The sequence below is a fragment of the Burkholderia sp. WTPI3 genome (assembly GCF_021483755.1).
Classification (GTDB): Bacteria; Pseudomonadota; Gammaproteobacteria; order Burkholderiales; family Burkholderiaceae; genus Burkholderia.
Map to the genome: position 1 here is coordinate 1 of NZ_JAGIXF010000062.1, position 42,259 is coordinate 42,259.

Consider the following 42,259-nt stretch of genomic DNA (forward strand, 5'->3'; position numbering starts at 1 on the left):
GAACTGGAATCGCGCACTCGACCACGAGTCCCGCTGCGAATGGGGGCACGCGATCGCGCGCTGGCAACGCGCGCGCGGCCGCGGACTCGACGACGACGCGATCGCACTCCAGCTCGCGTCGTGCTACGGCTTCTCCGGCGAGCCGGATGCCGGGCTCGCGGCGCTCGAACGCTTCGGCGATCCGGCCGCGCTGCCCGACGCGCAGCGCGGGCACGTCGAGCTTGCGCGCTCGGCACTGCTGCTGCGCGCCGGCCGGCGCGCCGAGGCCGGGCGCGCGACCATCGCCAGCGAGAACGTGCTGACAGCCGCGCAATTCGGACTGCCCACGGAGCGCCTCTACGAGGGCCAGTCGCTGCACGGCAAACGGCTGCTCGTGATCAGCTACGGCGGCGCCGGCGACCAGTTCCAGTACGCGCGCTACCTGCATGCGCTGGAAGCGCTCGGCTGCGCGGCGGTGACCGTCGTCGTGCCCGATGCGCTGACGAGCCTGATGCGTCACACGTTCCCGCGCATCGAATTCGTCGGCGCCCACGGCGCGTGGGTCGACACCTCGCAGATCGCTTACGATTACTGGTGCTCGTTCCTGGTGCTGGCCGCGCAGTTCGGCTACGCGCCGACGCCGGACGGCGCACCGGCCGTGTATCTGTCGTGTCCGCCCGCGCAGGCGGCCGCGTGGCGCGAACGCGTCGCGCGCGACGGCAGCGCGCCCGGCACGCGCCGCATCGGCCTGAACTGGCGCGGTCAAAACGAAAGCGACACGCGCTTCCGGCGCGCGGCCAGCCTGCGCGACCTCGCGCCGTTGGCGCGGCTGCACGGCCATGCCGCGTACTGCCTCAACCGTGACGTGTCCGCGCAATCCGAGTCGCCGGATCTGCCGGTCACGTTCCCGCATCATACGATCGGCGACTTCAGCGATCTGGCGGCGCTGATGCTCGCGATGGACGTCGTGGTCACCACCTGCACCGCGCACATCCACCTGGCCGGTGCGCTGGGCGTGCCGGCCGTGCTGCTGCTCAGCCCGAAAGCCGATGCGCGCTGGGAAACCGGCTCGCGCACGGCGCTCTACCCGGGCATCCGGATCGTGCGCGCCGCGCACGCGGGGCGATGGGACGATGCGGTCGACCGCACGTTGGCGCTCGTGCTCGGCGGTTTCGGAAAAGATTGATAACCGGCCTGCCGGACGTGGCAAGCCGGTTGTCGACGTGAGTCGAGCGTCAAGCGAGCAGCAGCGCGCTAGGCCGGCACCTTGTCGCCGCGCTGCGCGGCGAACGCAAGGCCATGCCGGCGGCCGACTCGCGCAAGCGCCGCGAAACAGCGGTTCGCCTGGCGGCTGACGCGGCCGGCGTGGCGCGCCATGCTGCCGGACACGCCGCGCGCGATCGCCGAGTCGTCGCCGCACGCGCCCGCGATCACGCCGCCGTAATAGTGCCGCGCCGCGAGTTCGCGGCTCTCGGCGTCGAGCGGCTTCATCCGCTGAATACGGTGGGCAACGACGTTCAGGCCATCGATAAACGGCGCGACGTCGAGCGGCGCATCGGCCGCGTCCGCACCGAGTTGCCGCAGCATGTCGGCAAGCTCGGCGATCGCGACGAGCGCGCGCCCGTCGGCCGCCTGCGTGCCCGTCCCAAGCCCGGCCTTCATGTGCGACATGTTCGCCCCTTCGCGATCCAGGATTGCCCGATACCTACGCGCCGCGACGTCATGCGGCAGCCGGCGAGCGCCACGAAAACCGGATGCCCTGCGCCCACGCGACGCCGGAATCCAGGATGATCTGCCGGTCGACCTCGTTCTCCACGCCTTCGACGACGACGTGCCGTGCGCTTTCGTGCGCAAACGCGATCAGCCGGCGAAACTGATAGCGCCCGATCGCGTTGCGCTTGATCAGCGAGAGCACCGACCGGTCGAGCTTCACGATATCGGGATTGCCGATCACCAGACTGTTGAGCGCGCTGAAACCGACGCCGAAGTCGTCGATGGCAACGCGGCATCCGGCCTGCCGGAACCGATTCACGAACGCGCGGCCCGCGACGGGGTTCAGCGGCCCCGTCTCGGTGATTTCGACGACCAGCCGTGCCGCGGCCGACGGCTCGCGCTCGAGCCGCCTGATGATGGCCATCCACGCGTCGTCGACAACCGCGCTCGGCGCCGCAATATTGCAGCCGTACACGGCTTTCGGATCGGCGCGCAACTCGTCGATCGTCCGGTTGACCACGAGCCGGTCGAACCAGCGCATCAATCCAAGCGATTCGAGACGTGGCAGAAATGCGAGCGGCGGCAGCGTGTCGCGCCCTCCCCACCGCAATCGCGCGAGGCATTCGTGATACAGCACGCCGCCCGACAGATCGGCCCGGCATACCGGCTCGCGCGCGAATCCGAGCCGGCTTTCGACGAAACTGCGTACCGACGCGAGGTCGGGGTGATCGTCAGCGGCACCGAATACGAGATCGATCTCGTCCCGATACGCTTCCCTGTTCGCCTCAAGGCGAGGTTCGACCGTACTCATCCGGCGCTCCGGCAAATGTCGGGCCGCCGATGACGGCCCGCGCTCAAGATACATGTGGAGCAAGCCGACAACGACATGCTCCACCGCCTACCCGGCCCATCCTCTTATTTCGATCTTTTCCGGGAGCGTACTTTTCATTTCGGCGCGCCGTCAAATCCGATATTGTCAACGATATTCAAACAGGGAAAATACACCACAGCGACACCCTGCCGACAGTGCGACAGGTTACACAAAACTGTCGGGGAAATTTCAGTCGATTCAGTTTATTAACCGGCGCCAGACGCCTTCAGCGGATTATTTATTCTCGACACGAGTTTCAAAGATCGGATGTTTGTCATTTGATGTGACGAATAGCCGTCGATGAAGCCGCCCCGTCAATCAGCGTCGATCCCGCCCGGCATGGCCTTCCGGCCGCATCGCCGATCGCGATTCGGTCACCGCGGAATTCAATTTCGCCGTTTCAAACGATATTACGAAGATCCAAAGCGGAATCGATCTTAATTCCGTCGACAATAGCGATCCGAATTATATGACAGCTCGCCTCTGTAAGATATTTAACAATCTTTTCGACTTGTTAACCTATAAAATTATTTTCGACGGACTTCCCTCGGAGCCGTCAAATTCGTGCCTTCAAAAACCGTCGAATCTCCCCGGTTCGACGGTTTCTTTTTTAACGGCATCGTTTCTTCAGACTTTAACCCCGGAACACTCCGAATGACGGCACGCGCAGCCGCGGCAAGTCGCGCAGATCGCGAACGAATGCGGACCCCGGCTCGCCTCCGGCGAGGCTATGCGGCCGTCGCGCCGGTCAGGTTGGCGAGCAGCGCATCGTATTCGGCGACCAGCGCCGGGTTCGCCGACGTATAGCGGGCGAGGATGTCGCGCTGGCGCCGCGTATAGCCTTCCCAGTCATCGTCGTGCGTGTGCAGCGCATGCAGCAGCGCATCGGCGCCCTTCTGCACGTCGTTGTCGGGATAGTAGTAGCCGAGCTCGGGCGCGAGACTCGCGTTGTGCACGAGCGGATAGCCCTGCCAGCACACGTCGAAATAGAAGTAGTTCAGCGGGTTCGACCATTGATGCGACACGACGATGTCGGTCAGGTCGGCCAGGAACAGCGGCGTGTCGAAGCGCCCGACGAAACTCGCCTTGCCCGCGCGCACGATGTCCAGGTAGTTCATCAGCATCACGAACTCGGGGCTGTCGTGCGCGAGGCGATCGGCGTTGGTCACGTGCGTGAAGCAGATCGAATCGGGGTCGCGGCGATACGCTTCGTCGATGATCAGCATCGGATACACGCAGAACTTCACGACGTTGTGGTTCGGCTCCATCACCGTGAGCCGCTTGCCCGGCTCGCTGCGCGGCCGGTATTCGCCGTGCTCGGGAAGCGACTGCGCCCGCGCGCTCAGGAACATCGGATCCCACACGAACGGCACGACGCGCCCGGGGCAGCGGCGCAGCGACTGCAGGAACGGCAGCGACGATGGCGCGATCTGCGGAATCGCCCACACCTCGTCGTAGCCGCGGTTGATGAACAGCGAATCCCACAGCCGGCGGCCGAACAGCATCGACTCCATCGCGTTGATGTACTCGACACCGCAGCAATAGCTGACGATCTTCGCGCCGCGCGCCTTCAGGTAAGCCGTCTGCTCGCCGTCGATCTGCCCGCCGAGTTCGATCACGACGTCGAGCGCGTCCTTCATGTCGGCGAACGCGCGCGTGTCGTACACGCTGCGATCCCAAGGCAGTGCATCGGTGAGCGGCACGTCGGTCGTGTTGACCAGCGTCACGCGGTAGCGGTGCGGCGACGCCATCAGCAGCTTCGCGAGAAACAGCGCGTTCTGCTTGATGCCGTTGATCCACAGGCTTTCGTCGGGGGTGCGCAGTCCGATGGTGATGCCGATGCGCAGGCCGTTCAGGGCAGGAGACGTCATCGTTGGCGGGATGGGAGGTTGGATGAGGCTGGAATCCACGCAGTGTAGCGTGCGAAGCGCCGCCCGCGTCAAGCGGCGGCAAATGCCGGCGGCAGCCCGGCATTCTAGCGGAGCGCCAGTCGCACAGTGTCAGGAATGGTCAGCACCTGGCCGGTTCGCCGCGCGAGCGGCTAATGGGCATGACGAAGGGATGGCGTGCCGATGAGGGCGCACGGTAACGAGTGACGGGTGCCAGCCCGACGCACCGCCGCCCCTCGACATCGCCCGCGCGTGCGCCAGCCGCCATCGGCCGGCCGGCGCACGCCGGTTGCCGTCAGATCGCGGTGATCGTCGGCGCGACGGCGGCTGGGTCGGTGATGCTGGCCTTGCCGGTTTCGACGTGCCCCGCGATGCGGCGTACCCAGCCCGCATTGCCCGCCACCGCGAACTGCAAGTCGTACCAGCGGCTGCTGCACGACAGGTCCCAGTGCGCCTCGACGCGCTGTCCCGCCGGAATCGTCAGCGTGCGCGGCGCCCCGCCGTACGCGACATCGGTCGCCGTGACCGTGAGCGCGCTGGCGCCGGCATTCGCGATCGTCACGTACACGTCGCCGTTGGCGACGTCATAGCACGGCGTGATTTCCGGCTTCGCGCCGGCGTCCGCCGCGGCCGAGCCCGCGAAGCGCCGGAAATAGCCGTTCGGGCCCCACACGCTCACGAGATAGTTGCCGCTTGCGTCGAGTGCCCACGTATCGGTCAGTTGCTTGCCCGCTTCGACCGTATAGCGGCGCGGCATCGCGGCCGGATCGCCCGTATAGACCCAGAAGTGCGCGCCTTGAGTGCCGGTATTCGCAAACGTCAGCGCATAGCCTTGCGCCTGGAGTTGCCCGGTGACGTGCAACTCGTACGGCAGCGCGCGAGCCGGCCGCGTGCCCGACTCCTGCGCCGTCACGACCTGCTGCGCGGTACTGGCCGGCGCCGTCTGCGACGACGCACGCGAACATTGCAGGTCGGCCTGCGCGACATACGACTGCGTGCTCGGCAAGCTCGGCAACGTGGCATCCGGTTTCGAGAAGTCCAGCGCCGACGTCAGGTCGCCGCAGATCGCGCGGCGCCACGGCGAGATGTTCGTCTCCATCACGCCGAAGCGCTGCTCGATGAATTGCAGCACCGACGTGTGATCGAAGACCTGCGAGCAGACGAAGCCGCCCTTCGACCACGGCGACACGACGAACATCGGCACGCGCGGGCCGAGGCCGTACGGCAGGTTGTCGGCCGTATACGTGCCGGTTTGCGTCGACGTCACGTGGTCGTGCCGCTCGAGCGACACGTCCACGGTGCTCATGCCGGAGCCGGGCAACGTCGGCGCCGACGGCGGCACGACGTGATCGAAGAAGCCGTCGTTCTCGTCGTACATGACGAGCAGGACGGTCTTGCTCCACACCTCGGGATTGGACGTCAGCGCATCGAGGATCGTCGACAAATAGTAGGCGCCGTACAACGGCGTGAACTTCGGATGCTCGGAATACGCGGCGGGCGGCAGCAGCCACGACACCTGCGGCAGCGCGTTCGCCTGCACGTCGGCCTTCAGTTGCGTGATCGGTCGCGTGCTCATCCCGCGCGTCTGCAGCGACGAACCGGCCGGCGCGTTCACGAAGTTGTTGAAGCACGCCAGCATGTTCGTGCCGTAGTTGCCGGTGAAATTGTCGAACCCGGTACCCTGCTGGTAGATCTGCCACGAGATACCGGCCTTCTCCAGCCGCTCCGGGTAGGTCGTCCAGCTGAAGGGCGGCAACTGGATCTTGTCGAACTGGTTGTCGATGTAGTCGGTGTTGTCGAGCAGCGGGCCGCCGCCCGTGCCGAGCGGGTCGACCATGCCCGTCATCAGGTACATCCGGTTCGGATGCGTGTTGCCGGGAATCGAGCAGAAATAGTTGTCGCACACGGTGAACGCATCCGCGAGCGCGTAATGGAACGGGATATCGTCGCGGATGTGGTACCCCATCGTCATGTTCGACTTCTGCACCGCCCATTGATCCGCCCGGCCGTTGTCGATCGCGCCGTGCGTCGTCGCCCACGTATGCGGCAGGCCGCCGATGCACTGTGCGTTGACGCCCGGGTCGGTCGTGTCGTAGCGGAACGGCGCGATCACGCTCGCCTGGTCTTCCTGTCGCGGCTGGAACCAGACCGGCTTGCCGTTCGGCAGCGTGACCGGGAAGCGGTCGTTATAGCCGCGCACGCCGCTCAGGTGACCGAGGTAATGGTCGAACGAGCGATTTTCCTGCATGAACACGACGATGTGCTCGACATCCTGGATCGTGCCCGTCACGGTATTCGGCTCGATCGCAAGCGCCTTGCGGATCGACTCGGGAAGCAGCGCGGTGGCGGCGGTCGCACCGGCGAGGCCAGCGGAGAACTTCAGAAAATCGCGTCGCGAATGGATAGCCATGCTGATTGCTCGTGATTGGATTTCTGGTGGAATTGGCCGGTATCAGGATGCGGGCGAGGAAGCCGGGGCGGTGAAACCCGGTGGGCAGCGCATCTGCGCGGTGGCGACCGTGCCACCGCCGCACGCGGCCTTCTGCTGCGCGACAGGCGCAGGGGTTGCAGTCAGGTCGTCGTTGCAGGCGCTAAGGAGTGCGATCAGCGTGAGCAGGCCGGCGACCGCGAAGGGCCGCAGGGCCGACTTTCGCATAACGGTTCTCCGTGGATGTGATGACGTGACGCGGACGCGAAGCCGCGCCGGTCATATCGACGCCGACATGCTAAGTTTGACGTGTTACACGACAGTGTCGCGCGACAGGGATCGACGTGCATGCGGATGCACGCGCTGGCCAGCAATGAACCGGGCGATGCCTGGCCCTTTTTGAGCGGTTACATCGTCCACCGCCCGGTTTCAATCGCCGCCTCCATCATTTTGACGGTAAGCGGGTGCTCCAGTATTTTGTCCCGGGCGTCAGCACTAAATGGCGACCTGAATACCGTCATCAAGAATCGACCCAATCCCAGTTTCCGGGACGGGTAATAATAGTCAATGTCGAAATCGGCAATATCAACACCAAACGTTTCCGAAAATCTCCGCATCAACCTCAACATGGCTCTGTCGGAAATTTCAAGATCGATGCAGAGATCCGTGTCCGGGGTAATCTCGAGCTCGCCCTGCAATGGCGAATCAGCCTCATCCCGCACCATCTCTATCAGACGACCGTCCATTAAAAGCGATCCTCCTGCTTGACCAAGTCATTGTACGTGACTGTAGAGCGATACATGATGATTGATATATCGATAGCGGTAATGACCCAGCCGACCACCGGTACGGCCCGCCCGACAAAGGCGCCGAGCTCCCTGGTAAATTTGATCTTGAGCAGCAGGAGACTCTTGAATGACGTTACCGTTGGCAGAATTTTGTACTTGAGTTCATAGGGCAGCACCTTTCTCGATACCCTGGATGCGATCGAGGTTCCCTTGACCGCTCCGCCGAACTTCCCTCTGGTCGGCACGAACCTTTGACCCAACAAAATCATCGCGATCCCGACAGCATCATCGATACCCAATTCATCACAGGCCACGTCGATAACAATCAGGCAGAGAAGTTCTGGCGGGGTATGGTCGATGTGAATTCCGTATTTATATTTGTTCGCGAACTCGGTCTTTCTCTCAGCTACGTTCATTCGATCATTGCGCAGGACACTGAGCCGCACATCCCGGCGGTTACGGTAACGCAGCCATGTCGAGCATGGGCAAGAACGCGCAGTTGTAGCTTTGGTCGAGCCTGATTTTCCAGACGTCCCGGAAAGTAGCCGCCATCGCGCTTCCCCTTTCTGCACAAGAGGAAGCGGCCAGTTCATTTCAGCGAAGAAGTCCGGACGGGTCCGGTTTCGATCTTTGAACAACTGTTGCAACGGGCAAACCGGTGCAAGGCGGCGCAACAGCACATGTCGCGCTGCCGCTCACCGGCGAGGATCACTGGACGATTCAAAGATCTTGAAGACGCCACACGCAGATTATTTATTATTGTCTACGCGCAACGAGAACGACAACCACGACACCAGAATGCGGTGTCGTCCCGATGCATGCGCATCAGGCATTCGCATCCGGATGTCGTCGGGCCTTTCCTGCCTTGAAGCACGGCCCTAGTCCCGCGCGTGAGAGCCGGCAACGGCCCTCACGCGTCCGCACCGCTCAGTTCTCCGCCATCACCAGCAACTGTGCACCGTCCGCGACCTGGTCGCCGACGCCGTACAGCACTTCCGCGACGACACCCGCGCCCGGCGCGCCGATCGTGTGCTCCATCTTCATCGCTTCCATCACGATCAGCGGCGTGCCGGTCTCGACCTTCTGCCCCGGCTCGACCAGCACCGCGATGACCTTGCCGGGCATCGGCGCGGTCAGGCGCCCGCCGCCATGCTCGACATCGCCCGCGTGCGCCAGCACGTTGCGCCATTCGAGCGTCTCGGCCACGCCCTGCGTGAACACGTGGAAACTGTCGCCGTCCGCATACACGCGGCCGCTGCTGCGCACACCGTCGAGCGTCACGTCGAAGTCGAGCGGCGTCGCGCCACGCATCCACGCGAACGGCTGCGCGGCCGCGTCGCCGGCGGCAATCCGCGCGCCGCTGCCGTTGTCCTCGTAAGTCACCGTCAGGTCCGCTTCGCGATCGGGCGCATGCCAGTCGAGCGTGCGGCGATAGCCGCCGTTCAGCCGCCAGTCCGGCAGCGAACGCCACGGCGACGCACCTTCCTGCGCGGCCGCGCTCCGTTCGCGTGCGAACAATGCCGCGCAGGCCAGCGCGAGCGTCGCGCGCGGTAGCTGTTGCGGCGCGAACAGCGCATCGTGATTGCGCTCGATCAGGCCCGTGTCGAGATCGGCGATCGCGAACGGCTCGCAAGCAACGATCCGCTGCAGGAACGCGGCATTGGTGTGCAGCCCGACCACTTCGCATGCGCGCAGCGCACGCAGCATCCGGCCGAGCGCCTCCGCACGGTCCGCGCCGTGCACGATCAGCTTCGCGATCATCGGATCGTAGAACGGCGTGATCGCATCGCCTTCGCGCACGCCGCTGTCGACGCGCACCGGCGCGCCGATCGCGAACTCGACGCCGTGCGGCAGCCGCAGGTGCTTCAGCGTACCCGTCGACGGCAGGAAGCCGCGCGCCGGGTTCTCCGCATACAGACGCGCCTCGAGCGCATGACCCTGCACGCGCAGCTCTTCCTGCTTCAGCGGCAGCGGCTCGCCGGACGCGACGCGCAGTTGCCACTCGACGAGATCGAGCCCCGTGACCATCTCGGTGACCGGGTGCTCGACCTGCAGCCGCGTGTTCATCTCCATGAAGTAGAACGCTTCGCCCGTCATGATGAATTCGACGGTGCCCGCACCGACGTAATTCACCGCGCGCGCCGCCGCGACAGCCGCTTCGCCCATCGCCTGGCGCACGTCGTCGTGCAGGCCCGGCGCCGGCGCTTCCTCGAGCACCTTCTGGTGACGGCGCTGCACCGAACAGTCGCGATCGAACAGGTAGACGGTGTTGCCGTGCGTGTCGCCGAACACCTGCACTTCGACGTGACGCGGGCGCGTCAGGTATTTCTCGATCAGCACGCGGTCGTTGCCGAAGCTGCTCGCGGCCTCGCGCTGGCACGACGCGAGCGCCGCCGGAAAGTCCTCGGAGCGCTCGACCACGCGCATCCCCTTGCCGCCGCCGCCCGCGCTTGCTTTCAGCAGCACCGGGTAGCCGATCCCGTCGGCCTCGCGATGCAGGTTGCCCGCATCCTGGTCGTCGCCGTGATAGCCGGGCACGAGCGGCACCGCGGCCGCGTGCATCAGCGCCTTCGCGGCTGCCTTCGAGCCCATCGCCGCGATCGCGTCGACCGGCGGCCCGATGAACACGATGCCGGCCGCTTCGCACGCATGCGCGAAATCCTCGTTCTCCGACAGGAAGCCGTAGCCGGGGTGAATGGCCTGTGCGCCCGTGGCGCGCGCGGCCTCGATGATGCGCTCGATGCGCAGGTAGCTGTCCGCGGCCGCCGAGCCGCCGATGTGCACGGCTTCGTCGCACGCGGCGACATGCTTCGCGTTCGCGTCCGCGTCGGAATAGACGGCGACGCTCGCGATCCCGAGACGTTTGCACGTCGCGGCGACGCGGCAGGCGATTTCGCCGCGGTTGGCGATCAGAATCTTGTCGAACATGGCTTCGGTGTCGTCCGGAAAGTTATTGGCACGCCATCATTCACGCCACGAAGGCGTGCGCTTTTCGAGGAACGATGCGATCCCTTCGCGCGCTTCCGCGCCTGCGCGGGTCCGCGCGATCCAGTCGGCGGTCTGCTCGATCAGCGTCGCGTCGAGCGGGCGGCCGGCCACGTCCGCCACGAGCCGCTTGCACGCCCGCACCGCGTCGGGGCCGTTCGCGACGAGCGCCGCGGCCAGCTTCGCGACCGTTTCGTCGAGCGCCTCGGCCGGAACCGCTTCGTGAATGAAGCCGAGCGACGCGGCGCGCGTGCTGTCGAACACTTCGGCCGTCGTGAAGTAGCGGCGCGCGGCGCGCTCGCCCATCGCGCGCACGACGTACGGCGCGATCGTCGCGGGAATCAGGCCGAGCCGCGCTTCGGACAGGCAGAACTTCGCGCCGTCGACGGCGATCGCGATGTCGGCCGCAGCGACGAGGCCCACGCCGCCCGCATACGCGTCGCCATGCACGCGCGCGATCACCGGCTTGCCGCAGCGGTGGATCGCCTCGAGCATCCGCGCGAGCTTGCGCGCATCGGCACGGTTCTCGTCGTCCGAGTAACCGGCCATCTTCTTCATCCAGTTCAGGTCCGCGCCCGCGCAGAACGCCGGGCCTTCGGCCGCGAGCACGATCGCGCGCACGCCTTCGTGCGCATCGAGCCACTCGAACGCGGTGGTCAGCTCGGCGATCGCCGTCTCGTTGAACGCGTTGCGCACGTCGGGGCGTGCGAGCGTGACGGTCGCCACACGGCCGGCTTCGCTTACCTTGATCGTTTCGTATCGCATCGGTGAGTTCTCCTGGCCGTTACATGCGGAACACGCCGAAGCGCGTATCGTCGATCGGCGCGTTCATCGACGCGGCCAGGCCGAGCCCGAGCACGTCGCGGGTCTGCGCGGGGTCGATCACGCCGTCGTCCCACAGCCGCGCGCTCGCGTAGTACGGATGCCCCTGGCGCTCGTACTGGTCGCGGATCGGCTGCTTGAACGCATCCTCTTCCTCGGCCGACCACGAACCGCCCTTCGCCTCGATGCCGTCGCGACGCACCGTCGCGAGCACCGACGCGGCCTGCTCGCCGCCCATCACCGAGATCCGTGCATTCGGCCACATCCACAGGAAGCGCGGGCCGAACGCGCGGCCGCACATCCCGTAATTGCCGGCGCCGAACGAGCCGCCGATGATCACCGTGAACTTCGGCACCTTCGCGTTCGACACGGCCGTCACCATCTTCGCGCCATGACGCGCGATGCCTTCGTTCTCGTACTTGCGCCCGACCATGAAGCCCGTGATGTTCTGCAGGAAAACGAGCGGAATCTTGCGCTGGCAGCACAACTCGATGAAATGCGCGCCCTTCACGGCCGATTCGGAGAACAGGATGCCGTTGTTCGCGATGATCCCGACCGGGTGGCCCCAGATGTGCGCGAAGCCCGTGACGAGCGTCGTGCCGAAACGCGCCTTGAATTCGTCGAATTCGGAATCGTCGACGATGCGCGCGATCACCTCGCGCACGTCGAACGGCTTGCGCGTATCGACGGGAATCACGCCGTACAGGCTCTTCGCGTCATAGCGCGGCGGCTTCGGTTCGCGCAGCGCCACCGGCGACGCGATCTTCGGCGCCAGGTGATCGACGATGTTGCGGGCGATCGACAACGCATGCGGGTCGTTCTGCGCGAGATGGTCGGCCACGCCCGACAGGCGCGTGTGCACGTCGCCGCCGCCGAGATCCTCGGCGCTCACTTCCTCGCCGGTCGCGGCCTTCACGAGCGGCGGGCCGCCGAGGAAAATCGTGCCCTGGTTCTTCACGATGATCGACTCGTCGCTCATCGCCGGCACATACGCGCCGCCCGCCGTGCACGAACCCATCACGACCGCGATCTGCGCGATGCCGGCCGCCGACATCGTCGCCTGGTTGAAGAAGATGCGGCCGAAGTGGTCGCGGTCGGGGAACACGTCGTCCTGGTTCGGCAGGTTCGCGCCGCCCGAATCGACGAGGTACACGCACGGCAGCCGGTTTTCCGCGGCGATTTCCTGCGCGCGCACGTGCTTCTTCACGGTCATCGGGTAGTACGTGCCGCCTTTGACCGTCGCGTCGTTGCACACGATCATGCATTCGCGGCCCGAGATCCGGCCGATGCCGGTGATCACGCCCGCGCCCGGCGCGTCGTCGTTGTACATGCCGTTCGCCGCGAGCTGCGACAGCTCGAGGAACGGCGAGCCCGGATCGAGCAGTTGCGCGATCCGGTCGCGCGGCAGCAGCTTGCCGCGCGACAGGTGCTTGTCGCGCGCGGCCTGGCCGCCGCCTTGCGCGAGCTGTTCGATCTTCGCGCGCAGGTCGGCGACGACCGCCTCCAGCGCCGCGGCGTTCGCGCGGAATTCTTCCGAGCGCGGATTCAGTTTCGATTCGATGATCGGCATCGACGGGGCTCCGTTCGCGTGACGTGGGGCGTTACATCGTTTCCGCGAACAGCTCGCGGCCGATCAGCATCCGGCGGATCTCGCTCGTGCCGGCGCCGATCTCGTACAGCTTCGCATCGCGCCACAGGCGGCCGACCGGGTATTCGTTGATGTAGCCGTTGCCGCCGAGGATCTGGATCGCCTCACCGGCCATCCACGTCGCCTTCTCTGCCGTGTAGAGGATCACGCCCGCGCAGTCCTTGCGCACCTGGCGAATATGATCGCTGCCCGCGGAGTCGAGATGGCGGCCGACCGCGTACAGGTACGCGCGGCATGCCTGGAACGTGGTGTACATGTCGGCGACCTTGCCCTGGATCAACTGGAATTCGCCGATTGCCTGGCCGAACTGCTTGCGGTCGTGGATATACGGAACCACCGCGTCGAGACACGCGGCCATGATGCCCGTCGGGCCGCCCGACAGCACCGCGCGCTCGTAGTCGAGGCCGCTCATCAACACCTTCACGCCGCCGTTGAGCTGGCCGAGGATGTTCTCTTCCGGCACCTCGACGTCCTGGAACACGAGCTCGCCCGTGTGCGACCCGCGCATGCCGAGCTTGTCGAGCTTCTGCGCGACCGAGAAGCCCTTCATCCCCTTCTCGACGATGAACGCGGTGATGCCGCGCGCGTTCGCTTCGACGTCCGTCTTCGCATAGACGACGAGCGTGTCGCAGTCGGGGCCGTTGGTGATCCACATCTTCGTGCCGTTCAGCACGTAGCGATCGCCGCGCTTGTCCGCGCGCAGCTTCATGCTGACGACGTCGGAGCCGGCGTTCGGCTCGCTCATCGCGAGCGCGCCGATGTGTTCGCCCGACACGAGCTTCGGCAGGTATTTCTGTTTTTGCGCCTCGGTGCCGTTGCGGTGAATCTGGTTCACGCACAGGTTCGAATGCGCGCCGTACGACAGGCCGATCGACGCCGACGCGCGCGAGATCTCCTCCATCGCGACCATATGGGCGGTGTAGCCCATGTTCGCGCCGCCGTATTCCTCGGACACCGTCATCCCGAGCACGCCCAGATCGCCGAACTTCTTCCACAGATCCATCGGAAACTGGTCGGTGCGGTCGACCTCCGCCGCGCGCGGCGTGATTTCCTTCGCCGCAAACGTCGCGACAGCGTCGCGCAGCATCTCGATGTCTTCACCGAGCATGAATTGCACGCCGGGCAGGTTGATCATGTCTCCTCCGTCTCCAGAAAGTGGGTCGCATGCGCCGATTTCTGAGTTTCGCTCAAATCGGATCAATGCGTCGATTCATTAAGCTAATGCAGCGGAAATTTTGCACAGTTTCGCGCTTCGTCCGGCCTGTAGTCAATAGTTTTCTGAGTGATACTCAGATATCATGGAGACATGACAGCCGCTACCGCCGACACCATGACCGCCACCGCCAAAGCCGACCGCGCCGACTCGTCGCGCGCACCCGCCGGGCGCAAATCCCAGCAGCGCGTGCAGGACATCCTGCGCGCCGGTCGGGAAGTGTTCGCAGAAAAGGGTTACGAGCATGCGACGGCCGCAGAGATCGCGCAGCGCGTCGGTGTATCGGAGGCCACGGTGTTCAGCTACTTCCGCGGCAAGCGCGAGCTGTGCGCACGCGTGATCGCAGACTGGTATGACGAAATCATTGCCGCGTTCGAACACGGCATGCCGCTGGAGGCGTCGGTGCAGCAGCAGTTCGCGTTCGTCGTGCGCACGCACTTGCGGCTGATGCTGGTGAACGGCACGGGGCTGTGCGCGCTGGTGCTGTCGGAAGGCCGTGCGAAGCAGCATGCGCTCAGCGACGAGCTCACCGCGCTGCAGCGCCGCTACACGGCGCCGCTGATGGACGTGCTCGCGCGCGGCCAGGCGGCCGGGCAGGTGCGCCGCGACATGCCGCTGAGTCTGCTGCGCTCGATGGTGTTCGGGCCGATCGAGCACGTGCTGTGGGATGCGATCCTCGGGCACCGCAAGCTCGACACGGAAACGACGGCCGCGCAGCTGATCGACATGCTGTGGGCGGCCGTGCAGCCGCCCGCGCCGGAGCAGGCGGCGCTGGTGCGCTTCAGGAATGAAGTCGCGGAAGCGGTGCGGCGTCTGGAAGGGGAAGCGTCACGCCCGTGACGCGGGCGCGCCGCGCGCCCGCCGCCCCGCTTTTCGCCCCTGCGCCGTCGCGCGGAAAGCGGAAACGCTACGAGTCCTCGCCGACCCGCAGCGGCGCGCGGCTCTGCTCGTTGTTCAGATGCACGAACTTGCGCAACAGGCGCATCAGTTCCTCCGAATCGTCCTCGCCCATCCCGTCGAACAGGCCGGCACGCAACTCCTTCACCGACGGAATCAGGTGCGTGAGCAATTCCACGCCTGCCGGCGTCAACAGCAGCCGCCGCTGACGCCGCGGCAGCACCTCGCGCACGATCAGCCCTTTCGCTTCGAGCCGGACCGCCAGATCCGCCGTCGTCGACGTGTCGAGCGCCACCCGCTGCGCGAGCGTCACCTGGTCGAGCCCCGGACACTCGTAGAGCATCCGCAGGACCGCGTACTGCACCGGCGTCACGTCCCGGCCCAGCTTCTCGTAAAACATCGCGACAGCGATCTGGTGCGCGCGCCGGATCAGGTGCCCGGGCTCGTCGTACAGATCGAGCGGGAAGGTCGGCACGTCGGCGGGATTCGTTTTTTCCATGAATGAGCGATGACATAGGCGGCGCACGCCGGTTGCGTGCGCCAACGGCATGGCGCTGCCTCGCGCCATTTCCCGGGAAAACCAGTATACCGCCCGGCTTGCCCGCGCCAATCTCAATGAGTACACTGAATCTCATTCAGTACACGGAATGAAGAGGCGCCGCGTATCGGCGGCACCGACCTGAAGGAGACGACGAACGTGTTTCTCAAGAACGCTTGGTATGTGGCGTGCACGCCCGACGAAATCGACGGCAAGCCGCTGGGCCGCAAGATCTGCAACGAATCGATGGTGTTTTACCGCGCGGCCGACGGCCAGGTGGCCGCGCTCGAGGACTTCTGTCCGCACCGCGGCGCCCCGCTGTCGCTCGGGTTCGTGCGCGACGGCGTGCTCGTATGCGGCTATCACGGGCTCGAAATGGGCTGCAACGGCAAGACGGCGGGCATGCCGGGCCAGCGCGTCGGCGGGTTTCCGCCGATTCGCAGCTTCCCGGTGGTGGAGCGCTACGGATTCATCTGGGTATGGCCCGGCGACGCGTCCGAAGCCGATCCCGCCAAACTGCCCACGCTGGCGTGGGCCGAGGATCCGGCCTGGGCGCACGGCGGCGGCCTGTATCACATCCGCTGCGACTACCGGCTGATGATCGACAACCTGATGGACCTCACGCACGAGACTTACGTGCACGCGACGAGCATCGGCCAGAAGGAAATCGACGAAGCACCGCCGAAGACAACCAGCCACGGCGACGAAGTCGTCACGAGCCGTTTCATGGAGAACGTGATGCCGCCGCCGTTCTGGCAGATGGCGCTGCGCGGCAACGGCCTCGCCGACGACGTGCCGGTCGACCGCTGGCAGATCTGCCGCTTCACGCCGCCGAGCCACGTGATGATCGAAGTCGGCGTCGCGCATGCCGGCCATGGCGGCTACGACGCGCCGGCCGAGTTGAAGGCGTCGTCGATCGTCGTCGACTTCATCACGCCCGAGACGGACACGTCGATCTGGTACTTCTGGGGGATGGCGCGCAACTTCCGGCCCGACGATCCCGCGCTGACCGCCGAGATCCGCGAAGGCCAGGGCAAGATCTTCGCGGAGGATCTCGAGATGCTCGAGCGCCAGCAACTCAACCTCGAGAAATGGCCGGATCGCGCGCTGCTGAAGCTCAACATCGACGCCGGCGGCGTGCTGTCGCGCAAGGTGATCGACCGGCTGCTCGCCGGCGAACGCGCAGCGAGCCCGCAGCGGCCGGTGATTCCGGTCACGCCGATGAAGGAGGCGTCATGAGCGCCGCGACGTTGACGGTCAGGGTCGCCCGCAAGTGGCAGGAAGCGCGCGACATCTGCGGGTTCGAATTCGTCAGCGACGACGGTTCGCCGCTGCCGCGCTTCGACGCGGGCGCCCATATCGACGTCCATTTGCCGGGCGGCCTCGTGCGCCAGTACTCGCTGTGCAATCACCCCGAACACGCCGACCGCTATCAGATCGCGGTGCTGCGCGATGCCGACGGCCGCGGCGGCTCGCGCGCCATTCACGATGAGGTCCGGCAAGGCGATACCGTGAAGATCGGGATGCCGCGCAACCATTTCCCGCTCGCGCCGAACGCGCCGCATCACCTGCTGCTCGCCGGCGGAATCGGCATCACGCCGATTCTGTGCATGGCGGAACGGCTGTTCTCGTCCGGCATCGCGTTCGACATGCATTACTGCGCACGCTCGACCGATCGCATGGCGTTCGTCGAACGGATCAACGCCGCCGGGTTCCACGATCGCGCCCGCTTCCACGTCGACGACGGCGATCCCGCGCAACGCTTCGACCTCGCCACCGTGCTCGCCGCGGCGCCGGACGGCACGCATCTGTACGTATGCGGCCCGCGCGGCTTCATGGATGCGGTACTGGCCGAAGCCCGCGCACGCGACTGGGCCGGCGAGCGGCTGCACTACGAATTCTTCGGCGGCGCAGTCGAGTCGTCCGACACCGATCGCGCGTTCCAGGTTCGCATCGCGAGCAGCGGCCAGGTGATCGACGTGCCGGCCGCATGCACCGTCGTCGCGGCACTGGCCGCAAACGGCGTCGACGTGTTGACGTCGTGCGAGCAAGGCGTATGCGGCACGTGCATGACGCGCGTGCTGCAAGGCGAGCCCGATCATCGCGACTCGTATCTGACCGACGACGAGAAGGCAGCCGGCGACCAGTTCATGCCGTGCTGCTCGCGATCCAGAACCGACATGCTGGTACTCGACCTGTAGACGGGCCGCGCGACGCGCGGCGGCACAACACGATATTGGAGACGATCGATGGAACAACACGCCGGATCACCGATCAACAGTACTCAATTCCCGGTCGACCGATGGTGGGTCGCGGCCCTTTCATCCGAACTGACGGACGCCCCCGTCGCACGCACGTTGCTCGGCCGCCCGGTGGTGCTGTTCCGGCTGCCGTCCGGCGAAATCGGCGCACTGGAGGATCGCTGCTGCCACAAGTCGCTGCCGCTGTCGTGCGGCTCGCTCGAACCGCGCGGCCTGCGCTGCGGCTATCACGGCCTGCTGTTCAACCGTGACGGCGCCTGTGTCGAGATTCCCGGCCAGGACCGGATTCCGGCAAAGGCATGCGTGTCGTCGTACCCGGTGCGGGAGCAGGACGCCATTGTCTGGATCTGGATCGGCGCCGACCCGCACGCGCAACCCGCCTGCGCGCCGCCGCACTACGCGTTCCACGCGGATCCGCACTATCGCTTCGGCGGCGGCCGCTACCATTACGACGCGCCGTATCAGCTCATTCACGACAACCTGATGGACCTGAGCCATCTCGGCTATGTGCACCTGAAAACGATCGGCGGCAACGCGCCGCTGCACATGGGCGCGGACACCCGCGTCAGCAGCGACGGCGACACGGTGTCGCTGATCCGCCGGATGCCGGATTCCGAGCCGCCGCCAACCTACACGGCCGCATGGCCGTTCGCGGGCCGTGTCGATCGCTGGCAGGAAATCGAATTTCACGTGTCGCATATCCGGATCTGGACCGGCGCGATGGACGCCGGCACCGGCGACCTGCTCGATCCGTCGCGCGGCGGCTTCCACATGCGCGGCTTTCACGGCATCACACCCGAGACCGACGCGACGACGCACTACTTCTGGACCGTTGCGACCAATCCGAAACACGACGTCGAGCGTGTCGCGCAAACGGTCATCGAGCAGTCCGCCGCGACGTTCGACGAGGACAAGACCGTGATCGAAGCGCAATACCGGAACCAGTTGCGGTTTCCGGGAAGCCGGCAGATCGACATCCATGTGGACGCGGGCCCCAATCGCGCACGCCGCGTGATCGAGCGGCTGCTGCGTCAAACCGAACCCGCGTAAGCGTCGCACCGGCGCGCGCATCAGCGGGCAACGGCCGCGGGCGGCCTCAGGGACCGCGTCCGCCCACCCAACCCAACCACTTTCACCCGTTCAATACCGCCGGCTTCGATTCGATTCCATTTAATTAGTCATACTATTTTAATAAAGGGTCTTTGACATGAGTGCAAATATCCGCAATACGATTGACGTATCCCCGATGAGTGCGTTCCAGACGATGGCCGTGACGGCCTGTGTCGTACTGAACATGCTCGACGGCTTCGACGTGCTGGCCATCGCGTTTGCCGCGCCGCATCTGGCGGCCGAGTGGAAACTGAGCGGCAAGGAAATCGGCCTGCTGCTCAGTGCCGGCCTCGCCGGCATGGGCATCGGCTCGGTGCTGATCGCACCGCTCGCAGACCGCGTCGGCCGCCGCCGGATCATCCTGCTCTGCCTCGTCGTGATCTCGACCGGAATGCTCGCGTGCGCCGCCACGCACGACACGCTTCAGCTCGCCGTCGCACGTGCCTACACGGGGCTCGGCATCGGCGGGATGCTCGCGAGCCTGACCGTCATCAGCGGCGAATACGCATCGAACAAATGGCGCAGCGCCGCGATCGGCATGCAGTCGACCGGCTATGCGATCGGCGCCACCGCGGGCGGCGTCGTGGCCGGCTACCTGCTGTCGACGTGGGGATGGCGCAGCGTGTTTGCGTTCGGCGGCGTCCTGACCTTGCTGTCGATCCCGATGGTGCTCGCACTGCTGCCGGAATCGCTCGACTTCCTGCTCGCGAAACGCCCGGACGACGCGCTGCGGAAAATCAACCGCATCCTCGCCAGAATGAAGCGCGCACCGATCGACGTGCTGCCGGCCGCTGCCTTGTCCACCGACACCGGAGCGCCCGCGTCGAGCTGGACGGCGGTCCTGCGGCCGCCGCTCACGCGCCGCACGATCGCGCTGTGGATCGCGTTCTTTCTCGTGATGGGCAGCTTCTATTTCGTCGTGAGCTGGACGCCCAAGCTGCTGGTCCAGGCCGGGTTGTCGGCGTCGCAGGGCGTGACCGGCGGCGTGCTGCTCAATCTCGGCGGCATCGCGGGCGCGTCGCTGTTCAGCCTGCTGTCGACCCGCGTCGGCCTGCGCAACCTGCTCGGCGCCACGCTGCTGCTGGGCGGCGCACTGATGGTCGTGTTCGGCGCGAACACCGGCTCGCTCGGCATCGGGTTGACGGTCGGGGTATTTCTCGGCGCCGTCATCAACGCATGCGTGGCCGGCATGTATGCGCTGTCGCCAACGCCCTATCCCGCCGAAATCCGCACGACCGGCATCGGCCTCGCGGTCGGCATCGGCCGCCTCGGCGCGATTCTGTCGCCGATGACGGTCGGCGCGCTGCTGGACGACGGCTGGTCCGTGTCGCATCTCTATCTCGCATTCCTCGTGCCGATGGCCGGCGCGGCGATCGCCGTCGCCGTGGCCTGCGGGCCCGCCCGGGCGCTGCGCGGGCAGCGCGATCCGGCGATGTCGTAACGCACGACTGCTGCAGTTTCGCCGACACCCGTCGGCACCCTGGGTCGTCACCGGGCGACCCGATAAAAATAGATAAGTACATCTACACACTGTTTGGAGACAGCAATGAAAATGAAACTGGGCGTCGCATGCTCCACGGCGCTGACGCTGGCCCTGGCCGGCCCGGCTTGCGCGCAAAGCAGCGTCACGCTGTACGGGATCGTCGACACCGGCGTGTCCTACTACAACAATGCCGCACACGGCGGGTCGTTCACCGGGATGCCGACGCTGACCGGCGAAGTACCGTCGCGCTGGGGGCTGAGAGGCACGGAGGATCTCGGCGGCGGCTACCAGGCCTTCTTCGTGCTCGAGAACGGCTTCCAGCCCGGCACCGGCGCGCTGAACTACGGCGGACGCCTGTTCGGGCGGCAGGCAAACGTCGGCGTGAACAGTCCGTTCGGGACGCTGACCCTCGGCCGCCAGATGAACATGTCGATGATCGTGCTGACCAATGCCGACGTGATCGGCCCGTCGATTCACTCGATGGCGGATTTCGACTCGTACCTGCCGAATGCGCGCAGCGACAATGCGATCGGCTACAAGGGCACGTTCCACGGCGTAACGCTCGGCGCGACGTACAGCTTCGGGCGCGACGCGGCCGGGCCGGCAGGACCGTCGGCGACGGGCTGCGCGGGCCAGGTGGCGGGCGACATCGTCGCATGCCGCCAATACACGGCGATGATCGCGTATGACGCGAGCAATTTCGGACTTGCCGCGTCGCACGACGTGATGCGCGGCGGCGGCGGTGCACTCGCGCCGCTGAACAATCCGGCCTACACCGACACGCGCGACATCGTCGCCGGCTACGTGAAGATCGGCCCCGCGAAACTGGGCGCCGGCTGGATCCGCCGCAACCTCGCGGCGGCCGAACATCTGCAGGCCGACATCGTGTTTGCCGGCGGCACGTATTACGCGACGCCGTACCTCGCGCTCGACCTCCAGGGCGTGCGCTACCTGCAGCGCCGAGAAAGCGCCGACGGCGCCAACGCCACGTTGCTCGTGGGCCGCGCGAACTACTTCCTGTCGAAGCGGACGACCGTCTATACGTCGGTGGGCTACATGTTCAACAGCGCACTGGCCGCGAACGCGGTCGCCGCGGGCGGGACGGTCGGCACCGGGATGAATCAGCTCGGCGTGATGGCAGGCATCCAGCAGAAATTCTGAGCGCCGGCCACGGCGCTACGTCAATCGGCGAGCCGGCAATGCACGAGCTTCAGCCCCGGCAGCACCGGCGCGTCGATATAGCCTTCGTTTACGCAACTGAAGCGGAAATTCGCGGATGCCGTAAACGGCTTGATCTCGCCGCCGGGGAATTTCGGCTTCAGCCCATCCTGGTCGGCCACGTCGAAGTGCGTATCGAACTGCTCGCCGTCGGTCGTCAACGCACCGAAGTACGTGCCGCCCGGGTCGCTGCCCATCCGGATCACCGCGCCGACGAATGCGAGGCGCTTACCGTCGTATTTCGCCTTCGCGGTGCTCATGTCCTGCGTGTAGGCCTCGATCACGGTGCCGTAGTGCGCATCGATCGCAGGCTCGGCAGCCGGCGCGGCATGAACGGCCTGCTGAACGCCGGTCAGCATCGCACATGCCGCGAGCGCGGCCGCCGCAAACGGCACGGAAATCCTTTTCATGGGGTGGTCTCCCGTCAAACGTGGTGGTTGAAGTGATTGAAGGCGGCGCTGCGCCGGCTGCCCGACGCAGTGCGAAATGAACGCGCCGGCGTTGCTTCACCACCCGCGTGGTCGGCTGCGGTGCGCGGCGTCGCGCTGCACGCGACGTGACAGGTAGATGACATGGTGCGGCCCCCGGCTCTCATTGAATTTCACTGCTTCTGATTTTGGGCGCTACGGTAGCAAATGCCCGCCGGCCCGGCAATCGCGGCGCACAGTCCGGATCAGCATTATTACAATTGCAAATGATTATCATTACATATATCATGCGCACCCTGCCGCGGCGAAGCCGCTGCGGCCCGCGACCCGATTCTTAGCACTCCGTCACTCACCGATTCATGCCATCCCGTCGACCGCCCCGCCGCGCCCGGACCTCGCGTCCGTGGCGCACGAGCCTGCCTGCCCTGATCACCCTTTGCGTCGCAAGCGGCGCGCATGCGGCCGCCGACGATCGCGCGCCCGCCGACCCTGCCGCGGCAGCAGCGTCGCCCACGCCCGCATCACCGCCCACCGGGCGCGAACTGCCGGCGATCAGCGTCAGCGCGTCGGCGGCCGCGGACCCGACCGTCGGCTATCAGCCGCGCACCAGCAGCGTCGCCGGCGGCGGCGACCGGGCGATCAAGGACATTCCGCAATCGATCGCGGTGGTCAGCAGCAGCGTGATTCAGGACCAGCAGGCGCGCTCGCTCGACGACGTGCTCGGCAACATCAGCGGCGTCACGCAGACCAACACGCTCGGCGGCACGCGCGACGCGTTCATCAAGCGCGGCTTCGGTTCGAACAATGACGGGTCAGTGCTCGTCGACGGCGTGCGCACGCCGGTGTTGCACAGCTATCTGGCGACGATCGACCGCGTCGAAGTGCTGAAGGGCCCGGCTTCGCTGCTGTACGGGATGCAGGATCCGGGCGGCGTGATCAATCTCGTCACGCGCAAGCCGGAAGACGCGTTCGGCGGCTCGATCTCGGCATCGCGCACGAGCCATGGCGGCAGCAGCGCGCAGTTCGACCTGACGGGCCCGCTCGGCAAGCCGGGCCAGGTCGCGGGCGGCACGCTCGCGTTCCGGCTCACCGGCGAATACGACACGAGCCGCTACTGGCGCAGCTTCGGCCGCGAACGCGACGCGCTGATCGCGCCCGCGCTGTCGTGGCACGACGCGAACACGTCGATCGACGTCAGCTACCAGTACGTCGACTACACGACGCCGTTCGATCGCGGCACCGTGCTCGTGAACGGCCGCCCCGACGACGCACTGCGTTATCGCCGCTACGAGGAAGCGTGGGCGCAAAGCAGCGGGATCCAGGAAACGCTGCGCGCGCGCATCGAGCACCGCTTCTCCGACGCATGGCGCGTGCGCGCGACCTACGGCTGGGGCCGCGACCGCTACGATCAGTACATCACCCGGGCGACCGCGTTCAACAGCGCGACCGGCATGCTGTCGCGCTCGTCCGATGCGAACCTCGGGCGCAACGACTCCGACCAGATCGCGACGCTCGGCCTGCTCGGCAACCTGACGCTCGCGGGGATGAATCACGCGCTGTATGTGGGCGGTGAATACGAACGGCAGCGCAGCTTCCGCGGCGACACGATCCGCGGCACCGCGACGAAGGGGTTCGATCTCTACGATCCCGTCTACGGCCTGCTCGCGCCGGGCGGCACGCCGAGCACGAAGCAGAGCGATTCGCTTTCGAAAGGCCACACGTACTCGATGATCGTGCAGGACTCGGTGAAGCTCACCGACCGGCTGACCGCGGTCGCAGGGCTGCGCTGGGAAGACTGGCAGCAGGAATCGGGGATGGGCCGGCCGTTCGTGTTCGCCGACCGCTCGCACGGCAATGTGTGGCTGCCGCAGTTCGGGCTCGCGTATGCGCTCACACCGTCGCTGACCGCGTATGCGAACGTGAGCCGCTCGTTCAAGCCGAACGTTGCATCGAATGTCGCGTCGCCGCTCGCGCCGGAATTCGGCCGCGTGCTGGAAGCCGGCCTGAAGTTCAGCCTGAAGCCCGGTATCACCGGCACGCTCGCGGCTTACCAGATCGACAAGCGCAACGTCGCGGTCACGGTGGGCGATCTCACGTCGACGATCGGCACCGCGCGCTCGCGCGGGATCGAGCTCGACGTCGCCGGGCAGATCACGCGCCACCTGAGCCTGATCGGCAGCTATGCCTACACGAACGCGAACGACCGCGACAGCAACACGCCGCTCGTCAACGTCGCGCGCCACACCGGCAGCCTGTTCGCGGTGTACGACACGGCCATTGCGAACCTGCCCGGACGCTGGCGCTTCGGCGGCGGTGCGCGGCTCGTCGGCGCGCGGCCCGGCGACACCGCGAACAGCTTCACGCTGCCCGGCTACGTGACCGTCGACGCGTTCGCGGCGTACGAAACGACGATCGGCAAGTTTCCGACGCGCATCCAGCTCAACGTGAAGAACCTGCTCGACAAGACCTACTATCCGTCGAGCAACAGCAACCTGATCGTCGCGGTCGGCGAGCCGCGCCTCGTCACGCTGACGACGACGGTGTCGTTCTGACCATCCGGCACGCGGTGAAACGGCGCGGCGGATATCGCGGAACCGCCGCGCGCCGCAACGGGCCGTGCCGCCCCCCGCGATGCTATTCCGCCGTGGCGGGACAGACCCGGTAGAACACGACGCTGCACAGCAACAGCGCGCCCGCCAGGATGGTCATGCCGATCCGCAGGCCCGCGTAGCCGATGATCATCGCGCCCAGGATGCCGGACAGGCTTCCGCATGCATTGATCAGCGCGAAGCCGGCTGCCGCGGCCGGCCCTGACAGCACGCGTCCGGGCAGCGTCCAGTAGATCGGCATCAGCGACAGAATGCCTGACGTCGCGACGGTCAGCATCACCAGCGCAAGCCAGAAGTTGTCGTGCGCCACCGTCGCCACGAACAGGCCGATCGCGGCCAGCGCGACGGGCACCACGCCGTGCCGGCGCAGCCGCCCGGAGCGCTCGGCGCGCCGCGCGTTCACGTACATGCAAAGCGCGGCGACGCCGAACGGGATGGCCGTCAGCAGCCCGACGTCCAGGCTGTTCGCGACGCCGGCGTCGTGAAACAGCGTCGGCATCCAGAAAGTGAGACCGTAGAACCCGGTGTTGAACAGGATCATCACGACGATCAGCGCATAGATCTTCGGCGAGCGGAACGCATCGGCCACGCGATGCGACTTGAAGGCCGCCTCCTTCGCGACGTTCGCCTCGATGATCTGCTTCTCGCGCGGGCTCAGCCAGTCCACGTCGGCCGGCTTGTTCCGCAGCAGCATCAGGATCACGACGCCCAGCACCACCGACGGCAGCCCTTCGAGCAGGAACAGCCACTGCCAGCCGTGGATGCCGGCCACGCCGTTCATCGTCTCCATGATCGCGCCGGAGAGCGGCGCCCCGAACACGACGGCGATCGGCAACGCCATCAGGAACAGCGAGTACATGCCGCTTTGACGCCGGGCCGGCAGCCACGTGTTCGTGTAGTACATCACGCCCGGGACGAAGCCGGCCTCGCACACGCCGAGCAGGAACCGCAGCGAGTAGAACGCCGCAGCGTTCCGCGAGAAGACCATCAGGATCGACACGATGCCCCAGGTGACCATGATCCGGGCGATCCATGCCCGCGCGCCGACCCGCCGCAGGATCAGGTTGCTCGGAATTTCGAACAGCATGTAGCCCCAGAAGAACACGCTCGCGCCGAGTGCGAACGACGCATTCGTCAGGCCGAAATCGGCCGCCATCTGCAACTTCGCGAAACCGATGTTGACGCGGTCCAGATAGGACATGATGAAACCGAGGAAGAACAGCGGGACGATCCTCAGTATCACCTTCCGGTACAACGCGTCTTCGTTCCGTGCCTCGATGCCTGCATCGGGCGCAAGCGCGACATCCGCCGTCATGATCAGTTCTCCAGATTAAAACATGCGTCTACGCAGCAATGGATCCGGTCGGCACGTTCGTTCCGGCAACGGCCGGCACGCGCCGATCCGGCGTGCCGGCCGCCTTCCCGTCAGGCATGCGGCGTCGCCCGCCGCTCCGCGAGCGCGAGCACGTCGGCCCAGATGCCGTCGTCGACGACGATGCCGTCGCGCCGCTGCTCGATCCGCGTGCGCAGCGCGCTCTGCCCCGGATAGAGCACCTCCCTGCTGTCTTCCGCGAGCTCGGACGTATTCACGTAGTCCGCCACGCCGTCGGCCACGTGGTTCGTGAATGCTTCGCCGCCGAGCTTGCGCGGGTCGATCACGATGAAGACCTGCGAGCAGCCCGTACAGCTTCCCTGCTGAATCGCATCGATCCCGTTCGTCGCGAGCCCTTCGGACAGCACCGCCGCGAGCACGTCGAGCATGATCGCGAAGCCCGAGCCCTTCCAGTAGCCCATCGGCAAGATGCGCATCGACGCTTCGATCGGGCCTGGCTCGGCGGTCAGCTTCCCGTCGCTGTCGAAGCCGGCGGGAAACGGCATGTTCTTGCCCTTGAGTCGGGTGGCCTGCAGCTTTCCGTACGAGTATTGCGACATCGCCATGTCGAGCACGATATGGCCCTGCGCGCGCGGCACCGCCATCACGAACGGGTTGTTGCCGACGCGCGTGTTCTTGCCGCCCCAGCCGGGCATGCACGCTTCGGTGTTGGTCCAGCAGATCGCGATGTAGCCGCGCTCGGCCGCGTACCAGCCATAGGTGCCGCCCCGCATCCAGTGGGTCGCGTTGCGCATCGCGACGATGCCGACGCCTTGCGCGTCGGCGATCTCGATCGCGCGGTCGGTCGCGGACAGCGCGTTGAGAATGCCGGGGCCGCGATGGCCGTCGCACACCTCGATCGCACCGAATTGCTTGACCCGCTCACGCGCGCCGTCGACGTTCACCCACCCCTTGTCGAGATAGTCGACGAAGCGCGCCACGCGATTGATGCCGTGCGAATTGACGCCGTCGCAGGTCGATTCGGTATGCACCCGCGCACAGATTTCGGCGTCGCGTTCGCGCATCCCCGCGTTCACGAGCGCCGCATGGATCGCGCGCTGCATTTCCTCGAAGGCAATCCGGGTCACGATGCATGTCTCCTGATGTTGGATATCGTTGTGTCCGATCCCGCTGCTGCTCTCGAATCGGCGCGCGGGATTCGCGCCGCTCCGGCTCGCCGGCGACGAGCGATCGCATCGTTCGGCCGACGCGGCGCGACACGCGCGACACGCCCCGGCCGTCGACACGAACCGGTATCAGCCGCCCGCGAAATCGAGCAGGATCTTGCAGCTTTCCGCGGGATTGCGCTCGGCCATCTCGAACGCGCGCGCGACGTCGCGAAAGCCCACCTTGTGCGTGACGATGTGCTCGGGTTCGATCAGCCCGCGACCGATCCAGTCGATCACTTGCGGGAACATCGCGCAATTGAGCCGCGATGCGGCCAGCGTCAGTTCCTTCTTCGTCAGCTCCGCCTGCACGATCGCCGACGGCTCCGACGAAAACCCGAGCACGCCGATCCGCCCTGCCGGCGCGGCGAGCCTCACGGCTTCCTCGAGAATCGACGGATGGCAGACCGCATCGAAGATCAGCGTCGGGCCGCCGTCGACGCCACGCCGTTCCAGCGCCTCCGGCAGCGACTCGACGCTGGTGTTGATGACCTCGTCCTGCGCCGCGCCGCACTTGCGCGCGAGCTGCAGCCGCGCATCGAGCCGGTCGGTGATGAACGCGCGAATGCCGTACACGCGCTTGAGCACCTGCAGGATCGTCAGCCCGACGGTGCCGGCGCCGTAGATCAGCGCGACGTCGCCCGGCAGCACGCCGGTGCGCGATGTCGCGTTCGCGGCCACCGCGAACGGCTCGACGATCGCCGCGCAGGTATCGGCGATCGCTTCCGGAATCCGGTGCGCATTGCCGGCCGGCACGCAGGTGTACTGGCTGAAGCCGCCGTCGCGATGCACGCCGAGCACGCTCAGGTGCCGGCACACGTTGCGCCGGCCGATCGTGCACGCGTGACAATGCCCGCAACTGATCACCGGATCGACCGCGACGGTTTCGCCAAGCCGCGCGGCGTCGACACCCGCGCCGACCGACTCGATCGTGCCGACGAATTCGTGGCCGATGATGCGCGGGTACGACACGAACGGATTCTTGCCGTGAAAGATATGCAGGTCCGACCCGCAGATGCCCGCGTAGCGCACCTTCACGCGCACTTCGCCGGCGGCGGCCGCGGGCAGCGGCACCTCGCGCACACTCATGCTGTTCGGACGATCGACAACGACGCTCAACATTTCGGTTCTCTCCTTCGGATCTTCGCCGCTCACCAGTTCCACATCGAACCGTCGCGCAGCCGGGCGACCGGCAGGTACGCGCGCTCGTACGGATATTTCGCGGCCAGCGTCTCGTCGATGTCGACGCCGAGGCCCGGCACGTCGTCCATCACCAGATAGCCGTCCTCGAAGCGGTAGCTGTGCGGAAACACTTCATCGGTCAGCGGGCTGTGCGGCATCAGTTCCTGGATGCCGAAGTTCGGCGCCCACAGCCCGAAGTTCACGGCCGCGGCCATGCAGACGGGCGACAGGTCGGTCGCGCCGTGGAAACCCGTGCGCACCTGGTACATCGCCGCGTAGTCGGCAATCCGGCGCACGTGCGTGATGCCGCCCGCGTGCACGATGGTCGAGCGGATGTAGTCGATCAGCTGGTCGCGGATCAGGTCCTTGCAATCCCAGATCGAGTTGAACACCTCGCCGACCGCGAGCGGCGTCGTCGTGTGCTGGCGGATCAGCCGGAACGCGTCCTGGTTCTCCGCGGGCGTCGCATCCTCGAGCCAGAACAGCCGGTGCGGCTCGAGATCGCGGCCGAGGCGCGCGGCCTCGATCGGCGTGAGCCGGTGATGCGCGTCGTGCAGCAGGTGCGGCACATCGCCGACGGCGTCGCGCACCTTGCGGAACAGCTCCGGCGTGTGGCGCAGGTAGAGCGCGGTGTCCCACGGCTCCTCGGGCGGCAGCCCCTTCTCGGCCGGCTCGTACGCGCCGGCCGTCTTGCCGACGCCGTACACCTTGTCGAGCCCCGGCACGCCGGACTGCACGCGAATCGCGCGGTAGCCGGCCTCGATGTGCTCGCGCACCGCGTCGACCGCTTCTTCATGATCGCGCCCGTTCGCATGGCCGTAGACCATCAGGCCGTCGCGGCTCTTGCCGCCGAGCAACTGATGGACGGGCATGCCCGCCAGCTTGCCCTTGATGTCCCACAGCGCCATGTCGATCGCGGCGATCGCCGTCATCGTAACGGGTCCGCGCCGCCAGTACGCGCCGCGATACAGGTATTGCCAGATGTCTTCGATGTTGCGCGGGTCGCGGCCGACGAGGCACGGAAACACGTGGTCTTCCAGATAGGCACGCACCGCGAGCTCGCGCCCGTTGAGCGTCGCGTCGCCGAGGCCGTACACCCCTTCGTCGGTCACGATCTTCACCGTCACGAAGTTCCGGCCCGGACACGTGACGATGGTCTGCAAACGTTCGATTTTCACTGCGCTCCTCCAGCGGGCGTTTCAGTCGACAAAGTAATGCGGCGCGCGGCTTCGCACTTCCGGCAGATGCGAGCCGATCCGGTCGACGTGCATCGCGACCGACGCGCCGAGCAGCGCCATGTTGCGCGACGCGATGTGCGCAAGAATCTGCTCGTGCTCCTGCAGCGCGCGGCGCGCGTGATCCTCGACGCGATCGAGCAGCAGCCAGCGCACGCGGTCGAACTGGCGCTTCATCGGCTGCAGCATTTCCCACACGTGCGGCCGGCCCGCGAACGCGAACATTCGGCCGTGCATCGCTTCGTCGAGATCGAAGAACGCCTCGACGTCGCCGGCGGCCACGGCATCGCGTTGCGCATCGATGATCCGCGACAGCTCCGCGAGCTGCGCCGGCGTGATCTTCTGCGCGAGCTCGACGTGGTTCGCGCACTCGAGCGTGCTGCGCGCGAACCGCCCTTCCTCGAGGATCGACACAGGAATCGGCGCGACCAGCGTGCCGACCTTCCGGATGATCTGCACGAGCCGCTCGTCGGCGAGCTGCGCGAACGCCTCGCGCACCGGCGTGCGGCTGACCTTGATCGTCGTGGAGATCACCGCCTCCGACAGCGCGGTGCGCGGCGGCAGCGCGCCGCGCACGATCGCGTGGCGCAGCAGCGCATGCACCTGCTCCGTATACGACCGGCTCTCGTCCAGCGAGAACCCCTGCAACGCCGTGACGACGACGTCCTCTTCTTCCAGTGCTGCCGCTTCGCTCATGGTGGTGGCTTGATCCGACTCGATATCGATAACTACCATGGTACATAAGCAATCAGATTCGGGCGATTTAGCGTTTACACCGATAACTTCGCGGATTAACTCGAAATAACCTGCACGGACTTCACAATCTACCATGGTACAAACCCGTTCAGACCGTCATGCCATCCGCCCCCGATTTCCTGCGCACCGCGCCGCCCGGCACGCGCCGCCCCCGTTATGACCGGCACGCGGTCCGCACGGGCATCGTCCATATCGGCCTCGGCGCGTTTCATCGCGCGCACCAGGCACTCCATACGGAGACGGTGCTCGAACAGGGCGACCTGCGCTGGGGGATCGTGGGCGTCGAGCTGCGGCGGCGCCATACCGTCGACCTGCTCGCCGCGCAGGATCATCTGTACACGGTGACCGAGCGCGACGGCGACGGCGCGCGCACGCGCATCGTCGGTGCGGTGCACGGTGCGCTGTTCGCACCCGAATCGCTGCCCGCGCTGCTGGCGCTGATCGCCGATCCGGCCGTGTCGATCGTCAGCCTGACCGTGACGGAGAAGGGCTATTGCCGCCGTCCCGGCGGCGGTCTCGATCTCGACGACCCCGCGCTCAAGCAGGATCTCGCGGCGCACGACACGCCGCGCACCGCGCTCGGCGTGATCGCCGCCGGCCTGCGGCTGCGACCCGCGCATGCACCGCTGAGCATCGTCTGCTGCGACAACATGACGTCGAACGGCGACACGCTGCGCGCGCTGCTGATCGACTACGCGGAACACGTTGACGGCGCGCTCGCACGGCGCATCCGCGACGACGTCGCATTCCCGAACAGCATGGTCGACCGGATCGTGCCGGCCGCCACGCCCGATTCGCTCGACTGGGCGGAAACGCATCTCGGTGCGCGCGACGCGGCCGCGATCGTCTGCGAGCCGTTCTCGCAATGGGTAATCGAGGATCGCTTCGCCGGGCCGCGCCCGCGCTGGGAAGACGCCGGCGCGCACCTCGTCGCCGACGTGCGGCCGTACGAAACGATGAAGCTGCGGCTGCTGAACGGCTCGCATTCGGCGATCGCGTATGCCGGGCAGTTGCGCGGACGCGCGACCGTGTCCGATGCGATGGCCGATCCGGGCATCGCGGCGCTCGTCGACGGCGTGATGACGCGCGACCTGCTGGCGACCGTCGACGTGCCGCCGGGTTACGACGCGCGCGGCTATTGCGCGACGCTCGTGCAGCGCTTTCGCAATCCGATGCTCGCGCATCGCACCGAACAGATCGCGATGGACGGCACGCAGAAGGTGCCGCTGCGCTGGCTGCCCGCGCTCGGCGAAAGCGCCGCGGCCGGCATCGAGCGGCCGTATCTGGAGCGCGCGCTGGCGCTCTGGCTGCACTACGTCGCCACCGCGCGCGACGAAGCGGGCCGCGCGCTCACGATCAGCGATCCGGGCGCGGGCGCGCTCGGCGCGACGCTGTCGGCGGCCGGCGATGCCGGCGGCGCGGTCCGGGCCGCGCTCGGCAGCGCCGCGCTCGCCGGTGACGTCGCGTGGCCCGACGCGCTGATCGCCCGCGTCGGTACGCATCTGGCGACGCTGCGCACGCACGGCACCGACGCGCTGCTCGCGCCGCTGTACGCGCGCTGAACGACCGCCCGCCCGGTTCGCCGCCGCCGCGCGAACCGCGCAATGCCCTTGCCCGCCGACGTCGTTGCCGACGCGGCGGACGATCGACGAGACACGAACATGATGGCCGGCCCACCGGCACGAAGGAGACGGAGATGAAGCAGAAGTCGCAGGCGTGGTTCACGGTGTTCCTGCTGTTCATGGTGTACGGCATCAACTATCTCGACCGGGTGGCGCTGTCGATCGTCGCGCCGATCGTGCAGACCGATCTCGGCATCAATGCCGTGCAGATGGGCCTCGTGTTCAGCACGTTCTTCATCGGCTATGCGCTGTTCAACTTCATCGGCGGGCTCGCGTCCGACCGGCTCGGGCCAAAGCTCGTGTACGTGCTGTCGGTCGGGCTGTGGTCGGTGTTCTGCGGAATGACCGCGCTGACCGTCGGCTTCGTGAGCCTGCTGATCGTGCGGCTGCTGTTCGGGATGGCCGAAGGGCCGCTGTGCTCGGCCGCGAACAAGATGGTCAACAACTGGCTGCCGCGCGACGCCGCCGCAACCGCGATGGGGCTGCTCAGCGCCGGCTCGCCGCTCGGCGGCGCGATCGCCGGCCCGATCGTCGGTCTGCTGGCGGCACAGTTCGGCTGGCGGCCCGCGTTCTGGATCGTCTGCGCCATCGGGCTCGCGTGGGTCGTCGTGTGGATGATGTCGACGTCGGACCGTCCGGCCACGCCGGTCAACACGGCACCGGGCGCGCCCGCCGTGGCGTCCGCCCACGCGTCGTCGGCGTCCGGCGCGGCGACCCCGGCACACACGCTGTCGCACTATGTGCGCCAGCCGCGCATCCTCGCGACGGCCGCCGCGTTCTTCAGCTACAACTATGTGCTGTTCTTCTTCCTGAGCTGGTTCCCGAGCTACCTCGTGCGCGCCCACCACCTGAACATCAAGGAGATGAGCGTGGCCACCGTCGTGCCCTGGCTCGTCGGCACGGTCGGCCTCGCATGCGGCGGCGCGATCTCGGATGCGCTCTACCGGCTCACCGGCAACCTGCTGCTGTCGCGCCGGATCGTGCTCGTCACCTGCCTGCTCGGCGCGGGGGCGTGCGTGGCCGTCGCGGGCGCCGTGCAGTCGACGCAGGGCGCGGTCGCGCTGATGTCCGTGTCGCTGTTCTTCCTGTACGTGACCGGCGCGATCTACTGGGCGATCGTGCAGGACGTCGTGCATCCGGCCCGCGTCGGCGGCGTGAGCGGTTTCCTGCATTGCATGGGCAGCCTGTCGGGCGTGATCGGGCCGGCCGTGACGGGCTTCATCGTCGATCGCAGCGGCTCGTTCGCGTCCGCGTTCGTGCTGGCCGGCGCGATCGCACTCGCGGGCGCGGTGCTGGCCGGTGTGTTCGTGCGCAACACGCGGCCGTCGGAAGTGCTGCGCGAGCACACCGCACACTGACGCCGTGCCGTTGTCCCGCTCAGCGCGAAGCCGCATTTGCCGGCGTCGCGCCGCGCGGTCGTTTCAGCCAATCATCGGACCCTCGAATAGCTCCCATCCGATATCGCGATTTCCGTTATCGGTCGCGCGCCTCTAGACTGGCAACGCAATGGCACGCTCCGCCTCGGCACGGCGAAGCGGCACGCCCCCAACAAAAACGATATCGGGAGAGCTCCATGTCCGACCGGCATGCGCGCCGCGACGCGCTCAAGACCCTCGGCCTCGCGGCCGGCTCCGCGCTGCTCGGCGCATCGCGCGTCGCGCAGGCGGCGACGCCCGAACCCGGCGCGCTGCTGCCCGGCGGGGCTACGCACCTCGCCGACCTCACGCGCCGCCTTGCGGCCGCGCCGCGACGGCGCGACTTCAAGACGGTGCCGATGATTCTCGAACGGCCCGATCAGTGGGATCACGCCGCGCTCACCGAGGTGATCGGCTATCGCGGCGGCCCGAAGCAGGTATGGGACAACACCGAGCTCGGCGGCCCGTGGCTGAACCTGATGCGCAACGCGCTGAATGCGCAGATCTGGTCGTTCCGCCACCCGGACTTCCTTGTCGTGTCGGCCACGCACGGCACCGCGCATCTCGCGCTGTTCGACCAGACGGCGTGGGACAAATACGGTCTCGCGAAATTCGCCGGCGCCGCATTCGCGACCAACACGCTGCTCGCCGCGAAGCCCGCGCAAGCCAGGGACGCCGACGATCACGAGCTGGCCGACGGCGCGTTCTCGTCGCACGACAACAGCATCGCGGCGCTGCTGCAGCGCGGCGTCGTGTTCCTGTCGTGCCACAACGCCATCTGGGAACTCGCGGAACGGCTCGACGGCGCGAACGCGAATCCGGACAAGCTGCCGCTCGACGCCCTCGCGGCCGACCTGACCAATCACGTGATTCCGTCCGCCATCGTCACGCCGGGCGCGGTCGGCACGCTGCCCGAGCTGCAGCAGGCCGGTTTCACCTACGCGAAGTGAGGTGCGCGATGGCATCGATCCCCATGCATTCCCCGTCGCGACGCCGCTGGCGCGCCGCGCTGCATGTCGCGCTCGCCACGCTCTGCGGCACGTCGGCGGTATCGCTCGCCGCACCGGCCGCCACGACCGCCAGCGTCTTTCCGCCGTGGCAGGACGGTCGCAACAACGACGCGACGCAACGCGGCCTCGAATTCACCGTGCCGCAAGTCGACGTGCTCGCCGACTTCCACGGCGACCTCACCGCGCCGAAGCTCGTGCTGTACGTCGGCGGCAACTATTTCTTCGCGATGGCGCCGCTCGTCGCGAAGTTCGAGGCGGATCATCCCGAATACCGAGGCCGCATCTACTGGGAAACGATCCCGCCGGGCCTGCTCGCGAAGCAGATGCAGGCCGGCGGTACGATCACCGTCGGCAACATGACATGGACGGTGAAGCCCGACGCGTATTTCGCGGGGCTCGGCAAGGTCGACGCGCTGATCGCGAACGGCACGCTCGAAGGCCCGGCCGTGCCGTACGTGACGAACCGGCTGACGATCATGGTGCGCGCCGGCAATCCGAAGCACATCGCGTCGCTGAACGATCTCGCGCGGCCCGACGTGAAGCTCGCGATGCCGAACCCGGAATTCGAAGGCGTCGCGCGGCAGATTCGCGCGTCGCTCGTGAAGGCCGGCGGCGATGCGCTCGCGCGCACCGTCTACGACGACAAGGTGCGCGACGGCACGACCGAACTCACGCACATCCATCATCGCGAAACCGCGCTGTTCCTGATGCAGGGCCGTGCGGACGCCGGCGTGCTGTGGCAGTCGGAAGCCGCGTTCCAGGAACAGGTCGGGCATCCGCTGATGCACATCGACATTCCATCCGCGCACAATACGACGGCGATCTACGCGGGGGCGATGGTCAGGAACGCGCCGCACCGGGAAGCCGCGCGTGCGTGGCTCGCGTTCATCCGGTCGCCGGACGCGTTCCGGATCTTCGAGCGCTACGGCTTCGGCCGCTACGACGCGAGCGCGCCGACGCCGCATCCCGCACCGCAGCAGGTCCGGCCCGGCGCGGGCTGACGCACCGCGGCACGACTGCGTGCACAACAAGACAGACAACAAGGAGGGGACACGTGAACGATTCGCTCGACACACCGCGACGCCGGTTCGCGCCGCTGCTGCTCGCCACCGCGGCGCTGCTGGCCGGCCGCGCCTACGCGGACGACGCGACGCTCGGCAAGACGCTCGCGACCCAGGGCACGGCCACGGGCGTGGCCGCATGCATCGGTTGCCACGGCGCGCAGGGCGAAGGCAATGCGGCCGCAGGCTTTCCTCGGCTCGCCGGCACGAATGCCGCGTACCTGTCCGCGCAACTGGCCGCGTTCGCTGACGGCAGCCGCCAGAATCCCGTGATGCAGCCGCTCGCGAAACTGCTGTCGGCGCACGAGCGCGAGGCGGTCTCCGCATATTTCGCGAGCCTGCCCGCGCCGGCCGCGATCGCAGCCGGCACCGCATCGATCGATCCGGCGAACGCCGGCGCATGGCTCGCGACGCGCGGACGCTGGTCGGACGGCCTGCCCGCGTGCGCGCAATGCCACGGCGCGGGCGGCCTCGGCGTGGGCACCGCGTTTCCGCCGCTCGTCGGCCAGCCGGCTGCCTACATCGCCGGCCAGTTGAATGCGTGGAAGCACGGCACGCGCGCCCCCGGGCCGATGGCGCTGATGCCGATGATCGCCGGCAAGCTGTCCGATGCCGATATCGACGCGGTGGCCGCCTACTATGCGCGCGGCGGCGCCACGAACGGAGACAAGCAATGATCGACCGCACGAAGCTGATCCGCCGCGCCCGCGCCGCGCTGCTCGGCGCGGCCTGGATGCCCGCGCTCGCATGCGCGGCCGCACCGCAGGACACGCCGGCCGCGGCATCCGCACCGGCGGCCGCCCTGCCCGCTGCCACGGCGAAGCCGTTCACGCCGCCCGCCGAATCCGCGCTTCCCGCCGACGACTTCGGCAAGACCGTGAAGCTCGGCGAACAGATCTTCCTCCACACGCCCGAATACGCGGGCAAGTACGTCGGCAACAAGCTGACCTGCGCGAGCTGCCACCTCGACGCGGGCCGCCGTCCCGATTCGAGCCCGATGTGGGCCGCGTACCTGCTGTATCCGGCCTACCGCAGCAAGAACGGGCACGTGAACACGTTCGCCGAACGCCTGCAGGGGTGCTTTCGCTACAGCATGAACGGCAAGGCGCCGCCGGCCGGCGATCCGGTCCTCGTCGCGCTCGAAACCTATTCGTACTGGCTCGCGAAAGGCGCGCCGGTAGGCACGAAACTGCCGGGACAGGGCTTCCCGAAACTGCCGCCGCCCGCGCAGAAGGCCGATTACGCGCGCGGCGCCGCCGTCTACTCGCAGCACTGCGCGCTGTGTCACGGCGCGGACGGCCAGGGGCAATCGAGCGGCGGCCAGCCGGCGTTCCCGCCGCTGTGGGGCGCGCGCTCGTTCAACTGGGGAGCGGGGATGGGCGACATCCGCAACGCCGCCGGCTTCATCAAGGCCAACATGCCGCTCGGGCTCGGCGGCACGCTGACCGATCAGCAGGCGTGGGACGTCGCGACCTTCATGGACAGCCACGAGCGCCCGCAGGACCCGCGCTTCACCGGCTCGGTGCAGGACACCCGCGCGAAGTTCCACGACACGCCCGACTCGATGTACGGACGCGAGGTGAACGGCCGCGTGCTCGGCGCGCCGTGACGTGCGCGGCGCGGCGCGCGTGGTCGCGGGTTCACGGATGCCAGCGATACACGACGATGCTCGACCCGTTGTAGTTGTCCTTCGTGATCACGTACTCGCCGGTCGAGCGCAGGTACGCACGGACGCCGTACATCGAGTCGACGTCGTTGCCGACGTCCATCGCCGACGTGTTCGAGTTCGTCAGCGTCGTGACGAGGTTGCCGGTGTTCAGGTCGTAGACGTCGATGTTCGGCACCGTGTGCACGTAGCCGACGAACAGGTAGTGGCCGGCTGCCGCGATCGACTTCGGGTTCGCGCTCGTCAGGTTGATCACCGGGTTCGGCGCGCTCATGTTGCCGCCCTTCCAGCCGTGATAGACCTCGATGTGCCCGTCCATCGCGGTCCAGTCCCAGCTGCCCGAGATGCCCTGCGCGAGAATCATCGTGTCGCTGTCGACCTGGTAGATGATCCGCGTGAGCGGCAGCACGGTGCGCGGAATCTGGATCTGCGTCGGCTTGCCCCATGACGGCTTGCCGGTGGCATCGAAGCCGGTCATCGGATAGTGCGAGATGTTGTTGGTGCGGTCGAGCCCGGCCCACACGTCGCCGTTGTCGTCGATCGAGAAACCGGCCGTCACCTGCAGATTCGTGTTGAACGGCTTGCCCGGGATCGAGCCGTCCGGAATCGCGATGTAGCCGCTCGCGCTGTTGAAGTGATAGAAGTTGAAGTTGCCCGGATTCTGGCCCGACGCGACGAGGATCCGGTTGCCGCCCACCATCGCGAGCTGGCCGAAATGCTGGCCGCGCTGATAGTCGTTCATGTCGAGGCGCGGGTCCTTCGGATAGGTGAACGGATCGACCGTGTTCGCGACGAACGTACCGCCTGCCGTACCCGTATAGATGTTGTTGCCGCTGTAGAACAACGTGCCGTCGGTGACGGGATCGGGCGTGGCGATCGCCTCGAAGTTCAGCGCCTGCAGCTTCCATTGCAGCACGCCCGTCGGGCTGTACGAATGCAGGTCGGTGCTGCCGTTGCGACCGAGATCCCAGCCGCCGCCCCACGCGTTGTTCAGCACGTACAGGTTGCCGGCCGCATCCTTGCCGATGCCCGCGACACGCGTGAAGCGCTTGTCGCCCACCTGCCCCTTGATGCCCGAAGCGGTGTCGAGATAGCCGCCCTGCACGCCGAACGTGCCGACCTGCGTTGGCTGGCCGGCGAGCGTGTATATCTTGATGTTCATGTCGGGCCCTTCGTCGCCCACCAGCAGTTGCCCGTTCGGCGCATCGAAGTACAGCGACGCCGGCCGCGCGCCGGTGGCCATCTGGATCGTGCTCATCGCCGTGCCGGTCGGGTTGAACTGCGCGACCGCACCGGCGCTCTTGCGCGCGACCCACAGGTTGCCCGACGCGTCGAGCGCCAGTGCGCCGGGCCCCGCCACGCCGATGTCGCGCTGCCACACGCCGTCGGTCGTATAGACGCGCACGCGGTTGCCGTAGAAGTCGCTCACGTACAGCAGGTTGCCGCCCGTCGCGAGGCCGGTGATCACGTCCGCGTACTGGATGCCCGTCCACGTGCTGACCGGAATGCGCAGGTCGCGCTGGTTCGTGCCGCGGTTGTAGCGCCCCACCGAGCCGCTGCCGAACGTGCGGTTGTAGCCGAGCGCGACGAACAACGACGTCGCGTTGCCCGTGATCGCGCCGCCCTGGAATTCGTCGTGGATGCCGATCGTGCCGAGAGTCTGCCCGTTCTGGTAGATCGCCACGCCGCCCGCGTTCTCGTCCCAGCGCGACGCCGTGTAGATCACGCCCTCGGGCGCGACCCACAGCGAGCGCGCGCCGTTGCCGACGTGCGTGCTCAGCGTGCCGAACGTGTTGGCGAGCCAGTCCGTCGAATACGACGTCTGCGCGTGACTCACCGACGCCAGCATGGCAATGCATATTCCGGGCAATACCGCGCGGATTCGTTTCACTAACATGAATGATGCTCCCGGACGATTGTTTCTCGACACTGTAATTCGACGCATATGAAACATTGGTGATTTCTTAAAAATCCAGATCAATCCCGCCGCGAATTAACTGTTACGTTCCTTTACCGCGCAATCTGATTTCACCGATGCAGTGCAAGACCGGGAATAACACTGCTACGCGCCGTCAGACAGCAGGTCCGGAGCCTGCACTTCCCGGAATTTTCTTCCGGATCATTCAATGCGGGCGCGTCATTTTTTCTGATACATACGCATTGCTTTTTCATTGCCGGAAAATCGACTCGATGATTACAAATCGAAATTGGAATGAAAGAGGAAAAATAATGTCCGGCGCATTCGGCGTTGCGCGTCCCAATGCGCGCGACGCGTGCCGGGTGACTGCGGAAATCGTGAAGAGGTGAAGCGATGCGATGCGTCGCGCGAGGCAATGGCCGACGAGGAGGGTGCCGTGTACGCGGCGAGCGAAGAGACGGCCGCAAGCGAGCGATCGCGGCCGCACGCCGGTCGCGCGTGCAGCCGGTGCGGATCAGTGTGCGCTGTCGAGCGTCGGGCCGTCCCAGCCATCGAGATACTTGGGCAGTGCGTCGACGATGTCGATCACGCGCTGCCGGTAGAACAGGTGCATCGTCGGCTGCAATTCATCGGGCAGTTGCCCGCCATGCGCACGCGCGGCGAGGCTGTTCGGCACGACCCGCATGCCGAGCCGGTTCGTGCCGAACACGATCTCGCCGCACGCCGGGCACCACGTGCGCGACATCGACTTCGACGGATGCGGAAACGTCGCGTCGGCGCCCGTGACGGACACCTGCTCCAGCTGCCATGCGGTCGCGGACAGCATCGGCATGCCGTAGAAATCGCGGCATGTCGCGCAGTGGCAATTCGCACGCGCCGCCGGCTCGCCGTGCAGCGTGACGGTGACGGCGCCGCACAGGCAGCTAGCGGAACGGGTTCGGGTCATGTCGCCTCCAGAAAGGGAGGCGACAGTATAGAGGCGTGCCGCGCGACCTGTGCCACGCCTCCCGGGCGGGCCGCCGGTCGCGCTCGGCGTCAGAACTTCTGGCGCAGGCCGAGGCTCACGATCGCCTGCGACCGCGAATCGGACGAGTGGCCGTTCGCCTTGTCGGACACCGACGCGGTCGCGGCCACCGGCTGGCCGAGCGCGTCGAGCGTCGTGCCGGACGCGTGCTGGTACGCGCCGAGCAGGTACACGCTGGTGCGCTTCGACAGGTCGTAGACCGCGCCGAGCGTGACGTTGTGATACTGCGCGCGGTCGTCGATGCCGTCGACGCTGCTGCCGCGCGTGTAGCTGTAGCCGGCGAACAGCTGCGTCTGCGGCCGCACGTTCCAGCGCGTGAACACGCCCGCGACGTTGAAGGTCGCATGGCCGCTGAACAGCGACTGCGCGCCGCTGCGGTACTGCACGTTGCTGTAGTTCACGCCGACGACGGCCGGGCCGAGGTCGACCGTCGCGCCGGTCGCGATGACCTGCTGCGACTGCGCGCTCGCATAGCCTTCGTTGATCGACGAGTTGAACAGCCCGTCGTCGGTGCTCTGCCATTTGCCGGACGTCGGGTCGGTCGCACCCGTCTTGCTGTTGTCCGAGTGCTCGTAGCCGACGCCCACGCGCAGCGGCCCCGCCGCGTACGCCGCGCCGACGCTCCACGTGTTGCGCTGCTTCATGCTGCCCGGCTGGCTGCCGAAGCCGTACAGCGCGCCGAACGTGAAGCCCGCGTAGTTCGCGCTCGTGTACTTGATCGAGCTGTCGACGCGCGCCGTCTGGTCGAGATCGTCGATGTCGCCCGGATGCGCGCCGAAGCCGCCGATGAACGACGACGGGCCGACCGGGCTCACGAAGTCGTCGAGCGACGTGTACTGGCGGCCGAGCGTGATCGTGCCGTAGCGGTCGCTGCCGACGCCGACGAACGCCTGGCGGCCGAACTGGCGGCCGCCCTGGCCCGACGTGCCGTTGGTGATGTCGAAGCCGTTCTCCAGCACGAACAGCGCGCGCATCCCGCCGCCGAGATCCTCGGAACCCTTGATGCCCCAGCGGCTGCCGGACAGGTTGCCGGTGGTCAGGCCGACATCCGAATGCCCGGTGTAGGCGCCCGGCGAGCCGACCCGTTCGTTGCTGCGGTAAGTCACGCCCGCGTCGACGATGCCGTACAGCGTGACGGAGCTTTGTGCGGAGGCGATGCCCGCGAGCGAGAGCAGCAGCGGTGCTGCGATCAGTTGCTTGTTCATGGTTTTTAGCGTCTCCGGGCTCTCGGCCCGTTGTTCTGTGCGAGTAGCGCGTGCGGCCGGCGAAATCCGCCGGCAATGCGAGGCCGGCCGCGCACGCACGCGGGGCCGCGCCCGTGCGACACGCGCGCGATGCCGCAGCGGCCCTCTGCCCGCCGCGGCGCCGCCATGGTATTTGGAACCGGTTCCTCTTGAAAGCGCAATAATGAAAACAGCTTCTTGCCAATATCGAGATAATTGGCCGCGCGACGGTCATGCCTGTACAGCACTGCCCGCCGCGCCCGATAATCGGGCGCGCACCTGCCACCAGGAGCCTCCGTCATGCATGAAACGACCTTGCTGATCTTCGCCGCCGTCGCGTTCGTCGGAATCGCGACGCCCGGCCCGACCGTGCTGCTCGCACTGACCAACGGCTCGCGCTACGGCGTGCGCCGCGCGGCCTACGGCTTCGCCGGCGCGATGCTGTCCGACTTCGTGCTGATCGTCGCGGTCGCGCTCGGCCTCGGCGCGCTGCTGATGGCGTCGGCGTTCTGGTTCTCGGTGGTGAAGTGGCTCGGTGCCACCTATCTCGCATACGTCGGAATCCGGCTGCTCACGTCGAAGGGCGCGCTCGACGTCGCCGTCGCGCACGGCGGCGCGGCGCCCGAACGCAACCCCTCGATCTTCCCGAAGAGCTTCCTCACCGCCGTGACGAATCCGACGGGCTATCTGTTCTTCTCCGCATTCCTGCCGCCGCTCCTCGATCCCTCT

35 protein-coding genes and 1 pseudogene are annotated in these 42,259 nt (G+C 66.9%); 15 read left to right on the top strand and 21 right to left on the bottom strand.

Annotation, left to right across the window (positions count from 1 at the left end; translation table 11 throughout):
- Positions 1–1,165: pseudogene (locus J7024_RS26780) on the top strand (FkbM family methyltransferase); the annotation flags it as partial.
- 68 nt (positions 1,166–1,233) lie between these two features.
- Here J7024_RS26780 and J7024_RS26785 read toward each other — a convergent pair.
- From J7024_RS26785 to J7024_RS26835, 11 genes are all read right to left on the bottom strand, one after another.
- Positions 1,234–1,650 carry a hypothetical protein gene (locus tag J7024_RS26785; protein ID WP_175761712.1) on the bottom strand — a complete coding sequence of 139 codons (417 nt, stop codon included), beginning with the start codon at positions 1,648–1,650 and terminating at the stop codon, positions 1,234–1,236.
- Between the two features lie 49 nt (positions 1,651–1,699).
- Positions 1,700–2,503, bottom strand: a complete 804-nt coding sequence (locus tag J7024_RS26790) for an EAL domain-containing protein (RefSeq protein WP_124829483.1) — start codon at positions 2,501–2,503, stop codon at positions 1,700–1,702.
- A 788-nt stretch (positions 2,504–3,291) separates the two neighbouring features.
- On the bottom strand, positions 3,292–4,434 hold the full coding sequence (locus J7024_RS26795) for a DUF2827 domain-containing protein (protein WP_124829484.1): 1,143 nt from the start codon (positions 4,432–4,434) through the stop codon (positions 3,292–3,294).
- Between the two features lie 313 nt (positions 4,435–4,747).
- Complete coding sequence (locus J7024_RS26800; RefSeq protein WP_175796414.1) at positions 4,748–6,862, bottom strand: phosphocholine-specific phospholipase C; 2,115 nt, start codon at positions 6,860–6,862, stop codon at positions 4,748–4,750.
- Between the two features lie 42 nt (positions 6,863–6,904).
- A complete protein-coding gene (locus J7024_RS26805) occupies positions 6,905–7,108 on the bottom strand; it encodes a hypothetical protein (RefSeq protein WP_096507707.1) in 204 nt (67 codons plus the stop codon).
- Positions 7,109–7,287: 179 nt separating this feature from the next.
- Positions 7,288–7,626 carry a DUF1493 family protein gene (locus J7024_RS26810; RefSeq protein ID WP_124829486.1) on the bottom strand — a complete coding sequence of 113 codons (339 nt, stop codon included), beginning with the start codon at positions 7,624–7,626 and terminating at the stop codon, positions 7,288–7,290.
- Positions 7,626–8,084 carry an STM2901 family protein gene (locus J7024_RS26815; protein ID WP_124829556.1) on the bottom strand — a complete coding sequence of 153 codons (459 nt, stop codon included), beginning with the start codon at positions 8,082–8,084 and terminating at the stop codon, positions 7,626–7,628. Before J7024_RS26815 ends, J7024_RS26810 begins: the two co-directional genes overlap by 1 nt.
- 511 nt (positions 8,085–8,595) lie before the next feature.
- A complete protein-coding gene (locus J7024_RS26820; RefSeq protein WP_124829487.1) occupies positions 8,596–10,596 on the bottom strand; it encodes an acetyl/propionyl/methylcrotonyl-CoA carboxylase subunit alpha in 2,001 nt (666 codons plus the stop codon).
- A 36-nt stretch (positions 10,597–10,632) separates the two neighbouring features.
- Positions 10,633–11,418: an enoyl-CoA hydratase/isomerase family protein gene (locus J7024_RS26825; protein WP_124829488.1), complete on the bottom strand. Its 786-nt coding sequence runs from the start codon at positions 11,416–11,418 to the stop codon at positions 10,633–10,635.
- Between the two features lie 19 nt (positions 11,419–11,437).
- A complete protein-coding gene (locus tag J7024_RS26830; RefSeq protein WP_124829489.1) occupies positions 11,438–13,045 on the bottom strand; it encodes a carboxyl transferase domain-containing protein in 1,608 nt (535 codons plus the stop codon).
- A gap of 31 nt (positions 13,046–13,076) precedes the next feature.
- A complete protein-coding gene (locus J7024_RS26835) occupies positions 13,077–14,258 on the bottom strand; it encodes an isovaleryl-CoA dehydrogenase (RefSeq protein ID WP_124829490.1) in 1,182 nt (393 codons plus the stop codon).
- A gap of 171 nt (positions 14,259–14,429) precedes the next feature.
- Between J7024_RS26835 and J7024_RS26840 the strand changes: the two genes are divergently transcribed.
- Complete coding sequence (locus tag J7024_RS26840; protein ID WP_124829491.1) at positions 14,430–15,176, top strand: TetR/AcrR family transcriptional regulator; 747 nt, start codon at positions 14,430–14,432, stop codon at positions 15,174–15,176.
- A gap of 67 nt (positions 15,177–15,243) precedes the next feature.
- Here the strand turns inward: J7024_RS26840 and J7024_RS26845 are convergent, their stop codons facing one another.
- A complete protein-coding gene (locus tag J7024_RS26845; protein ID WP_124829492.1) occupies positions 15,244–15,732 on the bottom strand; it encodes a MarR family winged helix-turn-helix transcriptional regulator in 489 nt (162 codons plus the stop codon).
- Between the two features lie 198 nt (positions 15,733–15,930).
- Between J7024_RS26845 and J7024_RS26850 the strand changes: the two genes are divergently transcribed.
- The 5 genes from J7024_RS26850 to J7024_RS26870 all read left to right on the top strand — a co-directional run bounded on the left by J7024_RS26850 (position 15,931) and on the right by J7024_RS26870 (position 21,786).
- On the top strand, positions 15,931–17,010 hold the full coding sequence (locus J7024_RS26850; RefSeq protein WP_124829493.1) for an aromatic ring-hydroxylating dioxygenase subunit alpha: 1,080 nt from the start codon (positions 15,931–15,933) through the stop codon (positions 17,008–17,010).
- A complete protein-coding gene (locus tag J7024_RS26855; protein ID WP_124829494.1) occupies positions 17,007–17,972 on the top strand; it encodes a PDR/VanB family oxidoreductase in 966 nt (321 codons plus the stop codon). The genes J7024_RS26850 and J7024_RS26855 overlap by 4 nt, the downstream gene beginning before the upstream one ends.
- 48 nt (positions 17,973–18,020) lie before the next feature.
- Positions 18,021–19,082, top strand: a complete 1,062-nt coding sequence (locus J7024_RS26860; protein ID WP_175751762.1) for an aromatic ring-hydroxylating dioxygenase subunit alpha — start codon at positions 18,021–18,023, stop codon at positions 19,080–19,082.
- Between the two features lie 157 nt (positions 19,083–19,239).
- Complete coding sequence (locus tag J7024_RS26865) at positions 19,240–20,583, top strand: MFS transporter (protein ID WP_124829496.1); 1,344 nt, start codon at positions 19,240–19,242, stop codon at positions 20,581–20,583.
- 105 nt (positions 20,584–20,688) lie between these two features.
- A complete protein-coding gene (locus J7024_RS26870; protein ID WP_124829497.1) occupies positions 20,689–21,786 on the top strand; it encodes a porin in 1,098 nt (365 codons plus the stop codon).
- A gap of 20 nt (positions 21,787–21,806) precedes the next feature.
- On the opposite strand, the gene J7024_RS26875 is transcribed toward J7024_RS26870, so the two are convergent.
- Positions 21,807–22,253, bottom strand: coding sequence for a hypothetical protein (locus J7024_RS26875; RefSeq protein ID WP_124829498.1), 447 nt, complete (start codon positions 22,251–22,253; stop codon positions 21,807–21,809).
- Positions 22,254–22,630: 377 nt separating this feature from the next.
- On the opposite strand from J7024_RS26875, the gene J7024_RS26880 reads away from it, so the two are divergent.
- Positions 22,631–24,823, top strand: coding sequence for a TonB-dependent siderophore receptor (locus tag J7024_RS26880; protein WP_124829499.1), 2,193 nt, complete (start codon positions 22,631–22,633; stop codon positions 24,821–24,823).
- 82 nt (positions 24,824–24,905) lie between these two features.
- On the opposite strand, the gene J7024_RS26885 is transcribed toward J7024_RS26880, so the two are convergent.
- The 5 genes from J7024_RS26885 to J7024_RS26905 form a co-directional block, all read right to left on the bottom strand.
- A complete protein-coding gene (locus J7024_RS26885; RefSeq protein WP_175751758.1) occupies positions 24,906–26,195 on the bottom strand; it encodes an MFS transporter in 1,290 nt (429 codons plus the stop codon).
- A gap of 110 nt (positions 26,196–26,305) precedes the next feature.
- Entirely contained in the window at positions 26,306–27,340 is a 1,035-nt protein-coding gene (yiaK, locus tag J7024_RS26890; RefSeq protein WP_124829501.1) for a 3-dehydro-L-gulonate 2-dehydrogenase, read from the bottom strand.
- Positions 27,341–27,508: 168 nt separating this feature from the next.
- The gene (locus tag J7024_RS26895) at positions 27,509–28,540 is read right to left on the bottom strand and encodes a Zn-dependent oxidoreductase (RefSeq protein WP_175761700.1); all 1,032 of its coding nucleotides are present in this window, start codon (positions 28,538–28,540) and stop codon (positions 27,509–27,511) included.
- 29 nt (positions 28,541–28,569) lie between these two features.
- Positions 28,570–29,778, bottom strand: coding sequence for a D-mannonate dehydratase ManD (manD, locus tag J7024_RS26900; RefSeq protein WP_124829503.1), 1,209 nt, complete (start codon positions 29,776–29,778; stop codon positions 28,570–28,572).
- A gap of 21 nt (positions 29,779–29,799) precedes the next feature.
- Entirely contained in the window at positions 29,800–30,531 is a 732-nt protein-coding gene (locus J7024_RS26905) for a GntR family transcriptional regulator (protein ID WP_124829504.1), read from the bottom strand.
- Between the two features lie 158 nt (positions 30,532–30,689).
- On the opposite strand from J7024_RS26905, the gene J7024_RS26910 reads away from it, so the two are divergent.
- The 6 genes from J7024_RS26910 (at position 30,690) to J7024_RS26935 (ending at position 37,308) form a co-directional block, all read left to right on the top strand.
- Positions 30,690–32,153: a mannitol dehydrogenase family protein gene (locus J7024_RS26910; RefSeq protein WP_175751754.1), complete on the top strand. Its 1,464-nt coding sequence runs from the start codon at positions 30,690–30,692 to the stop codon at positions 32,151–32,153.
- A gap of 134 nt (positions 32,154–32,287) precedes the next feature.
- The gene (locus tag J7024_RS26915) at positions 32,288–33,571 is read left to right on the top strand and encodes an MFS transporter (RefSeq protein ID WP_124829506.1); all 1,284 of its coding nucleotides are present in this window, start codon (positions 32,288–32,290) and stop codon (positions 33,569–33,571) included.
- Between the two features lie 215 nt (positions 33,572–33,786).
- Positions 33,787–34,578 (top strand): thiosulfate dehydrogenase, encoded by a 792-nt coding sequence (tetH, locus tag J7024_RS26920; protein WP_124829507.1) that lies wholly within the window; start codon positions 33,787–33,789, stop codon positions 34,576–34,578.
- An 8-nt stretch (positions 34,579–34,586) separates the two neighbouring features.
- Positions 34,587–35,639 (top strand): substrate-binding domain-containing protein, encoded by a 1,053-nt coding sequence (locus J7024_RS26925; RefSeq protein ID WP_124829508.1) that lies wholly within the window; start codon positions 34,587–34,589, stop codon positions 35,637–35,639.
- Positions 35,640–35,692: 53 nt separating this feature from the next.
- Positions 35,693–36,376 carry a c-type cytochrome gene (locus tag J7024_RS26930; protein ID WP_124829509.1) on the top strand — a complete coding sequence of 228 codons (684 nt, stop codon included), beginning with the start codon at positions 35,693–35,695 and terminating at the stop codon, positions 36,374–36,376.
- Positions 36,373–37,308, top strand: coding sequence for a c-type cytochrome (locus J7024_RS26935; protein WP_124829510.1), 936 nt, complete (start codon positions 36,373–36,375; stop codon positions 37,306–37,308). Before J7024_RS26930 ends, J7024_RS26935 begins: the two co-directional genes overlap by 4 nt.
- Positions 37,309–37,339: 31 nt before the next feature.
- Here the strand turns inward: J7024_RS26935 and J7024_RS26940 are convergent, their stop codons facing one another.
- The 3 genes from J7024_RS26940 to J7024_RS26950 all read right to left on the bottom strand — a co-directional run bounded on the left by J7024_RS26940 (position 37,340) and on the right by J7024_RS26950 (position 41,512).
- Positions 37,340–39,262, bottom strand: a complete 1,923-nt coding sequence (locus tag J7024_RS26940) for an SMP-30/gluconolactonase/LRE family protein (RefSeq protein ID WP_124829511.1) — start codon at positions 39,260–39,262, stop codon at positions 37,340–37,342.
- 535 nt (positions 39,263–39,797) lie between these two features.
- On the bottom strand, positions 39,798–40,229 hold the full coding sequence (locus J7024_RS26945; RefSeq protein ID WP_124829512.1) for a GFA family protein: 432 nt from the start codon (positions 40,227–40,229) through the stop codon (positions 39,798–39,800).
- Positions 40,230–40,318: 89 nt separating this feature from the next.
- Entirely contained in the window at positions 40,319–41,512 is a 1,194-nt protein-coding gene (locus J7024_RS26950) for a porin (RefSeq protein ID WP_124829513.1), read from the bottom strand.
- 318 nt (positions 41,513–41,830) lie between these two features.
- On the opposite strand from J7024_RS26950, the gene J7024_RS26955 reads away from it, so the two are divergent.
- A partial coding sequence (locus J7024_RS26955; protein ID WP_234745612.1) for a LysE family translocator occupies positions 41,831–42,259 on the top strand: 429 nt, incomplete at its 3' end.

What these genes read in the sequence shown, in the direction of transcription:
- J7024_RS26785 (WP_175761712.1), bottom strand. Translation starts at nt 1,650, where the DNA reads ATGTCGCACATGAAGGCCGGGCTTGGGACGGGCACGCAGGCGGCCGAC.
- J7024_RS26790 (WP_124829483.1), bottom strand. Translation starts at nt 2,503, where the DNA reads ATGAGTACGGTCGAACCTCGCCTTGAGGCGAACAGGGAAGCGTATCGG.
- J7024_RS26795 (WP_124829484.1), bottom strand. Translation starts at nt 4,434, where the DNA reads ATGACGTCTCCTGCCCTGAACGGCCTGCGCATCGGCATCACCATCGGA.
- J7024_RS26800 (WP_175796414.1), bottom strand. Translation starts at nt 6,862, where the DNA reads ATGGCTATCCATTCGCGACGCGATTTTCTGAAGTTCTCCGCTGGCCTC.
- J7024_RS26805 (WP_096507707.1), bottom strand. Translation starts at nt 7,108, where the DNA reads ATGCGAAAGTCGGCCCTGCGGCCCTTCGCGGTCGCCGGCCTGCTCACG.
- J7024_RS26810 (WP_124829486.1), bottom strand. Translation starts at nt 7,626, where the DNA reads ATGGACGGTCGTCTGATAGAGATGGTGCGGGATGAGGCTGATTCGCCA.
- J7024_RS26815 (WP_124829556.1), bottom strand. Translation starts at nt 8,084, where the DNA reads ATGAACGTAGCTGAGAGAAAGACCGAGTTCGCGAACAAATATAAATAC.
- J7024_RS26820 (WP_124829487.1), bottom strand. Translation starts at nt 10,596, where the DNA reads ATGTTCGACAAGATTCTGATCGCCAACCGCGGCGAAATCGCCTGCCGC.
- J7024_RS26825 (WP_124829488.1), bottom strand. Translation starts at nt 11,418, where the DNA reads ATGCGATACGAAACGATCAAGGTAAGCGAAGCCGGCCGTGTGGCGACC.
- J7024_RS26830 (WP_124829489.1), bottom strand. Translation starts at nt 13,045, where the DNA reads ATGCCGATCATCGAATCGAAACTGAATCCGCGCTCGGAAGAATTCCGC.
- J7024_RS26835 (WP_124829490.1), bottom strand. Translation starts at nt 14,258, where the DNA reads ATGATCAACCTGCCCGGCGTGCAATTCATGCTCGGTGAAGACATCGAG.
- J7024_RS26840 (WP_124829491.1), top strand. Translation starts at nt 14,430, where the DNA reads ATGACAGCCGCTACCGCCGACACCATGACCGCCACCGCCAAAGCCGAC.
- J7024_RS26845 (WP_124829492.1), bottom strand. Translation starts at nt 15,732, where the DNA reads ATGGAAAAAACGAATCCCGCCGACGTGCCGACCTTCCCGCTCGATCTG.
- J7024_RS26855 (WP_124829494.1), top strand. Translation starts at nt 17,007, where the DNA reads ATGAGCGCCGCGACGTTGACGGTCAGGGTCGCCCGCAAGTGGCAGGAA.
- J7024_RS26860 (WP_175751762.1), top strand. Translation starts at nt 18,021, where the DNA reads ATGGAACAACACGCCGGATCACCGATCAACAGTACTCAATTCCCGGTC.
- J7024_RS26865 (WP_124829496.1), top strand. Translation starts at nt 19,240, where the DNA reads ATGAGTGCAAATATCCGCAATACGATTGACGTATCCCCGATGAGTGCG.
- J7024_RS26870 (WP_124829497.1), top strand. Translation starts at nt 20,689, where the DNA reads ATGAAAATGAAACTGGGCGTCGCATGCTCCACGGCGCTGACGCTGGCC.
- J7024_RS26875 (WP_124829498.1), bottom strand. Translation starts at nt 22,253, where the DNA reads ATGAAAAGGATTTCCGTGCCGTTTGCGGCGGCCGCGCTCGCGGCATGT.
- J7024_RS26880 (WP_124829499.1), top strand. Translation starts at nt 22,631, where the DNA reads ATGCCATCCCGTCGACCGCCCCGCCGCGCCCGGACCTCGCGTCCGTGG.
- J7024_RS26885 (WP_175751758.1), bottom strand. Translation starts at nt 26,195, where the DNA reads ATGACGGCGGATGTCGCGCTTGCGCCCGATGCAGGCATCGAGGCACGG.
- J7024_RS26895 (WP_175761700.1), bottom strand. Translation starts at nt 28,540, where the DNA reads ATGTTGAGCGTCGTTGTCGATCGTCCGAACAGCATGAGTGTGCGCGAG.
- J7024_RS26905 (WP_124829504.1), bottom strand. Translation starts at nt 30,531, where the DNA reads ATGAGCGAAGCGGCAGCACTGGAAGAAGAGGACGTCGTCGTCACGGCG.
- J7024_RS26910 (WP_175751754.1), top strand. Translation starts at nt 30,690, where the DNA reads ATGCCATCCGCCCCCGATTTCCTGCGCACCGCGCCGCCCGGCACGCGC.
- J7024_RS26915 (WP_124829506.1), top strand. Translation starts at nt 32,288, where the DNA reads ATGAAGCAGAAGTCGCAGGCGTGGTTCACGGTGTTCCTGCTGTTCATG.
- tetH (WP_124829507.1), top strand. Translation starts at nt 33,787, where the DNA reads ATGTCCGACCGGCATGCGCGCCGCGACGCGCTCAAGACCCTCGGCCTC.
- J7024_RS26925 (WP_124829508.1), top strand. Translation starts at nt 34,587, where the DNA reads ATGGCATCGATCCCCATGCATTCCCCGTCGCGACGCCGCTGGCGCGCC.
- J7024_RS26935 (WP_124829510.1), top strand. Translation starts at nt 36,373, where the DNA reads ATGATCGACCGCACGAAGCTGATCCGCCGCGCCCGCGCCGCGCTGCTC.
- J7024_RS26940 (WP_124829511.1), bottom strand. Translation starts at nt 39,262, where the DNA reads ATGTTAGTGAAACGAATCCGCGCGGTATTGCCCGGAATATGCATTGCC.
- J7024_RS26945 (WP_124829512.1), bottom strand. Translation starts at nt 40,229, where the DNA reads ATGACCCGAACCCGTTCCGCTAGCTGCCTGTGCGGCGCCGTCACCGTC.
- J7024_RS26950 (WP_124829513.1), bottom strand. Translation starts at nt 41,512, where the DNA reads ATGAACAAGCAACTGATCGCAGCACCGCTGCTGCTCTCGCTCGCGGGC.